At 27.2% G+C, this 57,671-nt stretch carries 60 protein-coding genes and 1 pseudogene (2 of these 61 only partly in view); 17 read left to right on the top strand and 44 right to left on the bottom strand.

From position 1 onward, the window contains the following. Positions 1-144, top strand: the final stretch of a protein-coding gene (locus CINS_RS03610) for an RNA polymerase factor sigma-54 (RefSeq protein WP_039651357.1). The gene continues 1,104 nt to the left of window position 1, outside the view; 144 of the gene's 1,248 nt are visible here — the last part of the coding sequence; its start codon lies beyond the left edge, outside the window; its stop codon occupies positions 142-144. Positions 145-150: 6 nt separating this feature from the next. Further along, complete coding sequence (locus tag CINS_RS03605) at positions 151-771, top strand: YggS family pyridoxal phosphate-dependent enzyme (RefSeq protein ID WP_039649920.1); 621 nt, start codon at positions 151-153, stop codon at positions 769-771. On the opposite strand, the gene murG is transcribed toward CINS_RS03605, so the two are convergent. Genes murG through flgA form a run of 7 tightly spaced genes read right to left on the bottom strand, consistent with a single transcriptional unit; the run spans position 764 to position 7,160 of the window. Then, positions 764-1,798 (bottom strand): undecaprenyldiphospho-muramoylpentapeptide beta-N-acetylglucosaminyltransferase, encoded by a 1,035-nt coding sequence (murG, locus tag CINS_RS03600; protein WP_232012957.1) that lies wholly within the window; start codon positions 1,796-1,798, stop codon positions 764-766. The two genes, CINS_RS03605 and murG, sit on opposite strands and share 8 nt — an antisense overlap. A 17-nt stretch (positions 1,799-1,815) precedes the next feature. Next, complete coding sequence (gene speA, locus CINS_RS03595; protein WP_039649916.1) at positions 1,816-3,645, bottom strand: biosynthetic arginine decarboxylase; 1,830 nt, start codon at positions 3,643-3,645, stop codon at positions 1,816-1,818. Further along, positions 3,642-4,868 carry a histidine--tRNA ligase gene (gene hisS, locus CINS_RS03590; protein WP_039649913.1) on the bottom strand — a complete coding sequence of 409 codons (1,227 nt, stop codon included), beginning with the start codon at positions 4,866-4,868 and terminating at the stop codon, positions 3,642-3,644. Before hisS ends, speA begins: the two co-directional genes overlap by 4 nt. After that, positions 4,861-5,445, bottom strand: coding sequence for a dTMP kinase (gene tmk, locus CINS_RS03585; RefSeq protein WP_039649911.1), 585 nt, complete (start codon positions 5,443-5,445; stop codon positions 4,861-4,863). The genes hisS and tmk overlap by 8 nt, the downstream gene beginning before the upstream one ends. Then, positions 5,429-5,914 (bottom strand): pantetheine-phosphate adenylyltransferase, encoded by a 486-nt coding sequence (gene coaD, locus CINS_RS03580; RefSeq protein WP_039649909.1) that lies wholly within the window; start codon positions 5,912-5,914, stop codon positions 5,429-5,431. The genes tmk and coaD overlap by 17 nt, the downstream gene beginning before the upstream one ends. 2 nt (positions 5,915-5,916) lie before the next feature. Then, entirely contained in the window at positions 5,917-6,495 is a 579-nt protein-coding gene (locus CINS_RS03575; RefSeq protein ID WP_039649907.1) for a UbiX family flavin prenyltransferase, read from the bottom strand. Then, positions 6,492-7,160: a flagellar basal body P-ring formation chaperone FlgA gene (gene flgA, locus CINS_RS03570; RefSeq protein ID WP_232012952.1), complete on the bottom strand. Its 669-nt coding sequence runs from the start codon at positions 7,158-7,160 to the stop codon at positions 6,492-6,494. Before flgA ends, CINS_RS03575 begins: the two co-directional genes overlap by 4 nt. A 205-nt stretch (positions 7,161-7,365) precedes the next feature. On the opposite strand from flgA, the gene CINS_RS03565 reads away from it, so the two are divergent. Beyond that, complete coding sequence (locus tag CINS_RS03565; protein ID WP_039649906.1) at positions 7,366-7,668, top strand: invasion antigen C; 303 nt, start codon at positions 7,366-7,368, stop codon at positions 7,666-7,668. A gap of 97 nt (positions 7,669-7,765) precedes the next feature. On the opposite strand, the gene CINS_RS03560 is transcribed toward CINS_RS03565, so the two are convergent. From CINS_RS03560 to ybeY, 8 genes are all read right to left on the bottom strand, one after another. Further along, complete coding sequence (locus CINS_RS03560; RefSeq protein ID WP_039649904.1) at positions 7,766-8,926, bottom strand: molybdopterin molybdotransferase MoeA; 1,161 nt, start codon at positions 8,924-8,926, stop codon at positions 7,766-7,768. After that, positions 8,923-10,179 carry a UDP-N-acetylglucosamine 1-carboxyvinyltransferase gene (murA, locus tag CINS_RS03555; protein ID WP_039649902.1) on the bottom strand — a complete coding sequence of 419 codons (1,257 nt, stop codon included), beginning with the start codon at positions 10,177-10,179 and terminating at the stop codon, positions 8,923-8,925. Before murA ends, CINS_RS03560 begins: the two co-directional genes overlap by 4 nt. A gap of 111 nt (positions 10,180-10,290) precedes the next feature. After that, positions 10,291-11,358, bottom strand: a complete 1,068-nt coding sequence (locus tag CINS_RS03550) for an integrase/recombinase (RefSeq protein WP_039649900.1) — start codon at positions 11,356-11,358, stop codon at positions 10,291-10,293. A gap of 7 nt (positions 11,359-11,365) precedes the next feature. After that, entirely contained in the window at positions 11,366-12,043 is a 678-nt protein-coding gene (locus CINS_RS03545) for an aspartate/glutamate racemase family protein (RefSeq protein ID WP_039649898.1), read from the bottom strand. Between the two features lie 427 nt (positions 12,044-12,470). Continuing rightward, positions 12,471-12,959: a phosphohistidine phosphatase gene (locus CINS_RS03540; RefSeq protein WP_039649897.1), complete on the bottom strand. Its 489-nt coding sequence runs from the start codon at positions 12,957-12,959 to the stop codon at positions 12,471-12,473. Next, positions 12,956-13,486: a rhomboid family intramembrane serine protease gene (locus CINS_RS03535; RefSeq protein ID WP_039649895.1), complete on the bottom strand. Its 531-nt coding sequence runs from the start codon at positions 13,484-13,486 to the stop codon at positions 12,956-12,958. Before CINS_RS03535 ends, CINS_RS03540 begins: the two co-directional genes overlap by 4 nt. Before the next feature lie 165 nt (positions 13,487-13,651). Further along, complete coding sequence (locus CINS_RS03530; RefSeq protein ID WP_039649894.1) at positions 13,652-14,602, bottom strand: RsiV family protein; 951 nt, start codon at positions 14,600-14,602, stop codon at positions 13,652-13,654. A 2-nt stretch (positions 14,603-14,604) separates the two neighbouring features. Further along, positions 14,605-15,018, bottom strand: a complete 414-nt coding sequence (gene ybeY / locus CINS_RS03525; RefSeq protein ID WP_039649892.1) for an rRNA maturation RNase YbeY — start codon at positions 15,016-15,018, stop codon at positions 14,605-14,607. Between the two features lie 56 nt (positions 15,019-15,074). Here ybeY and queC point away from each other — a divergent pair, with 56 nt between their 5' ends. Both queC and CINS_RS03515 read left to right on the top strand, forming a co-directional pair. Continuing rightward, a complete protein-coding gene (queC, locus tag CINS_RS03520; protein ID WP_039649890.1) occupies positions 15,075-15,740 on the top strand; it encodes a 7-cyano-7-deazaguanine synthase QueC in 666 nt (221 codons plus the stop codon). A gap of 62 nt (positions 15,741-15,802) precedes the next feature. Continuing rightward, the gene (locus CINS_RS03515; protein WP_039649888.1) at positions 15,803-16,375 is read left to right on the top strand and encodes a YceI family protein; all 573 of its coding nucleotides are present in this window, start codon (positions 15,803-15,805) and stop codon (positions 16,373-16,375) included. 31 nt (positions 16,376-16,406) lie between these two features. Here the strand turns inward: CINS_RS03515 and CINS_RS08020 are convergent. The 6 genes and pseudogenes from CINS_RS08020 to mobB form a co-directional block, all read right to left on the bottom strand. Beyond that, positions 16,407-17,091 (bottom strand): annotated as a pseudogene (locus tag CINS_RS08020) (extracellular solute-binding protein). Between the two features lie 102 nt (positions 17,092-17,193). Beyond that, positions 17,194-18,135, bottom strand: a complete 942-nt coding sequence (locus tag CINS_RS03505) for a hypothetical protein (RefSeq protein WP_039649887.1) — start codon at positions 18,133-18,135, stop codon at positions 17,194-17,196. 1 nt (position 18,136) lies between these two features. Beyond that, positions 18,137-20,020, bottom strand: coding sequence for a methionine--tRNA ligase (metG, locus tag CINS_RS03500; protein WP_039649884.1), 1,884 nt, complete (start codon positions 20,018-20,020; stop codon positions 18,137-18,139). Positions 20,021-20,035: 15 nt separating this feature from the next. Continuing rightward, complete coding sequence (locus CINS_RS03495) at positions 20,036-20,230, bottom strand: hypothetical protein (RefSeq protein ID WP_039649883.1); 195 nt, start codon at positions 20,228-20,230, stop codon at positions 20,036-20,038. Next, positions 20,230-21,078, bottom strand: a complete 849-nt coding sequence (locus tag CINS_RS03490) for a class 1 fructose-bisphosphatase (RefSeq protein WP_039649880.1) — start codon at positions 21,076-21,078, stop codon at positions 20,230-20,232. The genes CINS_RS03495 and CINS_RS03490 overlap by 1 nt, the downstream gene beginning before the upstream one ends. A 9-nt stretch (positions 21,079-21,087) precedes the next feature. Further along, complete coding sequence (gene mobB / locus CINS_RS03485) at positions 21,088-21,567, bottom strand: molybdopterin-guanine dinucleotide biosynthesis protein B (RefSeq protein WP_039649878.1); 480 nt, start codon at positions 21,565-21,567, stop codon at positions 21,088-21,090. A gap of 87 nt (positions 21,568-21,654) precedes the next feature. Here mobB and CINS_RS07810 point away from each other — a divergent pair, with 87 nt between their 5' ends. After that, positions 21,655-22,149, top strand: a complete 495-nt coding sequence (locus tag CINS_RS07810; protein WP_126437486.1) for a hypothetical protein — start codon at positions 21,655-21,657, stop codon at positions 22,147-22,149. Here the strand turns inward: CINS_RS07810 and CINS_RS03480 are convergent. Genes CINS_RS03480 through gltX form a run of 3 tightly spaced genes read right to left on the bottom strand, consistent with a single transcriptional unit; the run spans position 22,037 to position 25,259 of the window. Then, on the bottom strand, positions 22,037-23,671 hold the full coding sequence (locus tag CINS_RS03480) for a soluble lytic murein transglycosylase (protein ID WP_039651353.1): 1,635 nt from the start codon (positions 23,669-23,671) through the stop codon (positions 22,037-22,039). The genes CINS_RS07810 and CINS_RS03480 overlap by 113 nt on opposite strands. 3 nt (positions 23,672-23,674) lie before the next feature. Next, positions 23,675-23,962, bottom strand: a complete 288-nt coding sequence (locus CINS_RS03475; protein WP_039649876.1) for a YggT family protein — start codon at positions 23,960-23,962, stop codon at positions 23,675-23,677. A 1-nt stretch (position 23,963) separates the two neighbouring features. Then, positions 23,964-25,259: a glutamate--tRNA ligase gene (gene gltX, locus CINS_RS03470; protein WP_039649874.1), complete on the bottom strand. Its 1,296-nt coding sequence runs from the start codon at positions 25,257-25,259 to the stop codon at positions 23,964-23,966. A gap of 125 nt (positions 25,260-25,384) precedes the next feature. Between gltX and CINS_RS03465 the strand changes: the two genes are divergently transcribed. Further along, positions 25,385-25,807 (top strand): PepSY-like domain-containing protein, encoded by a 423-nt coding sequence (locus CINS_RS03465; protein WP_039649872.1) that lies wholly within the window; start codon positions 25,385-25,387, stop codon positions 25,805-25,807. Positions 25,808-25,836: 29 nt separating this feature from the next. Here the strand turns inward: CINS_RS03465 and CINS_RS03460 are convergent, their stop codons facing one another. The 5 genes from CINS_RS03460 to CINS_RS03440 all read right to left on the bottom strand — a co-directional run bounded on the left by CINS_RS03460 (position 25,837) and on the right by CINS_RS03440 (position 32,673). Further along, positions 25,837-26,370 (bottom strand): HyaD/HybD family hydrogenase maturation endopeptidase, encoded by a 534-nt coding sequence (locus tag CINS_RS03460; RefSeq protein ID WP_039649870.1) that lies wholly within the window; start codon positions 26,368-26,370, stop codon positions 25,837-25,839. Then, entirely contained in the window at positions 26,367-27,059 is a 693-nt protein-coding gene (gene cybH, locus CINS_RS03455) for a Ni/Fe-hydrogenase, b-type cytochrome subunit (protein WP_039649868.1), read from the bottom strand. The genes CINS_RS03460 and cybH overlap by 4 nt, the downstream gene beginning before the upstream one ends. A gap of 15 nt (positions 27,060-27,074) precedes the next feature. After that, complete coding sequence (locus CINS_RS03450; protein WP_039649866.1) at positions 27,075-28,790, bottom strand: nickel-dependent hydrogenase large subunit; 1,716 nt, start codon at positions 28,788-28,790, stop codon at positions 27,075-27,077. Positions 28,791-28,792: 2 nt separating this feature from the next. Beyond that, the gene (locus tag CINS_RS03445) at positions 28,793-29,932 is read right to left on the bottom strand and encodes a [NiFe] hydrogenase, small subunit (protein ID WP_039649864.1); all 1,140 of its coding nucleotides are present in this window, start codon (positions 29,930-29,932) and stop codon (positions 28,793-28,795) included. Positions 29,933-30,087: 155 nt separating this feature from the next. After that, positions 30,088-32,673: an ATP-dependent Clp protease ATP-binding subunit gene (locus tag CINS_RS03440; protein WP_052251960.1), complete on the bottom strand. Its 2,586-nt coding sequence runs from the start codon at positions 32,671-32,673 to the stop codon at positions 30,088-30,090. Positions 32,674-32,879: 206 nt separating this feature from the next. Here CINS_RS03440 and CINS_RS03435 point away from each other — a divergent pair, with 206 nt between their 5' ends. From CINS_RS03435 to CINS_RS03395, 9 genes are read left to right on the top strand one after another with little or no spacing between them, the layout of a single operon-like run. Continuing rightward, positions 32,880-34,193 carry a S41 family peptidase gene (locus CINS_RS03435; protein ID WP_039649862.1) on the top strand — a complete coding sequence of 438 codons (1,314 nt, stop codon included), beginning with the start codon at positions 32,880-32,882 and terminating at the stop codon, positions 34,191-34,193. A gap of 2 nt (positions 34,194-34,195) precedes the next feature. Then, on the top strand, positions 34,196-34,909 hold the full coding sequence (purC, locus tag CINS_RS03430; RefSeq protein ID WP_039649860.1) for a phosphoribosylaminoimidazolesuccinocarboxamide synthase: 714 nt from the start codon (positions 34,196-34,198) through the stop codon (positions 34,907-34,909). Between the two features lie 8 nt (positions 34,910-34,917). Next, positions 34,918-35,154: a phosphoribosylformylglycinamidine synthase subunit PurS gene (gene purS / locus CINS_RS03425; protein ID WP_039649858.1), complete on the top strand. Its 237-nt coding sequence runs from the start codon at positions 34,918-34,920 to the stop codon at positions 35,152-35,154. Further along, positions 35,151-35,801, top strand: a complete 651-nt coding sequence (gene purQ, locus CINS_RS03420; RefSeq protein WP_039649856.1) for a phosphoribosylformylglycinamidine synthase subunit PurQ — start codon at positions 35,151-35,153, stop codon at positions 35,799-35,801. Before purS ends, purQ begins: the two co-directional genes overlap by 4 nt. Continuing rightward, the gene (locus CINS_RS03415) at positions 35,795-36,997 is read left to right on the top strand and encodes an SH3 domain-containing protein (protein ID WP_039649854.1); all 1,203 of its coding nucleotides are present in this window, start codon (positions 35,795-35,797) and stop codon (positions 36,995-36,997) included. Before purQ ends, CINS_RS03415 begins: the two co-directional genes overlap by 7 nt. After that, positions 36,975-37,661 (top strand): lysophospholipid acyltransferase family protein, encoded by a 687-nt coding sequence (locus tag CINS_RS03410; protein WP_039649852.1) that lies wholly within the window; start codon positions 36,975-36,977, stop codon positions 37,659-37,661. Before CINS_RS03415 ends, CINS_RS03410 begins: the two co-directional genes overlap by 23 nt. Beyond that, positions 37,658-38,026: a fluoride efflux transporter CrcB gene (gene crcB, locus CINS_RS03405; protein WP_039649850.1), complete on the top strand. Its 369-nt coding sequence runs from the start codon at positions 37,658-37,660 to the stop codon at positions 38,024-38,026. The genes CINS_RS03410 and crcB overlap by 4 nt, the downstream gene beginning before the upstream one ends. Positions 38,027-38,038: 12 nt before the next feature. Beyond that, positions 38,039-39,868, top strand: a complete 1,830-nt coding sequence (htpG, locus tag CINS_RS03400) for a molecular chaperone HtpG (RefSeq protein WP_039649848.1) — start codon at positions 38,039-38,041, stop codon at positions 39,866-39,868. Next, positions 39,865-40,191 carry a rhodanese-like domain-containing protein gene (locus tag CINS_RS03395; RefSeq protein ID WP_039649845.1) on the top strand — a complete coding sequence of 109 codons (327 nt, stop codon included), beginning with the start codon at positions 39,865-39,867 and terminating at the stop codon, positions 40,189-40,191. The genes htpG and CINS_RS03395 overlap by 4 nt, the downstream gene beginning before the upstream one ends. Positions 40,192-40,246: 55 nt before the next feature. On the opposite strand, the gene mog is transcribed toward CINS_RS03395, so the two are convergent. The 15 genes from mog to CINS_RS03320 all read right to left on the bottom strand — a co-directional run bounded on the left by mog (position 40,247) and on the right by CINS_RS03320 (position 56,569). Continuing rightward, a complete protein-coding gene (gene mog / locus CINS_RS03390; RefSeq protein WP_039649842.1) occupies positions 40,247-40,777 on the bottom strand; it encodes a molybdopterin adenylyltransferase in 531 nt (176 codons plus the stop codon). Positions 40,778-40,779: 2 nt separating this feature from the next. After that, a complete protein-coding gene (locus CINS_RS03385) occupies positions 40,780-42,378 on the bottom strand; it encodes an integral membrane ATP-dependent zinc metallopeptidase (RefSeq protein ID WP_039649840.1) in 1,599 nt (532 codons plus the stop codon). Continuing rightward, entirely contained in the window at positions 42,368-43,624 is a 1,257-nt protein-coding gene (gene mtaB / locus CINS_RS03380; RefSeq protein WP_039649838.1) for a tRNA (N(6)-L-threonylcarbamoyladenosine(37)-C(2))-methylthiotransferase MtaB, read from the bottom strand. Before mtaB ends, CINS_RS03385 begins: the two co-directional genes overlap by 11 nt. After that, positions 43,621-45,153, bottom strand: a complete 1,533-nt coding sequence (locus tag CINS_RS03375; RefSeq protein ID WP_039649837.1) for a mechanosensitive ion channel family protein — start codon at positions 45,151-45,153, stop codon at positions 43,621-43,623. The genes mtaB and CINS_RS03375 overlap by 4 nt, the downstream gene beginning before the upstream one ends. After that, positions 45,150-46,202 carry a 3-dehydroquinate synthase gene (gene aroB, locus CINS_RS03370; RefSeq protein WP_039649835.1) on the bottom strand — a complete coding sequence of 351 codons (1,053 nt, stop codon included), beginning with the start codon at positions 46,200-46,202 and terminating at the stop codon, positions 45,150-45,152. The genes CINS_RS03375 and aroB overlap by 4 nt, the downstream gene beginning before the upstream one ends. A 7-nt stretch (positions 46,203-46,209) precedes the next feature. Next, positions 46,210-47,616: a COG3400 family protein gene (locus tag CINS_RS03365; RefSeq protein ID WP_039649833.1), complete on the bottom strand. Its 1,407-nt coding sequence runs from the start codon at positions 47,614-47,616 to the stop codon at positions 46,210-46,212. A gap of 106 nt (positions 47,617-47,722) precedes the next feature. Beyond that, positions 47,723-48,946: an MFS transporter gene (locus CINS_RS03360; RefSeq protein WP_039649831.1), complete on the bottom strand. Its 1,224-nt coding sequence runs from the start codon at positions 48,944-48,946 to the stop codon at positions 47,723-47,725. 10 nt (positions 48,947-48,956) lie between these two features. Continuing rightward, positions 48,957-49,772, bottom strand: a complete 816-nt coding sequence (locus tag CINS_RS03355) for a cysteine ABC transporter substrate-binding protein (RefSeq protein WP_039649830.1) — start codon at positions 49,770-49,772, stop codon at positions 48,957-48,959. Between the two features lie 35 nt (positions 49,773-49,807). Next, positions 49,808-50,545, bottom strand: coding sequence for a pathogenesis-associated glutamine ABC transporter, ATP-binding protein (locus CINS_RS03350; RefSeq protein ID WP_039649828.1), 738 nt, complete (start codon positions 50,543-50,545; stop codon positions 49,808-49,810). A 3-nt stretch (positions 50,546-50,548) separates the two neighbouring features. Next, positions 50,549-51,208 (bottom strand): amino acid ABC transporter permease, encoded by a 660-nt coding sequence (locus CINS_RS03345; protein WP_039649826.1) that lies wholly within the window; start codon positions 51,206-51,208, stop codon positions 50,549-50,551. Continuing rightward, positions 51,201-51,848: an amino acid ABC transporter permease gene (locus CINS_RS03340; RefSeq protein WP_039649824.1), complete on the bottom strand. Its 648-nt coding sequence runs from the start codon at positions 51,846-51,848 to the stop codon at positions 51,201-51,203. Before CINS_RS03340 ends, CINS_RS03345 begins: the two co-directional genes overlap by 8 nt. A 42-nt stretch (positions 51,849-51,890) precedes the next feature. Further along, the gene (locus CINS_RS03335; protein WP_039649822.1) at positions 51,891-52,490 is read right to left on the bottom strand and encodes a nitrosative stress-response regulator, Crp/Fnr family; all 600 of its coding nucleotides are present in this window, start codon (positions 52,488-52,490) and stop codon (positions 51,891-51,893) included. 2 nt (positions 52,491-52,492) lie between these two features. Beyond that, on the bottom strand, positions 52,493-54,313 hold the full coding sequence (gene recG / locus CINS_RS03330) for an ATP-dependent DNA helicase RecG (RefSeq protein ID WP_039649819.1): 1,821 nt from the start codon (positions 54,311-54,313) through the stop codon (positions 52,493-52,495). Continuing rightward, positions 54,303-55,523: a M16 family metallopeptidase gene (locus CINS_RS03325; RefSeq protein ID WP_039649817.1), complete on the bottom strand. Its 1,221-nt coding sequence runs from the start codon at positions 55,521-55,523 to the stop codon at positions 54,303-54,305. The genes recG and CINS_RS03325 overlap by 11 nt, the downstream gene beginning before the upstream one ends. Then, complete coding sequence (locus CINS_RS03320; RefSeq protein WP_039649814.1) at positions 55,523-56,569, bottom strand: dehypoxanthine futalosine cyclase; 1,047 nt, start codon at positions 56,567-56,569, stop codon at positions 55,523-55,525. The genes CINS_RS03325 and CINS_RS03320 overlap by 1 nt, the downstream gene beginning before the upstream one ends. A 116-nt stretch (positions 56,570-56,685) precedes the next feature. Between CINS_RS03320 and CINS_RS03315 the strand changes: the two genes are divergently transcribed. Further along, positions 56,686-57,671: the 5' portion of an MFS transporter gene (locus CINS_RS03315; protein WP_039649812.1), read on the top strand. 208 nt of this gene lie beyond the right edge of the window; 986 of the gene's 1,194 nt are visible here — the first part of the coding sequence; the start codon lies at positions 56,686-56,688; its stop codon lies beyond the right edge, outside the window.

Below are 57,671 nucleotides of genomic sequence, written 5' to 3'. Positions count from 1 at the left end.
CCTTTAAGTGATTTAAAAATTTTAGAATTAACGCAAAAAGAGTTTCCAAGCATACAATTAGGTCGTAGAACTATCACTAAGTATCGTATGCAACTTGGCATAGGAAGTTCTAGTGAGCGTAAAAAACTTTATGAATTAATGTGAGTTATAATGAATTTAAAAACAATTTTTGATAAAACAATCAAACAAAATATAAGATTAGTGGCAGCAAGTAAGTATGTAGATAGCGAACAAATTAGAATCTTATTTCAACAAGGAGTTGTTGAATTTGGTGAAAATCAAGTACAAGCTTTAAGTTTGAAAAAAACTCAATTATGTGATTTAAATGAACTAAAATGGCATTTTATAGGTAATCTCCAAAGTAATAAAATTAATTTACTAATCAAACAAAAACCAATACTTTGGCAATCTTGCAATGGTATTAAAATTGCTAAAGCTGTGAATAAAAGACTTGATTATAAATTAGATACCTTGCTTGAAATTAACATTGCTAATGAAGAATCAAAACATGGCATTGATAGTACTAAAGCCATAGAAACATACTTACAAATAAAAGAAGAGTGTTTAAATTTAAATTTAATGGGTATTATGTGTATAGGTTCTATGGATGAAACAAAAACGAAAGAAAGCTTTGAACAAAGTTTTAAAATTTATGAAAAACTTCGTGTATATGGAGCAAAAATTTGCTCCATGGGAATGAGTGATGATTTTGAACTTGCAATACAGTGTGGTTCTAATATGGTAAGATTAGGAAGTATTTTGTTTAAATAAAACCCAATTCTTTAGCCTTGTGCAACATAAAATCAGCTCCATTTTCTTGTTCAATTTCATTTAAAGCCAAAGACTTAGTTTGCAAGTTAAAATTTTTTATTATTTCTATAAAATCTTGTTTGGAATCTTGAGTGAAAATTTCACAAAGATTTAACTCTTTCAAATACAAAGCATTATAATATTGATGATTTTTAGCAGCATAAGGATAAGGAATAAATACACAAGGTAAACCATTAGCACTTAATTCAAACAAAGAACTTGCTCCTGATCTTGCAACTGCCAAATCAGCTTTTACAATTCTTTCAATTAAATTTTTATCAAAATCAAAAAGTTCCACATCTATTTTTAAATCATCATAAGCTTTTTTACATCTTTGGTAATCATTCTTTCCACATTGATGAATAATATTAATACCATTTTGCTTAAAATACAAAGCATTATTTATGGCCAGATCGTTTATAAATTTAGCCCCTTGAGAACCTCCTAAAAAAATAATATTTTTCAATTTTGTTCTCACTCTTGCTTTTTGAATGAAGATTTCATTAATAGGGTAGGGACAAAAGAAAGTGTTTGTCTTGTCAATTTGGTCTTTAAATGCGGTGAAAAAAGCCTTAGAAAAAGGTTTTAAAAGCGAATTTAAGCTTCCTAATTTAGAATTTTGTTCATGGATTAAAAGGGGAATATTATTCATCAAAGATGCAAAAGCCGCAGGGGCACTGCTATAACCACCCACGCTAAATACAGCCTTTACTTTTTGATCTTTTAAAATTTTTTTTACACTCAAAGCTAGTTTTACAATATGAATGAAAGAATAAATTTTAGCTAAATCTTTTTTATTTACAACTCCTTGACTACTTAAAAAATATTTTTGCTTAAATCCTTCCTCTTGTTCAAACCAAAATCTATCTTGTCCATTTTCACTACCTATGTAAATACACTCGATTTTCTGCTTTTTTGCACCTTGCATTAAACATTTTGCAATAGCTAAATGTCCTCCAGTACCTCCACCTGTAATTGCTATCATTATTATTTTCCTAGTTTTATTTATTTTGAGCCAATACTTTTTAAATATCCATTATCATTTAAAAATAAATAGATTTCACCTAAAATATGCTTTTTTTGATTTTCATTTACAAGTTTAGAAGCATAAATTTTTTCATTGATATTATCCATAATTGCATGAATATCATAATCAAGATCTTCCAAAGTATCTAAAATAGACTGAGCCTCCAATACACTTTCTATTTCAAAACCCTTTTCACTTATGCTTACACTTGCTTCAGTAGGATGAGTAAAAAGATTATGTTTCATTCCTAACACTTCTTGATAAGCTCCTACAAGAAAAAATCCTAAAAAGTAATTTTCAGCTTCTACATCAATATCATGCAAAAATAAAGGATTATTTTTAGAATATGAAATTTCTCCATCACTATCACAAGTAATATCCCAAATACTTGCGCTTCTAGTAGGTTTTTTATTAAGCCTATCAAGGGGCATTATCGGAAAATTTTGCTCCAAGCCCCAAAAATCTGGCAATGATTGAAATAAGGAGAAATTAACCAAATATCTTTCTTGCACTTCATTTTGCAAACTTGATAAATCTGCTTGATCTCCTACTAAAGAAATTGCCTTTCTCATAATCAAATGTACTAAAATTTCACTATTAGATCGATCCTGTAAATCTACATAACCAAGATCAAATAAAGTTAAAATACTCTCCATGTGATCTATACTATCATGTAAATATTCCAAAGCATTAGAAGCTTTTATATTTTTATATAAATCATAAAGTTCATCAATTAATTTAGGATTTTTTTCTTTTAACAAAAGCTTGCTTTCTGTGTATTCTTGTGAAAAAAGTTCTAATACCGGTGCAACCAATACAGCATGATTAGCTGCTACAAAACGCCCACTTTCTATAAAAATATCAGGTTCAAGATCTCTTTTTTGTTCAGCAATACTTTTTAAAATAAATACCACATCATTTGCATATTCACTTAAAGTATAGTTTCTACTAGTTTCATCTTTACATTGAGAGTATTCTACCGCTAAACCTCCACCAAGATTAATAGCTCGTAAATTTTTTGCACCCATTTTTCTAAGTTCAGTATAAATATTTCCTGCTTCATTTAAAGCCTTTTTTAATGGATGGATTTCTGTAATCTGAGAACCCAGATGAAAATGTATCATAGTAAACTGATCTAAAAGTTTGTTTGCTTTTAAAAGATTTACTGCCTCAATGAGCTCAGTAGAGGTAAGTCCAAATTTAGAATTTATCCCTCCACTTTTTGCCCAAATTCCAACGCCAGCTGAATGAAGTCTTACTCTTAAACCTATATTAGGTTTTGGCTTAAAACGATTTTTTGAAATATCAATCATTGCTTCAAGCTCATTAAGACCTTCCATAGTTAATGTTATATTGTGCCCCATTTCACAAGCTATAAAACCCATATTTATAAGCTCTTTATCTTTAAAACCATTTACAGTTATAGGAGAGCCTTCATTATTATAGGCCATAGCCAATAGTAATTCTGCTTTACTACCCGCTTCAAGTCCATAATTGTAATTCTTTCCAAGCTTAACTAAATTTTTAACAAAGCCTGGATACTGATTAACCTTTAATGGATATACAGCATTAAAAGAACCTTTGTAATTAAATTCTTTTTTAGCTTTAGCAAATTTTTCATAAATTTGTTCTATTTGTTTATGGATTAAATGAGGAAAACGAAGCAATAAAGGACCTTTGTATCCATCATCACGTAAAGTATTTACTATATCTATAATGGCTGGTTTTTTACCATGATTTATACAAACTCTACCATTTTCTATAATAAAATTATTAGCTCCCCAAATTTTAATACCATAATCTTTCATAATTCATTCTCCAAATCCACAAGTTTTATATTTTTATTTTCTTTATTTTCTAAATTTTTATAAAAGATTTCTTGATTTTTTATTTCTGTTTCACCTACACATAAAAATATTTTTGCATTAGAAATGTCAGCCTGATTTAAATGTTTAGCTAATTTTTTAGCTTCATAGCTCAAAAAAACTTTATGTTGTTTTCTTAAATTTTTAGCAAGTTTAAAAATAGTATCTATATAAGATGAATCTAAAGCACATAAATAAATTCCTTCTCGTTGTTTTTGCAAATTTTGTTGTTCTAAAATAGCCATAATTCTTTCAATTCCTATTGCAAAACCAACTCCATATCCACTTTTACCACCTAAATACTCAATCAATCTATCATAACGTCCACCACCTGCTATCGCAGATTTTGATCCAATTTCATTACTAATAAATTCAAAAGCTGTTTTAGAATAATAATCAAGTCCGCGTACTAATTTTTCATCACATTCAAATGAAATCTTATTATCTTGCAAAAGTTGTTGTAATTTTTTATAATCTTTTTTACAACATTCACATAAATGTTCGCTCATTTTTGGTGCATTTGTGATTAATTCTTGACAAAATTCATTTTTGCAATCTAACACCCTAATAGGATTTAATCTTTTCCTTCTAAGGCAATCTTCACAAAATCCATCTTTAGAATTTAAATACTCAATTAATTTTTCCTTATAAACACCAATACACGTAGCACAACCTAAAGAATTAATTTTTAATTGTGTAACTATATTTAAGCGAGAAAAAATTTCATTTAGCATTACAATAAGACTAACATCTTCATATACACTAGGATTACCAAAACTTTCCACACCAAATTGATGAAATTCACGCAATCTTCCTTTTTGAGGTCTTTCATAACGAAACATTGACCCGTGATAGAACCATTTTTTCACACTTTGGTTTTTATCCATTTTTGCTTCTATATACGATCTAACTACACCTGCAGTTCCTTCAGGTCTTAAACAAACTTCATTTTCTGCTTTATCTTTAAATTCATACATCTCTTTACCGACTATATCAGAACTTTCCCCAACACTACGTTTAAATAATCTAGTAAATTCTAAATGAGGAAAATTTATAAAATCAAATCCATAATTTCTTGCTACTTCTTCACAGATTTTTATAACTTTTTCATAAAGTAAAGCTTGCTCATCGTAAAGATCTTTCATTCCTTTTAATGCTTTAATCATCAATAAATTCCTTAATTTGTTTGTGTATATCTTGTATGCTAAAACTTGCATCAAGTTTTAAAATTTCAAAATCAATTTTATCTTTTAAAAAATTTAAAGTATTTTCTAATTCATCTTGAATTTCTAAAAAATATTTTATACCTCTTTTTTCTATGGTATCTAATTTTTTAGAAGCTAATCTTTCTCCTATAAGCTCTTTATTTGCATGTAAAAATACCACTTTATTAGGAAAATTTCCACTAGTAGCAAAAAAATTAAGATCAAAAAGTGTTTCTTTGTTAAATTCATTTCTAGCATAAGCTATTCCTGAAATAAAGCTTCTATCAGAAATTATTAATTTATTTTTATATTGTGATAAAACCAAATCTATATGATTTGCTCGATCTGCTAAAAAAAGTAAAAGTTCTGCTTTTTTTGAAATCTTAACTTCACTTTGAAGCAAAAGCTCTCTGACTTTTTCTCCGAGTTTAGTTGCTCCAGGTTCTTTAGTAAAAATAGCATCTTTAAAACTTTTTTTTAAAATTTCTATTTGTGTACTTTTACCTACACAATCAATTCCTTCAATGGCTACATACATATTTTTCCTTTAATAAAGGTATAATTTGTTTTGGCACTAATTTACTAACATCTCCTCCATGTAAATAAATAGACCTTACAATAGAACTTGATATAAATGAATTTTTCAAATTTGGCATTAAATATATAGTTTCTAAATTTTCCCACAACATATGATTTGCATAGCTAATTTGTAATTCATATTCAAAATCACTCACTGCTCTTAATCCTCTAATAATAATATTAATTCCCAATTCTTTAGCAAAATTTACAAGTAAATTATCAAAAGTAACTATCTTCACATTCGTTAATTCTTTAGTAGCAAACAAAACCATTTTCTCTCTTTGATTTAAATCAAATAAAGGATTTTTACTATCATTTTTTGCTATTGCAACAATAACTTCATCAAAAATTTTACTTGCCCTTAAAATTACATCTAAATGTCCATTTGTAATAGGATCAAAGGTACCAGGATATAAACAAGTTGCCATATTTATTGCCACCTTTTATATAATTCATGTTTAATATCTGCAAGATCAAGCCATTTTCCTATAATAAATTTTTTTAACTCATCTAAATTTCGCACTTTAGCGTAGCTAGCCATAACAGGAGGGGCTATGATCACTCCTTGATAAGATAATTTTGTCATTTGTTCTAAAGATATACTAGAATATGGCATTTCTCTAACCCCAAGTATCATCTTTTTTCGTTCTTTTAATGCCACCGCTGCACTTCTTGTAATAAGATTATCACAAATTCCACAAGAAATCTTAGCTAAAGTATTAATAGAGCATGGTGTAATAAAAGTTGTCTCTATACCAAAAGATCCGCTAGCTACACATTCGCTTATATTATCATTTTCTAAAAATACAATATTTTGTAATTTAAATTTTTGTTTAATAGCATCCATAAAATTATTTATACTTATTTCTGAATTTTCTTTTGTGAAACTTATTTTTGCATTATCAGAAATAATAGCAAAAATTTCACCCTTATCTTGCAAATACTTTAAAAGCAAAAATCCCAGCTCACAGGAGCTAGCTCCACTTATATTAACTAGAATTTTTCTCATTTAATCTCCACGTAATTTTTACTTATAACCTTACCATAGACTGTTTTACCATCTTTGTTTTTAAGACGAATTCTCTGATTTAAATTTCCACTTTGCATAGCTTTAAGCTCTATCATCATACTTAATTCCCCATCCTTTACTATGCCATAAACAGAATCATTTCTTTGAATTAAAGTTTTGGTTTTAAACATATTATACTTTAAAACTACATTTTCTCTAATATTACCTTTTGCGATCAAACCAACTATTTCACTTTTTTTTAAAACACCACTTGAAACTTTATCAAAAGGAATTTTAATAATTTTAAAACTTGATGGACTTAAATTTTCATTACGAGAAATAGGTCGAGTGCTTTGCAAAACTTCCAATTTTGCTTTTAAAAAATACTTGAAAAAAATATTTTTTTTATATTGCTCAGGAGTTTTAAATTCAGCTTTAATAAAACCATCAGCTTTATCAAAATTATGATTACCTAGTTTTAAAAACATATATTGATTAAAATCTTGAGGTAAGCTAGATTGAGTGTTTAATTCTAAAGATATTATCTCTATCTCTGGGTAATTTATTTTAAATTCCTTAATCAAAGCAAGTTTAACTTCGTCAAAATTTGAAGCAAAACCCAAAGTATAAAAAAATAAAAATAAAATAACTTTTCTTATAATCAATTCCAACCTCAAAACTATTTTTTTAATTATCATACATAAAAAGAGTTTGATTTTAGTTGAAAATTACCAAAACAAAGTAAAAATAAAATTTCAATCTCCAAACAACTCTAACTTAAAATTCTAATAAAATTTATTTACTATAAATAATATAAGGAATAATTTTTGCTTGTAAAAATTAACTCTATCAAAATCAAGGAGAATAAAAATGCAAGTAAATGATAAAAACAATGTCTTAAATTTAAATCATACCACAAAAATTAAAGAGAAAAACACCTCTTCAGATGAGTTTCAAGCTACATTAAATGCACTTAAAAACAAAGAAGAAAAAGAATATAAAAAAAATATCAATAACGCTTTTAATAACACAGATTTAGATATAGGAGTAATTTCAAAAGATTTTAGCGTATATGCTTGGGAAAAATTACGCCAAAGTAAATACCAAAAAAATGAAGAAAATGTTTTAAATAATCTTTTCAAAACCCTAGACAATAAAAATATTCAACAATAATTTTAGACAATTAATCATAAAGAGTAAAATACGAATTTCTCTTTATGATTTTAATTTTTTACTAAAATAAAAAATTTCAATGTCTATTGATTAAGAATTAAATTCTTAAAATTTTAATTTCTTGTCCTTTTGAAATTTCTAATTCACCTTCTTTACTTATAAAAATGTATGAATTTTCATACAATGGCTTTATCATACCTGAACCAAATTTAGTTTTACTTGGCATAAAATATCCATTTGTAAATTTTCCAAAAGCAAAATCATTTCTTTGACCTTTAAATTTCAACTCATTTGCTAATTTTGCTGTATCAAAACATATTAAATCTTGCCCATAGAGTAAATTGAGTATATTTTTAGCAAAAATATGAGTGGATATTAAAGATGCTAACGGATTTCCTGGTAAAACTAAAAACAAGATTCCTTTTTTATTAAAAAGCTTAACATGTTTACATAATTTAGCATTTACTTTCTCAAATATAGGAACAAAACCACTCTCAATTAAAGCCTGTTTACTAAAATCAGCTTCACCAACACTAGCACCACCACTGCTTATAAATAAATCAATTTTTTCATATTTCAAAATTTCCTTAAAAGCATTAATATTATCTTGTATCAATCCTAAATACTTTACTTCTGCATTATCTTGTAAAATAGAATAAATTCCAAAAGCATTAGCGTTGTATATATTATCATCATTGGCTTTTTCCCAAGGCTCAACAAGCTCATTCCCGCTAGAAAAAATTCCTACTTGAATTTTTTTAATCACCTTTATTTTATAAATTCCTTGTGCTGCCAACATTGCTACAATACCCGAAGTAATCTTAGTACCTTTTTTAAATAAAAAATTTCCTTCTTTTGCTTCTTCACCTTTAAAACGAATAGCGTTGTTTTGCTTTGCTTTTTTAGCATTTAATTTTCCATTTTCTATCAATGCTTCTTCAAACATCAAAATTGTATTTGCATTTTGTGGAATTTTAGCACCCGTCATAATTTTATAACATTCATTTTTTTCTATGATATATTTTTCACTATCACCAGCTAAAATACTTCCTTTTATCTTAAGTAAATTATCTTTATCTTGATAATCTAAAGCATATCCATCTAATGCTGAATTATCAAATGCGGGTAAATTTTTTTTAACCAAGACATCTTCAAAAATAATACGACCCAAAGCATGAGTAAGCTCAACAATCTCAAATTCATCTTTTGCTTTTATATGTTCTTTTAAGTATTCTATAGTAGCAAATATATCTCTCATTCTTCTAACCTTCGTATTTGAGCACCTAAAAATTTAAATTTTTCCTCTAATTTTTCATAACCTCTATCTAAATGATAAATTCTATGAATTTTACTCGTACCTTTTGCAGCTAAAGCTGCCAAAATAAGCGCCGATGAAGCACGTAAATCTGTGGCCATTACATCAGCGCCAAAGAGTTCTTTTGTGCCATTTATAGTGGCAATATGCCCATTTAGTCTTATATCAGCTCCCATCCTCAAAAGTTCACTTACATGCATAAAACGATTTTCAAACAATCTTTCATCTATAATGCTAGTACCTTCAGCTTTTAAAGCCAAAGCCATAAATTGTGCTTGCATATCAGTTGGAAATCCTGGATACTCGCTAGTTAAAATCTCTACAGGCTTTATTTTTTTCGCAGGATTGATACTAATATTATCTTTATCAATATCAAAACTAAAACCCATTTGTTCTAATTTTGCCAACACAGCGCTTAAATGAGAAGAGTTAACTTTTTTCAAAGTAATTTTTGAATTTGTAATAGCTCCAGCACAAAGATAAGTTCCTGCTTCAATGCGATCAGGTATAATAGAAAATGGCTTAAATTCAATTAATTGACCATCAGTTCCATAGATTTCTAATTCATCTGTTCCTATACCTTTTATGTCTAAATTAGCACTTTTTAATACTTCACAAAGTTGAACCACTTCAGGCTCTTTTGCTACGTTTAAAAGTCTTGTTTTTCCTTGTGCTAATGCAGCTGCCATGATAATATTCTCACTACCTGTAACTGTGATCTTATCAAACATTATATCAGCACCTTTTAAACTACCATTTGCGACTACATATCCTTGTTTTATCTCTATATTAGCTCCCATTTTTTCTAAAGCTAAAAGATGTAAATCTATTGGTCTTTGTCCTATAGCACAACCTCCTGGTAAAGAAACCTCACAATTTCCAAATCTTGCCAGCAAAGGTCCCAATGTAAGTATAGAAGCACGCATTTTTCGCACTATATCGTATTTTGCAATAGTTTTACTTAGATTACTAGTATCAATATTTGCCTGATTATTTTTAAAAACATAACTTGCTCCTAAATTTTCAAGCAGAGAAAGTAGGGTACAAACATCTGCCACATTGGGTAAATTTGAAATTTTTACCTCATTTTTTGCTAAAATACTTGAAGCAATCAAAGGTAAAGCAGCATTTTTAGCACCGCTAATTATCACTTCTCCATTTAATTTTTTAACACCATCTATCTCTAAATAAGTCATCAATTTTCCTTAGAATGCAACACAAAAATAAATGAAATTATTATATAAAATTATTTTTATATTATAGTTAATTTTTTCGCAGTCTCTTTGTATTCATAAATATCATTTAAACTATCTTCTATCATGAAGTTTTTTAGCTACTTCTGCAGCAAGTTTTAATTTTTCATTATCAAAATGTGTATAAATTCTTGAAGTATTTAAGCTAGCATGCCCTAAAGCTTCTTGCACCAAAACCAAATCTTTTTGTTGCTTGTAGAGTAGGGTAGCAAAAGTATGTCTTAACATATGAGCTCCATTTTTTTGTTTACGAATACCGGCTTTAAATAAAATTTGTTCTACTATACGTGAAACATAAGCTTGTGTTAAAGCTTTCGCATTACGATTTACAAATAAAAGTCCATCTTGTGATAGGTAGTTTACTTTTACATTTTTTAAAAGATCTTCAATTAATTCTTTTTTTATCATAACAACACGATATTTATTACCTTTACCTCTAATACGAATAATATATAAGTCATTTTCCTCGCTTATATCTTTTAATTTTATATTTATAGCTTCTCCAACACGAATACCAGTAAAAATAATAATTTTAATAATCAAACGATTGCGAATAGTATTATTTTTAAAATCCATTTCATCAATTGCATTTAAAAATTTACTAACTTCTTCTTCGCTCATATATTCTGGCAATTTTACACCTCTTAAACCACTAATACCACCCCAATTTTTAAGATTTATATCAAATACATGGGATTTATTATTTTCTTCATTTTGTTTGTCTAAAAAATCAAAAAAATTAATTACTGCAATACGATAGTTCTTTTTACTCGCATCAGATAAAGAAGCGCTTATACTTGCTAAAATTTCTACCAATAACTCTTCATCAATCTGCTTTAAAGAATAAAGTTTATACAATATTAAATATTCAAAAAGTTTTTTTAGGGGATTAAAATAAGTATTAACTCCACTAAGTCCTATATTTCTAGCTTTTTTAACATAAGCATCAAGCTCTTGTATATTTTTTACACCTCTACTTAAATTTAAATTTACAAAAGCAAGAGCTTGTGGGTCTTTTAATTCTTTGTTAGATAAAGAATTAAGCTTAAATTTTACATACTTACAAAGCCAAAATAAAAAAGACTTTTCAAAAGTTTCTTCACAATCTAATGGATATTTCATTATTTTTTTATTCCAAAGCTTTTAATGCTGCCATTTTTGCATGGATATAAGCACTATCAAAAAGCTTTTTAGAACTTTTTTCTATAATTAATCCAAGTTCTGTACAACCAAGTATAACACCTTGTATTTGTGGAAATTTAGAAATTAAATTATCAAAATATACTCTTGATTTTTCCTCTATTTTACCCTTGCAAAGTTCATTAAAAATGATATCATTAACTTGACACATTTCTTCATTAGATGGTGTAAAAACTTTTATTCCAGATTTTTCCAAAAGTTCTTTATAAAATTTTTCACTCATAGTGTATTTAGTTCCCAATAATAAAACTTGATCAACATTTTCCTTTTGAAGTTCTAGGATAACTGCTTGAGTTATATGGAAAATAGGTGTTTTTACACTTTTTTGAATTTCATCAAAACATTTATGCATGGTATTTGTACAAATTAAAATAAAATCAACTCCACATTTTTCTAAAAGTAGGGCTTGGTTAGTCAAGATTTCATTTGCTTTTTTCCAATTATCACTACATTGACACTCTACAATTTCTTCAAAATCAAGACTACTTAATACAAGTTTTGCACTATGTAATTTTCCTAATTTTTCACTGATGATTTTATTAATAATCTTATAATAACTAAGTGTACTTTCATAACTCATACCACCAATTAAGCCTATCGTTTTCAATCTTGCTCCTAAGAATTTTAATAATTAAAAAGATTATAAAAGAATCTTACTTAAAAAATATCTAAAAAAATATCTAACTATTATTTTTACACCAATTTTTAAAATAAAAAAATATTTTAAATTAAACTTAATAAATATGTATTTTTATATGATAAATATTAAAATTATAATATATTATGTATTTTATATTGAAAACTATAATTTTCAAACTTTTTTATTTTAGTACACTATCATATATATGTATATGGTTAAAATATCTTATATATAGCATTTTAATGAGATTTATGTTTTGTGTGATATTAATTTATCCACAAAAAAATTACAAAAATAATTTTTAAAATATTTTTATGAATTGTATGAGTTTTTGTAGAAATAACAAATAAATATTTATATTAAGTTTAAATTTATTTTTATTTAGATCGATATTTTATTCGTTTTGACTTTTAGGAAAATCAAAAAATATTAATTCTCCACTTTGTTCTTTAATGTGTTCAAAAGAATCAATGTTAAATTTTAAACATATTATGGATGATGTTGGAAAATTCTCTAAATCAATACATGCAAGATATTCACATATTTTAATAATCATAGATTTATGCATAACAAACACTACCCTATTCTCTTTGATTTTACTTATATAATTTAGTATTTCTTCCATTTTACCTTCATATAAGCTTTTTTCTATCCATATATCTTTTTCTTTTATATCAAAATACTTACAGAGCTTTTGAGCAGTTTTAATACATCTTTTAGCTGGAGATGAAAACATATATTCAGCTTTAAAATTTAATTTTTGTAGCCGATTAGACATTATCTTTAAATCTTCTTTTCCACTTGAACTTAAATCTCTTTGTAAATCTTCAATCTCAGAATCTTTTTGAGCTTTTGCATTTCTTATAAAATAAATAAATTTCATTTAATAACCCTAAATTTGGCCAACATATAACCACACACAAAACCAAATATATGTGCATACCAAGCTATTTTTATGCCCATTATGATTGGAGCAAAACTCATAAGTAAAATTGCCACCAACAATCCTTTAGCGGCATGTTTGTTTATAAATGCATAATAACCCATTAAGACACAGATAGCTCCACTAGCACCAACAATATTAACAAAAGTACCATCAAAACTTAAATAGATATAAAAAATACTTAGTAAGGAACATATCATTCCACCTACTAAATATAAAAATAAAAATTTGAGACTACCTAAAAATTTTTCTAAAATTAAACCAAATTGATATAAAACTATCATATTTAAAATCAAATGCGTCCAATTTCCGTGCATAAATATCGAAGTTAATATTTGCCAAAGATATTCTTGAAAGAAGAATAAATTTAATCCTAAAATAACATTAAAATTTAAAGAAGAAAAATTCAAATAATTCACACATATAAATATCAAACAATTTAACGCTATTAAAAATGAAGTTATCATATTTATCACTTGTTCTTAAATTTTGCATATATTACTTTTAGCATCTTAATATCGACAAAAAATAAATTAAAATAAAGATAAATAATATTTTTTAATGTTTTAAGTGTTAGTAAAAATTGATAAAGAGTGTTTATTATACTCATTGCAGCAATAATTTGAGCTTTATTATAAGCTCAAATATGCTAGTTTAGATTTAGATCTCCAATAAGGTTTTAATTCTTCATAAGAAACAAAAAGCTCAATTGCACCACTAGAATAAGGTCCTATTTCATAAGGTTCCCATATAAGTATTAAACCATTTTGTCTCACTTCAAATTTTTCACTTGGTTTAATCTCATCAATATTAAAAAAATCGCTTTCTTCATGCTCTTTAAGTAATTTTGTTTTAATCATATTAACAAATTGATCATTTTCTATTTTTAACTCATTTTTTAAATTGATCAATTTCATACTATCGATATCATAAGTTTTTCTTTGCATGCTATTCATTCCATGAGCACCACCTTCATAAATATAGGTATTTTTTCCTAAAGAAATTATTTTTTTATCATAATAAAATATAAAACTTTGACTTAAATTCTCATAGAAAATCTCAGCATCATTTTTCCATTTTTTATGTATTTGCATAATTTTATCTTTTAAAGATTTTTTATCTAAATTTTGATTAAAATCATCTACAATTCTTTGTAATTTTCTATCTTTACTTTCAATCTTTAATAAATCATCAACAAAATCAAATTCAATTACCTTATCTGGACTTACTTGTAATTTATCTTTTAAAGACAATTGAATAATTTCTGCTTTAAAATCATCTTTTTTAAGGATAGTCTCTTCATCTTTACACAAAATACTAAAATCATTATTTTTTATATTTTTTATTAAGCAAGAACCTTTATTATAAATATCTATAGAATATTCATTTTTGTTTACATTACCTAAGAAATTACGACTACCATTGTTATTTTCAACAAAGCCATAACTTGTATTATCCTTTTGCGAACTATATAAAGAAATATTCAACCCCTTTGCTTTTAACACTTGAACATTAAAAATATTTTCTTCATAAGCTAAAGCACCAATGCACAAAGCAAAATTTACAATTAATTTTTTAACCATTTTTATTCCCCTTTTTGTGTTCTGACAATAAGACTTTGTGGAAGATTAAAAAAATCAATCCATTCTTTTTCTTTTTCTCTCATTTCTCCTTGATCTACTTCATGATCATAACCTAATAAATGAAGCATACCATGAATGAACAACAATGCCATTTCTTCATTTTCAGAATGTCTAAATTTAAAAGCTTTACTTTTAACTTCATCAAGATTAATTACTATAGAGCCTAGTAAATTTTGAAAATTTTTTTCCAAAGGAAAAGATAATACATCAGTACTTTTATCTATTTTTCTTTGCTCAAGATTAATCCTACGCATCATTGTTTTATCTACAAAAACAAGTTCCACATCAGCACAACTCATATTTGTAGCGATTTTTTCAAGAAAAGAAATATCGATTTTTTCTTCGCAAAAAATCATCATTATCCTTTGAATTTTATAATTTCAATTATATCAAAATTTTTAAAGGAACTGTAATGAAAAAAGCTTTATGTATAATAAGTGGGGGAATGGATAGTACGCTTTGTGCATATTTAGCTAAAAAGGAAGGTTATGAAATAATCGCTTTACATTTTGATTATAACCAAAGAACTATGCTTAAAGAAAGAGAATGTTTTGAGAAAATATGTAAAGAGTTAAAAATTAAAAATAAATATATTTTAAATGTTTCTTTTATATCAGATATAGGAGGAAATTCTTTGACAGATCCAACTCTAGATATTCCAAAAAATAGTCTTCACAAAAATAATATTCCTAATACTTACGTGCCTTTTAGAAATGGAATTTTTCTTTCTATTGCAGGTGCTATTGCTGAAAAAGAAAAATGCGAAAGTATATTTATAGGTGTTGTTCAAGAAGATAGTAGTGGATATCCTGATTGCTCTGAAAAATTCATACAAAACGCAACTAATTTTATAAATAGTGGAACTAATCCTGATTTTAAAACTCAGCTAAAAACTCCTTTAATTCATCTAAACAAAGCTCAAATAGTATCATTAGCCATAGAAGAAAATGTTGCTTTACAATATACATGGTCTTGTTATGAAAGAGAAGATAAAGCTTGCGGAAAATGTGATAGTTGCTTACTAAGACTAAAAGGATTTGAACAAATCAAAAGAAAAGATATGATAGATTATATTTAATAAATTTATCTTTTATTTACCTTAATTTGTATAATTAAACTAAAATTTTATAAGGAAGTATAATGAAAAGAATACTAATTGGTTCATTGGTTTTTGCAACTCTTTTAAGTAATGCATCTTTAGCAAAGGAATTTATTATTGATCAAGCTCATTCTAACGTTGGATTTAAAATTAAACATTTGCAAATTAGCAATGTAAATGGAAATTTTAAAACTTATAATGCAAACATTGATTTTGATAACAAAGAAATGAAATTTAATAAATTAGAGGCAAAAATAAATGTTACTTCTATAAATACAGAAAATAAAGCAAGAGATACTCATTTGCTACAAAGTGATTTTTTTAATGCAAAAACATACCCGGAAATGACTTTTACTATGAATAAATATGAAAAAATATCAAATGAAAAAGGTAAAATGCATGGAAGTTTAAATATTGCAGGAATTTCAAAAGATATTGTTTTAGATACAGAAATTGGTGGAGTTATTAAAACAGACAAAGGAAAAGAAAAAGCTGGATTTAACTTACAAGGAGAAATAAAAAGAAGTGATTTCAAATTTGCACCAAACACTCCTACCCTAACACTTTCTGATGAAATTCGAATCAATATAGAAATTGAAATGAATGAAAAATAATTAATTTCACAAGCTTAAAGCTTGTGAAAAGTTATCTTTTTATCCACTCTTCTTCTCTCCAAATTTTTTGCATATCTTTACTTTTAACAAATTCAATAAACTTAGTCACATTAGAATTTTTTAGACCTTTGGTCGTAGGAACCTCAGCTGCTCTATAAATTACAAAATTTTTATCAGCTTGTATAAATTTGTTTTCTTTTTCACCCACTGCTTTAATCCAATGTGTCCAAATAATTAAAGCATCTATATTCTGATTAGTTTTCCATTCATCAACAGCTGCTTTTGAATTCTTTGCGTACACTTTAATATTTTTTCTTAACTTCTCTAAATTCTCAACAGATCCGGTTTTCAAAGCCATATCCTCATAAAGACCAACCTGCCCTGCTCCATCAACAACCATTACATTAACACCTTCTTTAAAGAGATCTTTAAAAGTCTTAATATTTTTAGGATTATCTGATCTTACAATAACCCCTGAAGCCCTAGCATTTAAACTTCTATATCATCTACTTTAATTTGTTCAGGTAAAGCTTTAATAAAACCATCCATCATAGAAGTATTTCCAGAAAAAATTATATCTGCATCTTTTTTAGCCTTATCTATCCATTTAGAAGTCGGACCTGCTACGATGGTAACTTTTTCACCGGTTTTTTCTTCAAATTTTGTAGCTATTTTTTTAAAACAGGAGCTGGTCCACCAGGTCCATAAACCAATATTTAAGCATTTAAAGCAATTGCCGCAAATAAACTTAAACACAATATTTTTTTCATTTTTTTCCTTAATTAATAAATTGACTTGAAAAATATACACACTTAAAGTTAATCAAATAAAGATTTTTCATTTATTTTTGGTAAAAAAATATTTAAAAAGTCTTCATTGCTATCACAAATAAAACAGTATTTAAAATCAAAAAATTTTTTTAAATTATTTAAATCTGTATATGAAAAATCACAAAAGAGGGAATTTTTCAAAGCTATTTTAAAATCTTTTAAATTTTTAATTTGCTGTGTGATGAATTCAAAATGTTTTTCATCTTCTACCAAAAATATAACTCTAGAACTTGCCCCAAAATGACAAATTTCATTCTTATTATCTAAAAAATATACTTTAAAAAGCTCTAACTTCTTATCATTAAAAGAGAATGGTAACTTATATTCTTCTATAAAAGAAATAAAACTAGCAAAAATACCAGCATAAAAGAATGCAAATTTCAAATCTTTAAAATACAAATTCTTACAAAGCAAACTTGTATACAATAATGATTTTTTGCCGAGTAATTCATATGAATCTTGTTTCAAAGAAAGATAATTTGAAGTTAAATTTAAAATATACTCTTTATTATAAGAACAAAATAAAGTGTTGTCTTTAGAATTTTTTAAATTATCAAAATCCAAAAAAATATCTCCATACAATATTTTAAATCCAAATCCTTTAGCAAATTGAATTTCTATATTGGAACAATATAAAAATTTATAAGATTTTTCTTGAGCTAAAAATCTAAAAAATCTTAAAATAGTTTTCTCTAAATCAAACACTCTAAGATAAAAAACTTCATTATCTCTAATATTTAAGTCTTCTTCAAAAACAACAACATAAGCTCCAGCTTCTATAGCATAATCTGCTTGCTCTTGACTTTTAGCAAAAAAAACACTTGCTCGTTTAACTTTCTTTACATCAATACAAAAATCATATACACTAGAAGTAGCGCCATAATTTAAAATCTCCGCATTAATTAATTCGCAAAAATTAGAAATATTCATATTATCCTATTAATGCACCATTTGCGATAAAATTTTGTGGTGTAATTAAAACCAATTTTTCATCTTTTTGTGCACTTAAAATCATACCTTGACTTTCATATCCAAAAATTTTAGCTTTTTTAAGATTTGTAATCACACAAACTTGCTTACCAATTAATTCTTCTGTCTTATAAAATTTAGCAATACCAGAAAGAACCTGTCTTATTTCTCCATTTTCGAGCTCAAGTTGGAATTTTAAAAGCTTATCACTACCTTCTACCTTTTCACACGCTTTCACCAAAGCAACCTTAATCTCAATTTTCTTAAAGTCGTCAATTTTAATTTGAGTTAAACTTGATATTTTTTCATTTTCTTTTCTATCTATTTCCTGTTTTAATTCTATTTTAGGAAATAAAACTTCACAAGTTTTTGTTTGAAAATCTATAATTTTATCTTGCTTAATTAATTCTTGATAATCCGAAGTAGAAATTGAAAAATTCATAGCTTGAGCTATTTTATTCGAAGTTTTTGGCATAACCACAGAAAGTAAAATTGTAACTTTAGCTAAAATATTAGCACATAAAGCAACCAATGCATTTGCTTTTTTAACTTCTTGATTTTTTATTAAATTCCAAGGTTCATATTTACTAACACTTGAATTTGCTAAAGATAAGGCTTTAAAAAGTTCTTCTAAAAATTTATTAGGTTGGATACTTTCTAGAGCCTCTATAGCATTTTCTATATATACTTTACATTCTTGAATTTCTTCTGTGAAAAATTCCATTATATTTTCTGATTTAATTATGTTATTGGAATATTTTGCACTCATTCCAATAATTCTATTTAATAAATTTCCTAATTCATTACTTAATTCTGCATTAATTCTTGTAATCAAAGCTTTGTCACTAAAATCACCATCATTACCAAAAGGAATTTCTCTTAATAAAAAATATCTAAAACTTTCCAAACCAAAAGTTTCTGCTACCTCTTTTGGAGATACAACATTTCCTTTTGATTTACTCATTTTTTCTCCATCTTTAGTCCACCAACCATGCGCGGCAATAAATTTTGGCAATGGAAGTTCTAAGCTCATTAAAAAAGCAGGCCAATAGATAGCATGAAAACGCAAAATATCTTTACCTACAAAATGTATATAAGCTGGCCAAAAATCCATTTTTTCTTCATTAAGACCGTAACCTAAGGCACTCACATAATTCATAAGAGCATCAAGCCATACATAAATTACATGTTTTTCGTCATTTAATTCCTTTGGTAGTTTTATACCCCATTCAAAACTAGTTCTAGTAATAGAAAGATCTTTTAAGCCATTTTCAACAAAATTAATCAACTCATTGGCTTTGTTTTTTGGCATAATTGGCTCTTGCTCTTTATACCATCGTAAAATCTTATCTTGATATTTTGATAATCTAAAAAAATAACTTTCTTCTTTTAAAAGCTCCGTTTTTTTGCCACAATCAGGACAATTACACTCGTTAATAAGCTGAGTTTGGGTAAAATAGCTTTCACAAGACATACAATAAAATCCCTCATAAGTCCCTTTATAAATATCACCTTTGTCAAACATTTTCTTAAAAGCTTTTTGAACACTTAATTTATGATTTTCATCCGTAGTTCTTATAAACTGATCATAAGAAATTTCAAATTCATCCCAAAGATTTTTAAATTTAGCGCTTATTTCATTTGCATATTCTCTAGGAGTAAATTGTCTTAATTTAGCTGATTGCTCAATTTTTTGCCCATGCTCATCAGTGCCTGTTAAAAAATAAGTTTTATGACCTTTTAAACGATAAAATCTTGCAAATACATCAGCTATGATGGTAGTATAAGCATGACCTATATGTGCAACATCGTTTACATAATATATAGGAGTAGTAATATAACGCATTTAAACCTTTCTTAATTAAAAATCAAATCCACCTTCTTTACCCTTAGACATACTTTTATAAACTGCTTCAACATATTCTTTTCTCAAAGAACATTCAAAAATCATCGAACAAGGTAAACAAGATTTTAAATTTTTACGAGCTTGACAAGCGCATAATTCTTTCTTTTTAAGATCTAATATTTGTTCGAATTCGTCTTTTGTTTCAGACATTAAAGACCTTTATACACTTGTTTTAATTTTTCAATTTCATATTTTGAACCTAAGAAGCATGGAGTATTAGCATGAATTTTATCAAATTCTAAATCCAACAAAGAATTGTTTTTTCCATCACTAGAAAATCCATTTGCTTTTTCGAAAATAAATGCAAAAGGGAAAACTTCAAAATAAGCTCTTAATTTTCCATTAGGTGCATCACTTGTAGAAGGATATGAAAACAAACCTCCACCTTTTAGTAAAATTTGATGTAAATCGCTTACCATAGCACCAGAATATCTCAAGCGATATCCCTCATCAAATAATGATTTTATAAAATTTCTATGGATATTTGACCAATTCTTTTGCGTCCCGCCACTTGCATTAATTTTCCCTTTTTCGCTTAAAATCAAATCTTTTACAAAAACAAACTCATTATTTTGATTAAGTCTATATAATTTAGGTATATCAATACACACAACAAGCTCCAAACGAACTCCATAAATAGCATAAACTGATGCTTTTAATTGTTTTGCTTTTGCTTCATTTTTATAAATAGCAAAAATTGACCCTATAGAAAAATTCACATCAACCAAGGAAGAACCATCTAAAGGATCGTATGCAACCACGTATTCTTCATTTTCATTAAGTAACATTTGCTCTTGCTTTTCTTCGCTAATAAGACTTTTTATACCTTTTGCTTGTTTTAAAAATTTTGTAATGATTTCATCACTTTTAACATCAAGTTTAAGCTGTGTATCGCCTGTTGCATTTTGTGAAGTAGTATAATCAAAATCTTTTAAATATCTTAATTCTTGCGAAATTTCTATTATAGCCTTTTGTATATTTTGGATTATCTCTTGCATTATTTCTCCTTAAACTTTTTTAGAATTTTTTAATATAAAATCACAAATACCTTCTAAATCATTTAAATCAAGCCAAGCAACATTTTTGTGATCAATTTTTTTATAGCTTGCAACTGCATTAGAATAATCAAAATATTCCTCATCTACATCTTTACAAAAAACACTAATTCTTGGCATAGATAAAGTTTTTAATCCTTCTATAAATAAAAAATCAAAATCATCAAACATTGCAACAGCTTTATCTAAATCACTACAAGCATGTTGAAACAAAGTTGTTCTAGTCGGGCTTAAAACCATTACATCCGCTCCACTTTGGAAAAATTTAAAGCTATCTTTTCTTGCATTATCAAAACAAGCTTTATCTCCTGGATCATGTTTTATAATACATACTTTAAAATTTTGATCCATAAAATAACTAGCAACTTTTGTAATAAGTGTAGTTTTACCTGAATTTGAAGGACCGCTAAATGCCATAGCTAATCTTTTCATAATTTTCCTTTATGGGTAAGAAAATAATGATAATTATATCTTTTTAAAAGTTAAAAGCTTATAATTATAAAAAAATTAAGGACAAAAATGAAAAAAATATTATTTATATTTTTATCAACACTTATTTTAATTGCTTGTAGTAACAAAACTCAAGAACAAAGTATAGTCAATTTAAAAAGTCAAACCTTAATGTATGCTCAAAAAATAAATTTTGATTACAAAAATTCAAGAGTTGTAGCAGTGATTAGTTATTTAAATCCTGTTTTAGATCAAAAAAGTGAAAAAGAAATTTTTATCTTAAGTTTATTACCTAGCATTAATTTGAATGCTAAAGATATTAGCATATTAGTTGATGGCAAAAAAACACAACTTGAAATTTTAGATGAAAATGATGAATTATTTAAATATATTATTAAAAGTAATTATGCAAATTACTACAAGATTACTCTTAATAAGTTGATAAATAAAGCTAGTTTGCAGCTAAACTCTTGTTTTGAGAATCAGTGTTTTGAATCAAATTTTCAAAAAATTTCGAAATCGGTGTATTATCGTTCAGAAGATGAAGATAAACAACATAATTAGCCAAAACTTTTTTCGCATAATTCCTGCTTTCAGCATATGGCACAAGTTCCATAGATAAAAATGGTTCGTATTTTCCATCTTTGAACATATCATCTCTTTTTAACATTCTAGTTGTAAAACCTATACCACCATTATAAGCATAGGCTACAAAAACTGGAGAATTTAATTTAGATTCAAGATAATCTAAATGATGATTTGCAAACTGATATGCTATTTTTGGATCAAATAACATATCTTGATCAAAATTTTTAATTTGAAGTTCTTGATTACCTATATGATTTGCTAAAAATGGTATAAATTGCATTAATCCTAAAGCATAAGATGTGGAAATTGCTGTGGGTATAAAGCGACTTTCTTGTCTAGCAAGCGCCAATATCATAGCTTGTCTTTTAACATCATAATCTTTCAAGTAACTAAAATATGGCATTATGAAATAATTTTTACTAAATCCTTCTACTCTTTCTTGTATATAAGCATAAATTGCTATATTTTCTTTAGTATAAAATTCTTTTGCCATTTTAGCCAAATCTTTTTTTGGCGTGTTGTTAATTTTCTTAGAGAGTTCTTGCCAAGCAAAAGGATCTTTCATATTAAAATCATTTTTTTCTTTTTGAGGATTAAGAATTTCGATTTTATGTATAGGTTGTTGCTTTAATTCTTTTGCGTAAAGACTATAAATATTTAAAGAATTGCTTTGAGATAATTCTTCAAGATATTGTTCATCTTTGCTTAATTGATAAAGCCAAAAAGTTGCATTATCTATCAAATTTTGACTTTGAAATGTATTTTTTGCCACCTTAAAAAAATCAAATGCTTTTGTATCATTATTTTCTAAAATAGCATTTATACCAAGATAAAATGCATTATCTTGATGGGTTAAATTCGCATCAATATTTACTAAAGATTTTCGCATTAAAGGATTTTTCTTCTTGATAATAATTTCTTTTATGAAATTTGTAAATTCTTTTTCTAAAGCAAGTTCATTTAAAAATTCTTTTTCAAGAAAAAAATCTTTTTGATTATTATCAAATTCATAAATTCTATAAAAATTTGAACTATCATAATTTGAAATAACATAATTTAAAGGATCTTTGGAATCAAAGGCATCTAATAATTTTGATATTTTAGCATTTTCAGATGGAATATTCTTTTTTATCAACTCTTTTGTAGAAGAATTTAAATCCTGTACAAAAGTTAAACTATTTAATCTCACCAATTGACATGTTAAATTTGCATCTAATATGTTTTGTGCATTAAATTTATAACAAAGTTCATATTCTTTATTATAACCTAACGGTGGAATTATAGCTTCTATTGCAGTTTTTATACGACCTGCATAACGATAAATATGTCCTTTTAAAGTTTTAATATCATTTTTTTTAATCTTATTAACTTCTAACAAACGATAAAGATAATAATCCTTAGCTAAAGAATTTGGTTTTTTCTCTAATTCTTTATACGAATATGGTGCACAATCTGCAAAAATAACACTCAAAATAAATACTATTAAACTTTTTTTCAACACTTATAAACTTCCTAAAATTAAATTTGACAAAAATATTTGTATAAACTTAAGTAATAAAATAATAATCAAAGGAGCTAAGTCTATGCTTCCTATTGTTGTTGGAATAAATCTTTTAACCAAAGCATAAGCTGGCTCACTTAAACGATATAGAATTTGCACTATAGGATTATATGGATCAGGTCTAACCCAAGAAATTAAAGCAGAAATTATTATAATCCAAACGTAAATATCAATAATCAATGAAAAAATTTGAACTAACGATATAATTAAACTTGAACCAATATCCATTTTACTTCCTTATAATTTCTTGTATAAAAGGTCTAATTAAAATATATAAATCACTTAATTCTGGTCCATGTTTTACACCTGTTAAAACTAAACGCAATGGCATAAAAAAGTTCTTCCCTTTTAAAGCCGTTTTTTCCATAAGATCTTTTTTAAATGTTTCATAATCCATTGGTAATTCTTGATCTATCAAAACACCTTTTATAAGGTTGCATTCATTTACAAATTCTTCATAATTTTTAGAAGAAAAAATCATTTGAATTTTTTCCTTTATTTCATTTAAAGTACTAGCTTCTTGAGTATAGAATTTAGCTAATTGTGCTACATCTTGACCAAATTGTAAGTATTTGTTTAATTCATTATCATCTAGCATTTTTATATGCTCACGATTAATTTGCATCAAACGCTTAGTATCAAATCTTGCAGGTGATTTTGATATTTTACTTAGATCAAACCACTCAATAGCTTCTTCTAATGTAAAAATTTCTTTAGGAGTTTTATTCCCTAACAATATAAGATAATTAGCAATCGCGCTAGCTAAATACCCATTATCAAGCATCCATTTGACACTAGAATGGGCTTCTCTTTTACTCATCTTAACACCATCTTCGTTTAAAATTATAGGCAAATGGGCATAGGTCATATTTTTATCATAATCCAAACTTGCTCTAATATACTCTTGTTTAGGCGTATTTGAAACATGATCTTCTCCTCTGATAATACAAGTTACACCTTCAAGCATATCATCAATAGCACACGCAAAATTATAAGTTGGAGTTTTATCAGCTCGCATTATGACAAAACTATCTATGTCTGTTGAGTTAAAAGTGATTTCTCCTTTAATAAAATCCATAAATTTCATTTCTTTACAAGGTTTTTTTAATCTTATAACAAATGGTTTTTCACAATTTAAAACATCAATATCACTCAACTTCTCACATGTACCATCATATCTATAAGCCTGATTTTTTGATTTTGCAAGCTCTTTCTTTTTTGCCAAATCATCTTCTGTGCAAAAACATGCAAAAGCTTTTTTTTCACTTACTAATTTTAAAGCCATTTGACGATGAAATTTCAAATTCTCACTTTGAACATAATAATGTTGCCAAGTAATACCAAATTTAGTCAAAATATCTTTAATTTCTTCTTCTTTACCTGCTATATTTCTAACATTGTCCGTATCTTCTATACGCAAAATAAAATCAATGTTTTCTTGTCTTGATTTAATATAATTAAACAAAGCTGCTCTTAAATTTCCAATATGCATATCTCCAGTCGGCGAAGGCGCAAACCTATACATTAATTTTCCTTTTATATAAGTTTTTTGAAATTATACAATGAAATACTTACTATTTTTTAAGTTCACTAAAATTTACTCTAATAGAATATTATTTCTAGAACAAAATAACAAAAAAAGGATTAAAAATGAAGGTAAAATTAATTTTATCGGCTCTAATGTTAACAAGTGTTATCTTTGCAAAAGATATGATTGTAGGAGAAAACGCTCTCCCAGAAAATTCAAAATCATTTATAAAGCAATATTTTTCAAATGCCAATATTACGTTAGTAAAACAAGATATTGATAGTTTTGATGTTTATTTAGATAATGGTACTGAACTTGAATTTTTTTCTAATGGTGATTGGAAAGAGATAGATTCAAAATACAATCCTATGAATACTTCTTTTTTGAATCAAAATATTTTAAAAACAATTAAAAAAATGCATCCTAATGCAAATATTATCAAAGCAGAAAAAGAAGTACAAGGATTTAAATTTAAACTAAATAATATGATGGAAATTTATATTGACGCTAATGGCAATTTTTTAGGACAAAAACTTGACGATTAAAATTAATATCAAGCTTAAAAAGCTTGATATTAATTTTTATATGAATTTAGCGCAAGTTCTTCAATTTTATAATCTGCAATTTTTTTACAAACAAAGCCTTTATCTATAAAAAAGTTTATTAAAATTTTTTCCATCTTATTTAAAGAAGGCAAAATTTCATTAGAAAGATTAAAACTTAGTGGTTCTATGCGTTTAGGGACACAAGCTAAAATTTTAGTTTTAGGAAGATCTCCCATCAATTCCATATATTGTAATGTTTGAAGCATTTCAACCTCATGAGCACTACCACTCCAGTTGACCTTTTTTGGCATAGCTTCATAAGAAAAGAAGAAAATATCTCCTATTTGTGCATCATCAGCTGCAATACAGTCAATCACTACCATTTCATCATATTGAGCGATAATATAGCTCAGTTGTAATGCTAAAGTTCCACCATCAACAAAATCAACACTATCTATATCATGATGAAAACTATAATTTTTTTCTAAAAGTTTGCAAAGATGAACGCCTAAACCTTCATCTGCAAACATAATATTTCCAATTCCAAGAACTAATATCTTCAATGATTTTCTTTTACAAATTTATAACCACTAAAAATAGCATCTAAAGCTCCATCTTTACCTTTTACTGCATTAAATACAGCCATGTAAATATGAATCGGAATAAAAATCAATATAACCCACATTAAAACTCTGTGATAAGTTCTAACATCAGCTAAACCACCCAGCATCGCTTCAATTGGCTTTAATATACTATATAAAAAACCACCTAAACCTTCGTGATAAACATTCATATATAGAATTAATCCTGTTAAAATAATTCCAAATATAACAAAATAAAAGAAAAGATATGTTACAAATTGCAAAGGATTATATACCCCTTGCAATTTTGGATGCTTACCTAAGAAAATATAAAATTTAATTTGCTCCACCCATATCTTAATATTAAAAATATCTTTAATACTCTTTCTTTCTCCAAAACTTTTAGCATCGCAAAAGAATAAATAAGTTTTAAAAATTATACATGCAATTAATATAAAACCAAAAATTTGATGCACCATACGATATTTTGCCTGCATGAATAAAGTTGGTTCTGATGATATAGAAGGAGATTGAAATACATAAGAAATGTAATATCCAGTTCCCACTAAAATCACAATCGCAATAGCTCTTATCCAATGCGTAAAACGAAGACCAATACTAAATTCGTATTCTGCTTTTCTATTTGATTTCAAGGAGTATTTAGAATCCATGCTAAAATCCTTTTCTTATAAATTTACATTTACTTTGTACTCACTAAGATTATTACCCTTAGTATCCATCACATGCACCGCACAAGCAATACAAGGATCATAAGAATGTATTGCCCTAATTACTTCTAAAGGTTGTTTGACATCAGCTAATTTTGTACCAATAAGACATTGCTCATAACTTCCACCTATTCCATTAGAGTCTTTTGGGCTTGCATTCCAGGTAGATGGAACAACAGCTTGCCAATTTTCAATAACACCATCTTTAATTCTACACCAATGACTCAACGCGCCACGAGGAGCACTACCCATAAATCTACCCTTATATTCTTTATTTTTATCAATCATATAAGTAGCACAAGTATTTTCATCTGATTTTAGATTTTCAACTAAAGAATTAAAAGCTCTTAATCCATTATCAGAAATAATTTTTGCTTCAATAGCTCTTGCCCCTGTTCTACCCAAAGTACTCATTAATGCATTAAGCGGTAAACCACTTGCTTTCAAAAATGCGTCAGTTGCCTCTACTACTAATTGATTACCTTTTGCATAATTAACCAACATATTTGCTAATGGACCAACTTGCATTGGTAAATTCTCATATCTTGGAGCTTTAATCCAGCTATATTTACCTTTTGTATCAAATACCTTGCTATGAACTTGATTCCCTTTATCGTCAATACTTTCTCCGTCTACTAAACCTGTATAATTTGGATTTGTTTTACCATCATAAGGATGAAGCGGCTCATTATCAGCATACCAAGATCTAGTAGCTTCTTCAGTAATTTTTTCTTCGTCAACCTCTTCAACTTTACTTAAATCACCATTTTTAATAATTCCACCTTCAAATAACCACTCATCTTTAGAAATTTGAAATTCTCTTTCTGTGTAAAAATTATTTACACCTACATCATTTAATACACTTGCTTCTTGAGAATAAGCCTTAGCAGCCATAATTAAATCTGGATAATAAGCACGATTAACAAAATCAGCTACTTCTTGAAATTTTGTCATATATTCAGCCATCCTAGATGGATTTAAAAGATCCATAACACAAGTAACTCCACCTACAGTTAAACTCTGTGGATGAGGATTTTTAGCTCCAAATATAGCCATAGCTTGAGCAATAACTCTTTGAATTCTTAAACACTCTAAATAATGAGACAACGCAATTAAATTTTGTTCTGGTGTAAAACGATAAGTTGGATGCCCATAATAAGCATTAGCAAATGGACCAAGATTACCCTTATCCACAAAAGTTTTTAATTTTTGCTGCACCTCTAAAAGCTTGTCTGCTCCAGTTGCATACGGAATATCTGTATATTTAAAAGCCTCATCACTTGCTTTTTTTACATCAGCACTTAAAGCACTTACAACATCAACAAAATCCAAACCATGAAGTTGATAAAAATGTACCACATGATCATGCAAATATAGTGCTGCATTCATCAAAGTTCTGGTTAATATCGCATTTAAAGGAGGAGTAATTCCTAAGGCATTTTCTACAGCTATAATTCCTGCTCTATAATGTGAAAATGTACAAACACCACAAATTCTTTGGGTTAAAAAACCTGCATCTCTAGGATCTCTACCCTTTACAATTGTTTCTAAACCCCTCCATAATGTGGAACCTGAATAAGCTTCTTTGATAACATTATTGTCATCTACAATCACTTCAACTCTTAAATGTCCTTCAATTCTAGTAAGCGGGTCGATGATAATTTTTTTTGACATTATTAATCCTTATTTTTTTCCAATGAAGCAATAACAGCATGAGCAGCAACTGCGACGCCAGTTACACACAATACCCCTATACCAATCTTATCTGAAATATTATCAGCACCTAAGCCATATACGGTATCAAATAACCTTCCAGCCATAACTTCTTCAAAAGGTCCCATTGTATCCCAAAAATCAGGTTCTGAGCATCCTATACATCCATGTCCTGCCTGTATAGGCCAAGAAGTATGCTGATTAAATCTTTCTCTTGAGCAATTATTAAAAGTATATGGTCCCTTACAGCCAACTTTATATAAACAATATCCTTTTTTTGCACCTTCATCACCAAATTGTTGCACAAATTCACCAGCATCAAAACGACCTCTTCTTTCACAAAGATCATGAATTCTAAGTCCATAGGCCCATTTTGGACGATTATACGCATCAAGTGCAGGTAATGTTTGATATAATATGTAATGAATCACATTGCCCACTATATTTTTTTCACTTGGTGGACAACCAGGAACATTAATTACTGTTTTTTTTGTAATTTTATTTAAACTTACTGCATTACTAGGATTAGGCCTCGCTGCCTGAATACCACCAAAAGACGAACATGTACCTATAGCAAAAATAGCTAAAGCATTATCACAGGCTTCTAAGGCTATTTGTTTTCCTGTTTTACCATGTGGTCCTATAGTTAAAAAGTTTTCTGTATTTCCCGTTGGAATTCCACCTTCAACCATTAAAATATATCTACCTTTATATTTTTCCATAGCTGATTGAAGATTGTGTTCAGCTTGCCAACCAGCAGCATTCATAATAGTTTCATGATATTCTAAAGAAATATGATCAAAAATTAAACTATCAATACTTGGCGCATCACTTCTTAATAAACTCTCAGAACAGCCTGTGCATTCTGCCATATGAAGCCAAATTACAGGAAGTCTATCACTAAGCTCTGCCGCCCTTGCAACCACTGGAGTAAAACTAGCAGGCAAAGCCAAAAAGGCCGTCATAGCACCGGCCCATTTCATAAAATCTCTTCTTGAAAAACCAGATTGTTCTAAAGCTTTAGATATGGAAATCTCATTTTTCAAAAGAGGAAGTTTTTCTAATTCATCTAAACGGCGATTAAAAATATCTAAATCACTCATTTGTTTTCCTTAAAAATAAAATATCTACTTGAGATTGTAAGATAATAAATGTTAAGAATTTATAAAAAATATAAAAAATATAAAAAATGATACTTTATGTTTACAATTAAATGATAATAAGATATTTTTAATCTTAAAAATATAAATAAGCAAGCTTATGCTTGCTTATTTTTGAGAATATTAAGCTCATTATTATATAAATCAATGATTAGTTCATCACCTTCATTTAATTCATCAGCTAAAATCATATCACTTAATTTATCTTCAACTAAATCATACAAAGCACGCTTCAATGGTCTAGCGCCAAATTCCTCATCAAATCCAACTTGCGCTATGAATTTAGTTGCCTCTAAACTTAAATGTATCTTAATACCCCTGTTCTCAAGATTTTTTTGCAAAGATTTAAATAAAAGTTTAACTATCATTTCAGCTTCTTTTATCCCTAAAGGATTAAAAGTTATAATATCATCTAAGCGATTTAAAAATTCAGGTCTAAAAAATTCTTTTAAGGCAACTTTTAATGCACTATCTTTTTCTTGCCCCTTCAAAGTAGTGATTAAATTTGCACCTATATTTGAAGTAAGTATAATAATTGTATTAGTAAAATCAACTACAACACCCTTGCTATCAGTAGCTCTACCATCATCTAAAATTCCTAAAAGTATATTAAAAACATCTTTATGAGCCTTTTCTACTTCATCAAACAAAACTACACTATATGGTTTTCTACGCACAGCTTCTGTTAATTCACCGCCTTCTTCATGCCCAATATATCCTGGAGGAGCTCCTAAAAGTCTAGATACACTATGCTTTTCCATAAATTCACTCATATCAAAACGTATCATAGCCTTTTCATCATCAAACAAAAACCTAGCTAAAGCTTTGGCACTTTCTGTTTTGCCCACACCAGTTGGTCCTAAAAACAAAAAACTACCTATAGGTTTATTTGCCTGATTAAGTCCTGCCTTGTTGCGTTTTATTGCTTTTGCCAAAGCATTTAAAGCCTCATCTTGCCCGATAACATTTTCCTTTAAATAATCTTGTATATGAAGAAATTTTTGTTTTTCAGAAGTAAGCATTTTTTGCACACTAATACCTGTCCATTTACTTAAAATTCCAGCAACTAAATCTTCATCTACTTGATTTTTTAATAAAACTCCTTCTTCGGTCATTTGTTTCCATTTATCTTCTAAATTTATCACCTCTTTTTCACATTCTGGTATTCTTCCGTATTCAATTTCAGCTGCTTTTTGAAAATCTCCTTTGTTTTTAGCAAAAATTGCCTCATTTTTTAAGCTGTCAATATCTTTTTTCTTCTGACTGATCATATTAAAAACATTTTTTTCATTTTCAAATTGAGAATTAAGTTTAGCTTGCTCTTCTTTTAAATTTGCTAACTCTTTTTTAATTTCTTCTAATCTTTTGAAATTAGCTTCATTTTTTTCCATTTTTAAAGCTTCATTCTCCACCTCTAAACTCTCTATGTCTTTTCTCACTTTTCTTAAAGAATTAGGCTCGCTTTCTATTTGCATTTTAAGCTCAGCTGCTGCTTCATCTATTAAATCTATTGCTTTATCAGGTAAAAATCTATTTGCTATATAGCGTTTAGATAATTTAACAGCTGCTACCAAAGCACTATCATTAATGGTAACATTATGATGAATTTCAAGCTTTTCTTTTACACCTCGCAACATAGCTAAAGCTTCATTTACATTAGGCTCATTCACTTGTATTGGTTGAAATCTTCTTTGCAACGCAGCATCTTTTTCAAAATATTTTCTATATTCTTTCAAAGTTGTAGCTCCTATAGTATGCAGTTCTCCTCTTGCTAAAGCTGGTTTTAGTATATTTGCTGCGTCCATACTTCCCTCGCTAGCTCCAGCACCAACTATAGTGTGAATTTCATCTATAAATAAAATTATATTTTTATGTTTAATTACTTCTTTTACAACAGCTTTTAATCTATCCTCAAATTCTCCTCTATATTTTGCTCCAGCTATTAATGCACTCATATCTAGTACTACAAGTTTTTTATTTTGCAAAGTGGTTGGCACATCATTTTTTACGATTCTTTGCGCTAAAGCTTCTACAACGGCAGTTTTTCCAACTCCAGGTTCTCCTAGTAAAATAGGATTATTTTTTGTTTTTCTAATTAAAATTTGCATCAAACGCTGAATTTCTTCTTCTCTTCCTATTACAGGATCAAGTTCTCCATTTATGGCCTTTTGTGTTAAGTCTATACCAAATTTAGACAAAGAATCTAATGTCTCATCACTTGTTTTATTATCAATCTTATTACCAGCACGCATATATTCTAATTCTTTTTTCAATTCATTCAAATCTATAAATTTGGCTAATATATCTTTTATGGCAGTATTGTTATTAACTTCTGATATTAGCCACATATCAACAGCAAGATAATTATCACTATTTTGTAAAGCTAAACCTTTAGCTTTTTCTAATGAATTTATGAATTCATTAGAAAATTTAATATTATCTTTATTAACATTTGAGCTAGTTGGTAAATTTGAAATTTTACTTTTAATTTCCAATTCAACAGCTTCTTTAGAAACATTTAATTTATTAAATGCTTGATTTAATAAACTAGAGCTATCAACACTTAAAGCCCATAATAAATGCAAAGGTTTTATTTCATTATTTTTACTATGTATAGCTAATGATATTGCACTTTCTATATTTGATACCATGGTATCAGTTAAAAAATCTTGTATATTTGCCATATCAATCTCCTTATTTTAATATTAATATTGTTTACATTATATAACTTTAGTCTATTATTGTCAAGTTTATTTAGTTATTTTTATTAAATTTTCTTTATATTGAACGATTATATATCTAAAAATATTACGGGTATTTACAATTTTTTAAGCAAAAATTACTAAAATTATATATTTATTTTAAATCATTAATTTTTTGGAGCTCTCCTTTGAAAACAAAAAGAAATATTATCATTGCGGCAAGTTTATGCAGTTTATTTGCAGCTTCATTTATTTTTACAAATTTACAAGCTAAAAATACTCCCTCTAGCGAAGCTGAGAAAAAGATCGAAGCTTTATCTAAATTGACAAGAACTATGTCTATTATAGAACAATACTATGTTGATGATGTTAATTATACAGATTTAGTAGATAAATCAATTGCTGGATTGTTAACTAATTTAGATGCACATTCATCTTTTTTAAATGACAAGGATTATAAAGAATTAAAAGAACAAACCAATGGAGAATTTGGAGGATTAGGCTTTACTATCACTCAAAAAGATGGAGCAATCAGTGTCGTAGCACCAATAGAAGGTAGCCCTGCTGATAAAGCTGGTATAAAAACTGATGATATTATCTTAAGAATTAATAACGAATCAACATTAGGCATGACACTCAATGAGGCTGTATCAAAGATGCGAGGAGAACCTAAAACAAAAGTTACTCTAACCATTTACAGAAAAGGAGAAAATAAACCTTTTGATGTGAATCTTAAAAGAGATATTATTAAAGTTGATAGTGTTTATAGCAAAACAATAGAAGGTGAAAATTTACTTTATATTAGAGTAACAAATTTTGATAAAAATGTCGTTAGTGAAGTTAGTAAAGCTATAAAAAAACATCCTAAAACTAAGGGAATTATACTAGATCTTAGAACAAATCCTGGAGGAATTTTAAATCAAGCAGTGGGTTTAGTAAATCTGTTTGTAGATAAAGGTGTAATTGTTTCCCAAAAAGGAAAAATAGAAAGTGAGAATACCCAATTCAAAGCAATTGCAGATAAAAAAATATCTGATGCACCTTTGGTTGTACTTGTTAATGGAGGAAGTGCAAGTGCAAGTGAAATTGTAAGCGGAGCTTTGCAAGATTTTAAGCGTGCTATTATAGTTGGTGAAAAAACATTTGGGAAAGGAAGTGTTCAGCTTATTTTACCTATGGATGAAAAAGGTAACGAAGGTCTTAGACTCACTATAGCAAAATACTATCTTCCAAGCGGTAGAACAATTCAAGCAATAGGAGTTAATCCTGATGTAGAAGTTTTTCCTGGAAAAGTTAGCAAAGAAGAAAATCACGGTTTTGAAATCAAAGAAGCTGATTTAAAAAAACACTTGCAAGCTGAACTTGATAAAATGGGAAATGAAAGTAAAAAAGAAAACAAAGAAGATAAAAATATCATTAATAAAGAACAAATTAACAATGACATACAATTAAAAACAGCAATAGATACCATTAAAATTTTAAACATCACAAAAGGAGAATGATCATGGCAAAAAAATTAAATCTTCTATATGAAGGAAAAGGCAAAAAAATGTTTAATACTGATGATGATAATCTTCTCATCACAGAATTTAAAGATGATCTTACTGCTTTTAATGCTGAAAAAAAAGGTAGTGAAGCAGGAAAAGGTGCATTAAATTGTAAGATTAGCACTGAAATCTTTCATCTTTTAGAAAAAGAAGGCATTAAAACGCATTTGGTTGAGACCATTAGTGAAAAAGAACAAGTTGTAAAAAAATGTCAGATTATTCCTATTGAAGTTATTACAAGAAATGTTGCAACTGGATCTCTTACTAAGAGATTGGGAATTCAAGAGGGGACAATTTTGCCGTTTTCGGTAGTAGAATTTTGTTACAAAAACGATGAGTTAGGAGATCCTCTTATCAATGATGAACACTGTTTAATTTTAAATTTAGTGAAAAATGAAAAAGATTTAGAACTCATCAAAAAAATAGCAAGACAAATTAACACTATTTTAGTTAATTTTTTTAATTCCAAAGGATTGAGACTTATTGATTTTAAATTGGAATTTGGAATTGACAGTGATGGAAATATGATTTTAGCTGATGAAATTAGTCCTGATAGTTGTAGATTTTGGGATAGTAAAACTAATGAAAAATTAGATAAAGATCGTTTTAGACAAGATCTTGGAAATGTAAAAATGGCATATGAAGAAGTATTAAAAAGAATTTTAAGTTAGGATAAAATATGAAAGTTGTTGTAAATATTACTTTAAAAAATGGTGTATTAGATCCACAAGGTAAAGCTATAGAAAAAGCTTTACACTCTCTAGATTTTAACAATATCTCTAATGTCAAAACTTCCAAGCAAATTACTTTTGATATCGATAAAAATGATAAAAATGAAGTCTTAAAACAAACTGATACTATGTGTAAAGAGCTGCTTGCTAATGTTGTTATAGAAGACTATGAGATAATAATATGAAGATAGCAATTATTCGTTTTCCTGGAACTAATTGTGAATTTGACACACTTTTTGCATTTGAAAAATTAGGAATTCAAGCTGAAATCATTTGGCATGAAAGACAAGATTTTTGTGCAGATTTAATTGTTATTCCAGGTGGATTTTCATACGGAGATTACTTAAGATGTGCAGCTATAGCAAAACTAGCTCCTGCTATGAAAACTGTTCAAGAACATGTAAAAAAAGGCGCTTATGTGCTTGGCATTTGCAATGGATTTCAAATTCTTTTAGAATTGGGGTTACTAAGCGGTGCTATGAAGCATAATAACAGTTTAAATTTTATTTCTAAAATGCAAAAATTACAGGTAGTATCCAATGATAATGTTTTTTTAAAGAATTTCAAAAAAGATGATATTATAGAACTTCCTATAGCTCATGGAGAAGGAAATTATTTTAATACTTCTGATGGTCTAAAAAAACTCGAAGATAAGAATTTAGTGTTATTAAGATATATTGATAATCCTAATGGTTCGCTTAATGATATAGCAGGAATTTGTGATGAAAATAAAAAAGTATTTGGCCTTATGCCTCATCCTGAAAGGGCATGTGATAAAATATTAGGTTCTGAGGTAGGACTTCAATTACTTCAAGGATTTTTAAATTGTTAAAATCTTTAAAAATTCTTTTAATTTTGATTTTAGCACTTAATATTTTCGCACAAGAAAATAGTGTATTTGATAATTATAATACTCTAGAAAAAAATTTTAACTCCCTTGATGATCAAGCAAAACAAATTTATAATACTATTGCACCAAGTGATGAGAATGATTATGAAACAAAAATTGTCAAAGAAGATATACCTAAAACTTCTTTAGTTTTAAACACCAAAGAATACAAACAAAAAGTTTATGTAGATGAAATTTTTCCTATAGATTTAGAAGTAATTACTACTACAAATACTAATTTTGATCTAAATATTAGCTTTGAAAAAAGTGATGATATGCTTTGGATAAATCCAAATCCAATTTGGCAACAAAAAGCTAACTCATATAACACTACTTTATGGTTTCAAGCTAAGAGTTTAAATGCAGTTTTAGATAAAATTACCATATGGATTAGTAGGAATGATAAAATCATACAAAGTTCTTCTTTAATTATAAAGCCCATCAGCTTAGAAAAAATCGAAGCTCCAATAAATAAATACTCACATGTAGTTGCTTCAAATTTAGAAGTAAAACAAATAAAAGCAAATAATTTTGATAATGAAAATATGATTTTATTTATAGAACTTGTCGGTGAAAATACAAATTTAGAAGGTTTTGAGATTAAAGACATCCAAAAACAAGGTGTTGAAGCAATTAAAGGAGATTTTTCCAAGCAAAGTGCATTTTATTATGCTATATTAGATAAAAATAAGTCAAAATTTGATTTTTCATATTTTAACACAGCAAAAAAGGAATTAAAAGATTTTTCATTAAAAATAGAACTTAAAGAAGATAGTATAAGCACTCAAAGTGATTTAAATCCTAAAACAAATGATTTTAATTTTTACAAACAAATTCTTTTTTGGTGTTTTTGTTTTATTTTTGCAATGTGGTTTATATTCAAAAAAAGTTATATTGCTTTAGGATTTGCAGTTTTAACTTTAATAGCTAGCTTTTTGTCTTACAATAATATCTACAAAGCTTCGCTGAAAGCACAAAGTAAAATTCAGATTTTACCAACATCAAATTCTACATATTTTTATTCAGGAGAACAAGATCAAGAGGTTGAAGTGCTAGATAAAAGAGAAAATTATAGAAAAATTTTATTTAAAAATGGGAAAATAGGATGGGTTAAAAATGAAGATTTGGCAAAGAATTAAAGCCCTATTTTTCTGGATAGAATTTGTTTTTTCCATTGCAATATTATGTATATTATTTTTATTATTTCAATCTCAAGAAAAAATATGGAGATTAAGAAAATATTGGGCAAAAATACAAAGATATGTTATTAATTGTAAAATAATCCCTATTGGATCAATTCATCCACAAACTAATTTACTTTTAATTAATCATCAAAGTCTACTTGACATAGTAGTTTTAGAGGATTTAAGTCCTAAGAATATTTCTTGGATAGCAAAAAAAGAGCTTGGAGAAATTCCCATTTTTAAAACTATCATAAAAAAACCGAAAATTATTTGTATAGATAGAAGCCCAAAAGGATTAATTAAACTACTAAAAGAGGCAAAACAAAGATTAAATGAAGGTAGAATTCTAGCAATTTTTCCAGAAGGAACAAGATCAAAAACAAAACAACTTTTAAAATTTAAAATTGGTGCGAAAATTTTAAGTGATAAATTAAATTTAAAAGTTCAACCGATAGTTATTGTTGATTCTGCTAAAGTTTTAGATACAAAAACTTTTTGCGCTAAAGGCGGTGAATTAAAAATTATTTTTTTAGATTTAATTGACACAAGTAAAGAAAATTGGCTAGAAGAAGCAAGAAGTATTATGCAAAAAACACTTGATGAGCAAAGACAGATATGATCTACACACTTTTAGCAGTAGGATTTGGTGGATTTTTAGGTGCCATAGCTAGAATTTTAACTACCAGTATTTGCAATAAGCTATTTCCGCACAATTTTGCATACGGGACCTTAATGGTAAATATCATTGGTTCCTTTTTAATGGGTATGTTTTTTTCTTATATAAATTCAAAAGAGTTAAATATTTTATTAAAAAGTTTTTTAAGCACAGGTTTTTTAGGAGCTTTTACAACTTTTTCAGCTTTTTCTTATGAAAATTTGTTATTTTTACAGAGTGAAAACTATTTTCACTTTATTGTAAATACCATTTCTCATCTGAGTCTTTGTTTGTTAGCAGTATGGCTTGGATATTTAATTTTTAAATAAAAAGGATAAAAAATGCAATTTCAAACTGAAGTTAATCAACTTTTACAACTAATGATTCATTCTTTATACTCGAATAAAGAAATTTTTCTAAGAGAACTTATTTCAAATGCAAGTGACGCTTTAGATAAGTTAAGTTATTTAAGTGTTAGTGATGATACATATAAAAAACTAAAATTTGAACCAAAAATTCAAATTCATTTCAATCAAGAGAAAAAAACTTTAAGCATTAGCGATAATGGCATTGGTATGAATAAAGAAGATTTAATTAATCATCTGGGTACTATTGCAAAAAGCGGCACCAAAAGTTTTTTAGAAAATTTAAGTGGTGATGTAAAAAAAGATTCGCAACTAATAGGTCAATTTGGTGTTGGATTTTATTCAGCATTTATGGTGGCTGATAAAATTGAAGTTTTAAGTAAAAAAGCATTAGATGATAAAGCTTATCTTTGGATTTCTGATGCAAATGGATATGAAATCGAAGACTCAACAAAAGAAGAACAAGGTACAACTATCATTTTACATTTAAAAGACGAGGAGTTTTTAAATTCTTATCGTCTAGAAAATATAATTGAAAAATACTCAAATCATATTCAATTTCCAATTTTTATGGAAAAAGAAGAAATTTTACCCTTAGAAGAAGGCGAAAAAGAACCTAAAAAAGAGTTAAAAAATACTCAAATTAATACTGCTAGTGCCCTATGGAGACAAAATAAAGCAAATTTAAAACCTGATGATTATGAAAAATTTTATGAACAAAATTTTCATGACTCCAATAAACCTGTTTTATATATTCATACTAAAGCAGAAGGTTCTATAGAATATAATTCTTTGTTTTTTATTCCTTCTCAAGCTCCATTTGATTTATATAGAGTTGATTATAAAAGTGGTTTGAAGCTTTATGTAAAACGTGTATTTATAAGTGATGATGATAAAGAGTTATTACCAACTTATTTAAGATTTGTACGCGGCATTATCGATGTAGAAGATTTACCGCTAAATGTCAGTCGCGAGATATTACAAGAAAACAAGATTCTAAAAAATGTTCAAGAAGCGAGTGTTAAAAAAATTTTAGCTGAACTTAAAAAATTTAAAGAAAAGAATAAAGAAGCTTATCTGAAATTTTACGAAAATTTTGGAAAAGTACTAAAGGAAGGATTATATGGTTTTGGTGAAAATAAAGATGCAATTGCTAAACTTTTATATTTTAAAAATTCAAACAAAGAAGATTTGATAGATCTTCAAGAATATAAACAAAATCTTTCAGAAGGACAAAATGAAATTTTCTATATTACAGGTAAAAATGAAAAAATTCTAAGAAATTCCCCGCTTCTAGAGAGTTATAAACAAAAAAATATCAATGTTTTATTATTAGATGAAGAAATTGACACTATAGTGATGCCTATGATGAACGAATTTGAAGGATTAAAATTTAGTGCGATTAATCATTTAGCAAACGAAGAAGTGAGCGACGAACAAAAGGCTGAATTTGCTCCATTGCTCATTAAAATTAAAGAAATATTAAAAGATGAAGTTGAAGAAGTAAAATTAAGTCAAAGACTTTCTCAAAGTCCAAGCTGTATTGTATATGATCAAAACAAACCTGATTTTGCTATGCAACAAATTCTTAAACAAATGGGACAAGAGCAACAAGTAAAACCTATATTAGAAATTAATCCTAATCATGAAATATTAAAAGCTCTTGAAGACAACGATAGCTTAATAACTCAAATAGCTCATATACTTTTAAATATGGCAAAATTAAGTGAAGGTATGGGTATCGATAATCCTAGTAATTTCAATGAAGCACTCAACACAATTATCTCAAAGGCTTTAAATAAATGAAAAATATAACTATCTCAAAAGAAATATTAGATAATTATTGTATTGTAGATGTAAGAACTCCTGGAGAATGGGAAAGTGGCACAATAGACAATGCAAAACTTATAATGCTGTGTGATAATAACGGCATTATAAATCAAAATTTTTTAGAAGAATTTAAAAACAATGTCGATTATAAAAACAATAATATAGCTTTCGTATGTGCAACTGGATCAAGAAGCAAACATACAGCTTTGATGGTGGAAGATGCTTTAAATATAGAATGTACCAATCTTGATGGAGGTATGGTAGCTCTTTTATCACAGGGCTATGAAGTTAAAAAATAAATACCATAAAACAAAGCAATCTTAAAAGTTTTAAAACTTTTAAGATTTGCAGTGGTTAAGATTTATTTTTAGGCCTAAAAACTGAAATTTTGTCTTCATTATTTTTAATATAAGATCCACCTATTAAATCGACACAATAAGGTATAGCAGGAAAAATAGGATCTATGCATTCTTTAATCGCTTTAGGATTTCCTGGTAAATTAATAATTAAGGATTTTTTTCTAATCCCCGCACTCTGTCTAGAAAGTATTGCTGTTGGAACATATTCTAGACTTTTTAATCTCATCAGCTCACCAAAACCCGGAAGAATCTTATCGCATACTACTTCAGTTGCTTCAGGTGTAACATCTCGCAATGCAGGACCAGTTCCCCCAGTAGTAAAAATCAAATCGCATTTTATTTCATCTGCTAAATATATTAGTTTCTCAACAATCAAATCATATTCATCAGGAATCAACTCATAATAAAACTTTTTTTCATTTTGTATATAATCATTCAATATTTTTTCAATTTCAATTCCTGACTTATCTTCATAAATACCACTACTGGCTCTATCTGAAAGTACCAATATTCCTATTTTTACCATTTTTACTCCATAATAATTTTCATAACATCATTTTTTTCAATTTTTTCATTTTCCAAAAGAATATCTGCTAATTTATTAATTTTATCTTTCATTAATTCTAAAAATTCTTTCACATTTTGTTTTTGTTCACTTAATAATTTTTCATTCATCATATCAAAATTTTCCATAAAAGCTACAAGTTCTTTTATTTTTAAAAAATCACTTTGAACATTAGTAAAAGTTTCATTGAAAATTAGTTCCATTGCTACACTACCAGCTAAATAAACTTTAATTTTATTTAATAACTCTGATTTTGATTTTATAGTACTTTCAAATTCTTTAAATCTATCTTCAATTAAAGTTATTTTTTCAAATTTTACATCGAAATAAAAAGCACATAAAGCTTTTGCGGCTTGATAAGTTGCTTGAATTTTTTTCTCTTTTTCATTTAAAGAAAAAATTTTTTTCTTCCCTATTAGAACTTTATTTAAAACAGCAAAAAAATCATTTTCTTCTATAAAATCAGACTTTCTTCTTATAGCATTAATCGCAGCTTCATTAACTAAAGTTTCTAACGCAGCACCACTAAAACCGACGCTCAATTTAGCTATTTTTTCTAAATTTACATTAGATTGTTTTTTACTCATATAAGTTTGTAGAATTTTTACCCTGTCTTTAAAATCTGGCAAAGATATAAAAATTCTCCTATCAAAACGTCCTGATCTTAAGAGCGCACTATCCATAAGATCTATTTTATTAGTTGCCGCAATAACTACTACACCATTATTATCTTCAAATCCATCCATTTGAGTCAAAAGTTCATTTAATGTATTGTCCCTTTCAACATTTGAAAAATCGCCTCTACTTTTACCTATAGCATCAATTTCATCAATAAAAATAATACTTGGAGCTTGAGATTTTGCTTTCAAAAAAAGCTCTCTTACTCTTTTTGCACCCATCCCCACGTAAATTTCAACAAAACTAGCGCCACTTTGATAGAAAAATGGTACGCCAGCCTCACCTGCAACTGCTTTAGCAATTAATGTCTTACCTACTCCAGGAGGACCCACTAACAAAACTCCTTTTGGCATTTTAACACCAAAATTTTTGTATTTTTGAGGTTTTTTTAAAAAATCTACAATTTCTAACAATTCCACCTTTGCTTCATCAACTCCAGCAACATCTTCAAATTTTACATCACTAACTACTGCTTGTATTAATCTTTTTTGTTCATTTTTTTCTAAAATATTTTTTTCTAATGAAATTAAATTTTGCCTATCTTTGTTTTTTTTATTTAAAAACAACAAAAAACTTATTAAAAATACAAAAATAAATAAAGTCAAAAATATATCACTTAAACTATAATCATCAGCATATTCTAAAGGAAACTTCTCCCATAAAGAATTTAAATCTACCAAATCTTTAATGATTACATATTTTCCTTCTTCAGTCTTTAATAAGATTTCATTTTGTTTTATAATTACTTTTTGAATCAAATCCTTATTTAAAAGATCTTCATAAAACCCTTTGCTAATGTTCTCTGGCTGATTTTTAATAAAAACTGCAATAAAAAGCACACAAAGCAACAAAAAAGAAATTAAAATAATTTTTTTATTTTTCATCATCAAAACTCACAAAATTATATTCATAATGCCTATCATATTCTTCAAGCAAGATCCATTGTTTTGAAATATCCTGATTTGTCTTAATTTTTATTTTATTAAAAAACTGATCATATCCTTCATAAAATTCATTTTTCTTACTTTCAACTAAAATTTCCAATTTTTCATTTTGTTGCTTTCTAAATTCAAAATTATTTTTGGCAACAATATTTTTTAAAATATTCAATCTCTCCTTGGCAATTTCTCCATTTATTCTTTCATTCATGGAAGCAGAGTAAGTTCCATCACGAGGAGAAAATATAAAAGCATGAATATGAGTTAAATTAAAAAGTTTAAAATTTTTCAAAGCTTCTTCCCAAATTTCTTCACTTTCTCCAGGATGTGCTACTATAAAATCAGTGCCCAAAGCAAATCCTTTTTGACTTAGTTCATTAAATAATGCTAAATCGTTTTCTGTATGAGATCTTCGTCTCATAATACGCAACATTTTTTCATGAGTATGCTGTAAAGCAATGTGTAAATGCTTCTCCAACCAAGGTTCATTTAAAATTTCTTTAAAGCTTTCATCAATTTGTGCAGGTTCTAAACTACCAAGTCTTATTCTTTTAATGCCATTAATTTTTCCAATTTTTTGAAGCAATACACCAAGAGAAATATTTTCCTTTAAGCCATAACTACCTATGTTTGTTCCTGTTAATACTATCTCACTATAACCATTATGAGCTAAAAGCTTTATTTGTTTAACTATCTCTTCGCTTGGCACACTTCTTGATTTTCCTCTCACACTAGGAATGATGCAATAACTACAAGCAAAATCACAACCTTCTTGAATTTTTACAAAAGCTTTAGTGTGGTTTTCATAATCACTAACTATTTTTGTATCAATAAATTTTAAATCTCCTATATCATAAAATTCCTTGTTTTCTGATATAAATTGATTAATCTTACTTTTATTTGAAGCACCCAAAACTCCAAAAATCTCTTTTTTATCAAAAAAATCTTTTCCCTTGCTTACAGCTCCACATCCTGTTAATATAACCTTAACTCCATTTTTTTTGATACTATTAATATAGGCTCTAAGGCCACTATCTGCACCATTTGTAACAGTACAAGAATTAATCACCACAACCTCTGCTTCACTCTCATTTTGCACTATTTCATGATCTTTGATATAAGTTTTTAAAAGTTGAGTGTCATAAATATTTGTTCTACAACCAAAAGTTTTAAAATATACTTTTTTTTTCAAATATTTTCCTTATTATTTATAAATTCATTTTTTGAAACATAAAGATTTTGAGTAGGATATGAAATTTTAATATCATCATGTTTATTAAATTCATTAATAATTTCTTTACTAATATTACTTCTTAAAACTAAAGCCATGTAAGAATTTGTCATATACCAAGCCGAAATTCTCATACCATAACTTTCAAAAAAAGTAAAAAATCTAGGCTCCACTTTAGGATTTCTTATACTATATTCATTTCTCAATTTTGCCATAGATTCTTTTGCTATTTTTGTATAGCCTTTAGAAGCTTTTATAATAATATCTTGCACAATTTCTAGTGCTTTTTGATGATTAGAATCAAAAGTTAAAGTAATATCTAACCCATCCCAGACAGTTTTCATACCATGATGTGTATAGTTTGAAATAAGATTTGTAAAAATAAAATTATTAGGTATAAATATTATCCGGCCACTTCTTCTATTATCCGTGTAGGTAAGCAAAGTAATGTCTTCATATAGAGTAATTCTTAAAAAAGAAATATCTATAATATCTCCTATATACTGATTACCATTTTGGAAAACTCTTATTCTATCACCTACTCTAAAGCTACCACCAAAAACTATAACACACCATCCAAGCATAGACATAAACATATCTTTCATAGCAATAGCTAAACCAGCAGATGCAAAACCCAAAACCGTTATCAAATAGCTAATATTTTCGATATAGCTAAAAAGCAAAATTAAAACTATGACATTAATATTGATAAAATTAATGATTTTATTTGCTGTATAAAACCTATCATCATTGTCTTCTATATATTTTCTTACTATAAATTTAAGTAAAAATGCAATAGCAATAACTATAACAATAGCTAAAACTACATTAAATGCTCTAAGACCTTGCATCTTTATAGAAACAGTAGTTTTATCTATTTCTTCTTGAATTTTTTTCTCATAAACAGAATAAGAAATTTCACCAAAACGCAAAGTCTGAGAAAAATCTCTTATCATTTGATTAGAAGTTGCTAGACGTTCTTGATTTTCTTGAGATGGATTCAATTTTACAAGCTCTGCAATCAAAATATTCTCTTTTACTAGTTCCTCTAAAGTTTGTTTAAAACTATTTAAGATATTAATAAAATCTTCTCTATCTCGCTTTAATTTTTTAATATGAGAATATGCAGCAATAATAGACAATGGATTAGTCAATTTGTCCATTTTTTCTACTTCTTCTGGGGCAAGTATTACTTTTGAAAAATTTGTACTTTTGTATTCATTTAAAAGCTCTAATCTTTCTTTTAAAATCAAAATCTGTCTTTCAAGAATAGTCTTATTGCGCTCATTGGCTTTCAAACTTTCTTTTTCTAGTGAAATAACTTCTTCTTGTGTTTTTTTATAAATATTAAAATTATTATATTTTTCAACCCAGACATTGTAAGACAAATTGTTATGAAGTTGCTCAAGCCTTTGTTTTAAATGTTCGATTTCATCTTGAGATAGTATTGGACCAACTAAAAAAAATAAAAATAATATAATTTTTTTCATAAAAATTCCTCAAGTGTCCTGATTATATCTTTTTTTGCAATATCATTTTTAATACAAGCTTTTCCCAATCCACAAGGTAAAATAAAATTAATTTTTTCATGATGAGTTTTCTTATCTAAAAAAAATGCCTCATAGAATTTTTCTACATCTAAAATTTTATAAAACACTGGTAAATTAAACTTGTTAAGTATTTTTTTCACTCTTTGACATACTTGTGCATCTAATAATCCTAAATTTAAGGCAAGAGTGTTAGCCATATGCATACCAATAGCCACAGCTTCTCCATGTAAATATTTTTTATATTTTGTCTGATTTTCTATCACATGAGCAAAAGTATGACCATAATTTAAAAGCATTCTTAATCCACTTTCTTTTTCGTCCTTAGATACCACCATGGCTTTTAATCTTACGCTTTCTTGTATAATCTGATTTATATTTTGCTCACTATTATTAGAATTTAAAAAATCATTTTCATCTAAATTTTCTATAAAATCTAAAATTTTACCATCAAAAATTACTGCCATTTTTATAAATTCAGCCATTCCTGCTGCCAATTCTCGTGATGATAAAGTCTTTAAATATTCACTTTGACAATATACAGCTTTTGGTTGATAAAAACTACCTATAAGATTTTTCCCAAATTTATTATTAATACCTGTTTTTCCACCAACACTCGCATCAACACATGCAAGCAAAGTGGTTGGAATATTTATAAAATCAATTCCTCTTTGATATATACTGGCCACAAAACCGCCCATATCAGAAATCACTCCGCCACCAAAACTAATCAATAAACTCTTTCTATCAAGTTTATATTGAAACATTTGATTTAAAATTTCTTCTATGGTTTGTAGATTTTTATATTTTTCACCATCTTTTATACTAATAATAAACACTTCCTTAGCGTGAATTTTATGCAATAAATTATCTAGATGTAATTTTGCAACAGTATCATTAGTTAAAATTACTACTTTTGTATCAAAGTATATTTTTTCAAGCTCATCAATATACACAAAATAACTTCTATCTACATCTATTTTTATTTGCATACTATCCTCACAAAGATGGAATAAATAATTGATAATTTTTATTCATTTTATAATACAATGTATTAAGATCTGTTTTAAAGATTTTATTTAGTTTGTTACCTAAAATTTTTTCATTAAAAGGAATAAAATGTAACATATTTTGCCTATATGAAAATTTAGATATAGGATTTCGTTCTTTCTCTTCAATTTGCAAGAGTTTTTCATCGTGTAATTTTGAAAGACTTTCAAAATATTGAATATATTCAAAAAGTTCAGCTTTATTAAGTTTCACAGCATAATAATATAAACTTAAATTTAATTGAATTTGCTTGTTTAAATCTAACATTATAGAAGCAATACCTTCAACATCTTCAAAATTAGAACTAAGAACCACCGAAGATTTTAAATCTGCAAAATCTCCAATTCCGGCTTTTAAAATGGGAATTTTTAAATTAAATAAAAATTCTTTTTCTTTTTCAAAAAGATAATTTTCAATTACAATCAAACCAATATTAGTACTTTCTGTATAGTTTTTAATATTTTTTATATCGATATAATCATAGTCAAAAATAACTTCTACACTATTTTTATTTAAAGACTTAAGTTTATAATACATAGAAGTTAAAGTTGGATTAATTACCCTAAAATAAAGTTTTTTACTATTAATTCTTGTGTGAAATAATAAACTAGCATAAATTAATTTATTTATAGAAAATTCATCCATTTTTTTCATATCAATAATACAAAGTATATTGTCTCCAAACGGAGAAGGAAAGCGCCCTAAACTCGTTTTTACGCTAGAAAAAACACTTTGAAGTGCTTTAGGATCTCCTACAATTAAAATGCTATCATTAGGCATTAAAATAAGTCCAGGTCTAGCTAATATATAATCATTATTTCGATATACCATAACAATTCTAAAACGCTTTTGACTAATAGAACTTACATGCCTATAAGCAAAGCTTGAACCTGCTGAAATTTTTACCTCCATAATTTCACCTTTGCCAAGTCCTATAAATTGAGCCATGGAGGGCATATTGTCCAAACATCCTATTAATCGCGTATTTAAAGTATCGCAAATACTAATGATTTCACAGAAATTATCCTTTATATCTAATCCCCAAAAATCCATCAACACAACATTTAATCTTAAATGAACTTTTCTTAAGTTTTCATAGCATGCCAAAGCATCTTCTTTTTTTTGCATATAAATAATAACTTGATGATATTCTTCATTTAATAAATTTTCAAGCTTAATTAAGCTTGTAGGATCAAATTTATAATAAAAAAATTGCTCATTTTTTAAATTTAAATCAACACTTTCATCATTATAATAAACTATATCTATAATCTCTTCAAAAGTTTTATTATTAAATATCTTATTTACGAATTCTTTAGCGAATAATCCATCAGCTAAAAGTAATATTCTACCCATTAATACCTCTAAAAAATAATACTAAATAAAATTATATCAAAGTTATATAGATTTAAATTCCACTAACAAGATTTAAATCGCATCTAAAATATACATTCATTTTGATCTAAGGAATTAGTTTAAAATTTTTTACTACAAATACACTTAACAAACTTGCTAAAACTACAAAAATAATATACACACTAAAATAATCTTTATATATAAAATTAACAATCAAAGGAGTAATAAAACCTAAAATTGCATAGGAAATATTGTAAGCAAAGGATAAACCACTTGATCTTAATTGTGTGCTAAAAATTTGAGTCATAAAAATCGGGGCAAAAGAAATAATACCTTGAGAAAAACACGTTAACAAATAAAAATAAATAAAATTTTCATCATAAAAACTTAAAAAAAATCCAAAAATTCCAAAAAGCAAACTAAAAATTATACATACTTTAAAAGCACCAAAGATATCGCTTAAAAATCCCTGTATTAATGCTCCTATAATAATGGCAACTATAGCGAAGTTTTGATAATACAAAGCAGTAGTCTTATTTATTTCCAATAAATTCTCAAAATATTGAGGTAATATCATTAAAGTTGCTACACCACTTGTTAGAACTATAGTTTGCAAAGCACAAACAAACATACTAATTTTATGAGTTTTTAAAGCGTTTTTTAAAGGAAAATTTAAAAGAGAATTATTTAGTTGTATATTTTTAAATTCTGGAGTTTCATTTAATTTTGTTCTTAAAAATAAACTCAATATACCAAAAATTCCACCTATAACAAATGGAATCCTCCAAGCAAATTTCTCAACTTCTTCTTTTGTAAAAAATTCATATATAGTTAAAGTAGCAAGACTTCCAAGCAATAAACCTATAGTCAAAGTAGCAGAAATAAAACCTAATGCTAAACCTATCTTTTTTTTACCGACAAATTCACTAACAAAAACCCAAGCACCGCTAACTTCAGCACCTATAGCTAATCCTTGTGTAATTCTGATTAAAAAAAGAATCAAAGTAGCACATAAACCAATACTTTCGTAATTTGGTAAGAATGCCAAAACAAAACTTGGAATGACCATTAAGAGCATGCTAATGTAAAATATATTTTTGCGTCCTTTAATATCTGCAAAATGAGCCATAACAATAGCTCCAAATGGTCGTGCTAAATACCCAGCGCCAAAAGCAATATAAGTGTTAACCAAAGGCCAAAAATCATTATTTTGTGGAAAAAATATCTTCGCAAAAATACTTGCAAAAAAAATAAAAAGCACAAAATCATAAAATTCTAAAATACCACCTAAGGATGCATATATAGTATTTCTTAACGCCTTATTTTGCATAATTTATTTTTTATTCTTCAACAACAACATCAATTGCTTGAATATCATCACTAAAGAATGGTTTTAATGTTTCATCATAAGCTTTATGAAAAAATTGTTCTTTGTTTAAATTAACAATTAAATCATTAAGAAATTTTAACATAGCTTCATCACCTTTTTTAACAGCAGGAGCTATTACATCTTGATTTCCAAGTTCTTTAATTACGACTTCAAAATTTGGATTTTCTTTAGCCCAAGCAAAAAGTAATGCATTATCATGACTTAAAGCATCACCTCTATTACCAAGCAAAGCTGCAAAAGTTTCTGTATTTTGATCAAATTTAATAGTTTTAATTTCAGGGTGATTTTTTGTAAAATACGCATCTGCTGTTGTACCTTTATTTAATATTAACGTTTTATCTTTTAAATCATCGATACTTTTAATATCAGAGCCTTTAGGAGCGACGACACCTAAAGCAACCTTCATATAAGGTAATGCAAAATCAACTACTGCTTCTCGTTCAGGAGTTTTAGTAAAATTAGCCAAAATAATATCAACCTTATTAGACTCTAAAAATTCAACTCTATTTGCTGCTTCAACTAATACAAATTGTACTTTATTTTCATCGCCTAAAAGTTCTTTTGCTATACGCTTTGCAAAAAATACATCATATCCTTGATTTGCACCTTGCGCATCAAGATAACCAAATGGAGGCTTATCTCCAAAAACACCTATACGAATAACGCCTTGTTGTTTAATTTTATCTATAGAATTTACATTACTCTCATTTGAGCAAGCACCAAAAAAAATAGCCATCAGAAATGACAAAAAAACAATTTTTTTCATTTTATCTCCTTAATTTTTGATAATTTTTGTATATTTTAACTATGAAAATTAAATAAATTTAGAAATTTTTTAGCACGATCTGTTTTTGGATTGTTAAAAAACTCTTCAGGCTTTGAAATTTCGACAATTTTACCATCATCCATAAAAACAATTCTATCTGCTACCGCTTTTGCAAAACCCATTTCATGAGTTACTATAAGCATACTCATACCATCTTTAGCCAAGTTTAAAATTACATCTAAAACCTCACGTACTATTTCAGGATCAAGCGCTGCAGTAACTTCATCAAAAAGCATAATCTCAGGATTCATACAAAGACTTCTAACTATAGCTATACGTTGCTTTTGACCACCACTTAATTCTTTAGGAAAAGCTTTTATTTTATGCAAAAGACCAACTCTTTCAAGCCAATATTTCGCTTCATCTAATACTTCTTTTTTATCTCTTTTTTGAACTTTCAAAGGTCCTAAAAGTATATTTTGCTCAACATTTAAATGATCAAAAAGTTCATAAGATTGAAACACCATACCTATTTTTTGACGAATTTGAGTCCATTTTTTATAATTTTTATCAATTTTTTCATCTTCTACATAAATAGTACCATCAGCCATTTCTTCCAAGCCATTTATACAACGCAAAAGAGTTGATTTACCACAACCACTTGGACCAAGTATTACTACAACTTCTTTTTGTTGTAATTCTAAATTTATATCTTTTAAAACATGATGATCGCCATAATATTTTTGTAGATTTTGAATTTTTAATATATTCACAACTTAACTCCATTTTCTTTCTAAAAATCTTGAATATACCGATAATGGATAACACAAGATAAAATAAATTATTAAAATCAAACCATATATCACAAACGCAGAATAAGAATTTTTAAATAAGCTTAACTCTATTATTTGCTGCCCCACTTTTATAAGCTCAATTCCACCTATTAAATATATAATAGAAGTACTTTTAATAATTCTAGTGAAAAGATTGATACTCATAGGCAAAAGTCTTCTTAATGACAAAGGAATAATGATAAAAAAATAAACTTGTATTTTATTAAAACCCAAAGATGCCCCTGATTCATACTGATGTCTTGGTATGCTAGCAAGAGATGATCTAACCAAATCCATCATCTCAAAAGTTCCCCAAATACTAAATACTATAATACTTGAAGTTAAAGCACTTAAGTGCAATCCATTCCACTTTGCTAAGCCAAAATGCACTATAAAAAGCCAAACTATTAAAGGCATAATTCGTACAAATTCTAACATAAAGCGACAAAATGTGTATAATATTTTATTTTTAGAATTCATAACCATTCCAAAAAAAACTCCACCAATAAGAGAAAATAAAATACTTATAATAGATAATTCCAAAGTAACCTTTAAACCTTCTGCTAATCTAACAAAAGTTTCTTGATTTAAAATTTCAAACATAATTTAATCTTTTTTCTATATGATTAAGTATTAATGACAAAGGTAAAATTAATATCAAATAACAAAATACCAAAGCAAATAAAGCTTCATTACTCTTATAGTAAAGTCCTATAAGATCTTTTGCAACATAAACTAAATCTGCTAAAGCAATAATACTAACCACAGAAGTCTCTTTAAGTAAAAATATAATATTTGCACTAATGCTTGGCATAGCAATGCCTAGTGCTTGAGGCATAATCACATAAAAAAAAATTTGCCATTTATTAAGTCCTAACGAAAGCCCTGATTCATATTGTTGTTTTTTAATAGCTTCAATACCAGCTCTTAAACTTTCTGCCATATAAGAACCGCCCAAAAAACTCAATCCCATAATAGCACAAACAAAAGAGCTAAAATGTATATTAAATTCAGGCAAAGCATAATATAAAAAGAAAAGTTGAATCAACAATGGAGTATTTCTTGAAAATTCTATATAAACTTTACATATTTTATTTAAATAATTAAAATTAAAAAATGATACACTCACACAAAATAAAGCTATTATAAATGAAAATAATACTCCAAAAATAGCAAGTTCCAAAGTCAACCAAGTTGCTTGCATAAACATTGGACTAAATTTGATTAAAAAATCAAAATCCATATAACCTTCCCAATTTTTAATACGTATTTTAGCAAATAAGACTTAAAAAGACTTAAAATCTTGTATTTTTTCTCTATTTAAAATCATAATTTTACCCTTATTTGTGTCAATAAGTAAAATATGTTTAAATTCTTTTAAAAATCTTGATAAAGATTCTGGCGGAATATTTAACATAGTAGCAATTTCTTTTTGTTTTAACTGATGCAATTTTTCTTCATTTTCTATTAGAAATTTTAATAATCTTGTTTTTAAATCAAGCGACTTTTGTCTTATAAAATTTTCTAAAATTCTAATTTTTTCAAATAAAGAGCTTAAAAGTAAAAAACTAATTTCTCCATTTTCTCCGCATATTTTCTTAAAATAAGCAAAATCAATAATACAAATCTCACAATCTTCTTCACATATAGCATTTGCTGGATAATTAATTCCTTCAAATACTGGCATTTCGGCTATAAAACTAACACTATTTAAAGTATGTAAGGTAAATTCAAATCCTCTTGCATTCACTCTATATAATCTCACACTACCCTTTAGCAAAATCAAAATTTTTTTAGCTTCATCTCCTTGAAAAAATAAAATATTTCCTTTTTTAAAATTTCGTTTTTCCCCTAATGAAGCTAAAATTTCAAAATATTTTTCCATAATTAATCTTTCATTTTTTCAAGATATTTTTTAACTTGCACTAATATCCTTTCATCTTTAGCATAATCAAAATATTTAAATTGATTACCATGCTGTATTGTACCATCTAATAAATCGCCGCTTAAACGATTTTTTAAATCAAGCTCAGCAATTTTAAAACCATCTAAAGTTTTAGCAAAATCAAGCAAACGATTTGGAATTTCTTTTAATTTTGTATATAAATAACAAAAGCTTTCAAGACCTATTCTACCAACCCTTCCTCTTAATTGATGTAAAGTTGCAAGCCCTAATCTTTCAGCACCAACTATAACAATAATACTTAGTCTTGGTAAAGAAATTCCTACTTCAACGACGGTTGTAGAAAGTAAAATATTTCCTCTATCTTTAAATTCTTTTAATATTTCATCTTTATCTTTATCTTTCCCATGAGTAATATAAACGTTTTCATACTTAGCAAGCCAATATTCTTTAGCCTCTTCTAATGACAAATACTCCATAGTTTCACTTTTATTTACTAAAGGATAAACTATAATCACTTGGTGGTTATTGGCTAATTCTTCATCTATTTTTTTAATTAAAAATTTAAAATCTTTATCTTGTATACAAAGAGTCTTAATGTTCTTTTTAAATGGCATTTGCTTAATAAAACTAAAATTAACCAATTCACTCTGTATCATAGATAATGTTCTTGGTATAGGAGTGGCTGAAAATTGCACTATATGAGGAATAAAATTCGATTTTTGATTTAATGTAGCAATTTTTTGTCTTTGATTTGAACCAAAACGATGTTGTTCATCTATCATCACCAAAACTGCATCAAAATTTTCTTGATAAATTAAAGCATGAGTTCCTATTATAAGATGTGCTTTATCCTTTAAAGATTCTATATTTTTTTCTTTTTTACCACCTTTTAATAAAACAATATTCATAAATTTAGGTAAAAGCCTTTTAGCTTCTTGATAAATTTGCTCAGCTAAAATACTAGTTGGAGCCATCAAGATAGATTTATTAGGATACACAAGCAAACTAGCAGCAAGTAAAACTAAAGTTTTTCCACACCCTACATCTCCCATAACAACCCTTCTTTTAGCTATGTTACTCTGTAAATCTTTTTTTATATCTTCTATAGCTAAAAGTTGATCATTCGTAGGTTTAAAATCTAATTCTTCAAGCCATCTTGCAATATTAAAAAGCTTAATTTTATAAGCTTTTTGCGTGCTCTTTTTTCCTTTTAAACGACTAAGATAATTGAAAATTTCAATATATTTAATATCTTCTATAATTTGTTCAAAATTTTTAAATAAATAAATAGATTTTTCATTATAAGAATGTAAATTTAAAAGAAGATTGATATATTTTTGCTCTAGTTTTAAAGCCTTTAAATTCATCTCATTAACGTATTTTTCTATAACATTTTTTATTTGTTCATCTTTAACAGAAGCAATTTTATACCGCGGAAAAACTGTACCTACATTTTTAATAATCTGTGGATTAATAAATTGCCACAAACCATTAAAATACGTCATCTTTGCATAAATACAAATTTCATTTGAAATTTTAAAAATATTAAAATGCCATTTTCTTGGATTAAAAATGATTATATTAGCTCGTATCTTCCATTCTAAACACTCACACTGAATAAAAAGTTGTAAAGAACGAAATTTTAAATTTATTACTTTAATATTTTGAGCACAAAAACATTCTTCTGGCATCATTTTAATGCGATAATCATCAATTTTTTTCGGAAAAATTAAAGCAAGATCGATACAGTTTTTGATTCCTAATTTATGAAATAATTGTAATTCTTTTTCTTCAACCTTCATTTTCTATGCTTGCAAAACTAAGTTGTATAATCTCACTATGTTTTTTAATAAAATTATTTAATTCTTCTAAATTTGCACTTTTTATTTTTTCTATCTCGTATTTTAAATGTCCTATTTTTAAACCTAATAAATACTCATTTAGCATGATGTTTAATCTCTTGTTTAAGCTTTCATAACGCAAAGGCATAGAACCAACTAAAAATTTCTTAGCGAGTTCAAATTCCTTTTCTTGTACACCATTGCTTACAAATTCTACAAATACTTCTTTTATTATATTTTTTGCTAATTTCGCATTTTCATTTTTAGTTTGTAAGTATCCAAATATTCTACTATAATTTAGATTCACATCAAGCTTGGCATACGCAGAATACGCCAAACCTCTTTTAACTCTGATTTCTTCCATCAATCTTGATCCAAAACCACCTTCTCCAAGTATAAATAAAGCAATTCTGGCTAGATACATCTGCTCATCATCAATCTTAATATCAAAAGGAGAACAAAAATAAACATAAGCTTGTTTAGTATCTTTGAATTCAGTATTTTCAATGTTCTTATTTAATAATTGAAATTTTTTGCTATTGTTTTGCACTCCTATATCTAATAAAGCGCCAATTTTTTCTACATATGTTTTTACCTCATTTTCCTTAATATCACCACCAAAAACAAAAAGAGTATTACTTAAATTTAGATTATCTTCCATAAAATTTATTAATTCTTTTAGAGAAATTTTCTCTATACTCTCTTTACTTCCATCAAGTCCTGTTTGAAAAATTTCATCTTTAAAAACACTTTTATTCAAAAGTCTTTTCGCTTGATAATCATAATCAGTATTTAAGCTTAAAAGCTCTCCAATTGCCAAATTCTTAAGTCTTCGTAAAATCTTTTCTTCAAAACGGACATTAAGAAGCAATTCTTCTAATTTTTCCATAGCAAAGCTAAAATGTTCTTTTAAACATTTAATGCTAATTTGAAAATGTTCAAAATCAGATTCAGCTTGCATTGTTATAGCTTTATATTCTAAACTTTTAAAAAAATTATCGCTAGAGCCTTCGTTTAACACTCTAGCAAACATACTCGCTAAACCTGCATTTTCTTGTTCTGCTATTTTTCCAGAATTTTTAAAAACTAATTTAAAAAAAACTACGGGTAGATCATGTTCATATTCATAAATTACATTCACATTAACATTTTTGATTTTTAAATCTAGCATTAAAACCTCTCTAAAATATTATAAGCTGTATCACGCTTAGCAGGAATTTCTCCTATATCTTTTATCAACTCTATCATTTGTTCTTGATTCATTCTATATTTTGCACCAGCTGCTGCCACAACATTTTCTTCCATCATAGTAGAACCTAAATCATTAGCACCAAATTTAAGCGCAAGTTGTCCTATTAAAGATCCTTGAGTTACCCATGAACTTTGTAAATTTTCAAAATTATCCAAATAAAGTCTAGCTAGAGCCAACAATCTTAGATATTTATTTGAACTTTGTTTGATAATTTCTGGATGCTTTTGAATCAAAGGTGTATTTTGACTTTGAAACGACCATAAAATAAAAGCTCTAAAGCCATTTGTTTTATCTTGTAAATTTCTCAAATAATCAAAATGTTCTATAAGCTCTTCATCAGTTTCAACCGTACCAAACATCATAGTAGCTGTGCTTTTCATACCAATATTATGAGCACTTTCATGTACTTTTAACCAAGTTTGTGTATCACATTTATGGGGAGCTATAATATCCCTCACTCTATCACTTAATACTTCAGCACCAGCTCCAGGGATAGAAAAAAGTCCTTTAGATTGAAGTCTTTTTAAAACTTCCTCTATGGAAATCTTAGAAATTTTAGCAATATAAGCAATTTCAACAGCTGAAAAACCATGCACTGTTATATCAGGATAATTAGTCTTTATATAAGAAAGTAACTCTTCATACCATTCTATCTTAAGTTTTGGATGTACACCGCCTTGAAATAAAATTTGTGTTCCACCAATAGCTTGCAATTCTTCTATTTTCTGACCGATTTCTTCGTATTTTAAAATATAAGAATCATCATCTTTTTCTTTTCTACAAAATGCACAAAAATCACAATCAATGCAACAAATATTTGTATAATTTATATTTCTATCTACTATAAAGGTGGTAATTTTATTAGGATGAATTTTTATTTTTTTCTCATAAGCCATTTTGCCAAGTTCATTCAACGAAGCATTTTGAAACAAATCTAAAGCTTCTTTTTTATTTATTCTACTCATAATCGACCTTTAAAATGAATTATTATATCATTTAAATGTAAAATAATTTTAAAAACGATATAATTTAGGTCTTTGATTGACGTTTCATATCGCATATAAGCAAAATGGGATTATTTATGACTTATAGAATGCTACTTAAAAATAATAAAACTTTCAGATTGTTAGCTATTATCCAATTTATAAGTTATTTTGGAGCCTGGTTTTCTCAAGTTGGTGTATTCACTCTTTTAACAAAAGAACTTGGTGCTCCTGCTAATATCATAGGTTTTTCAGCCATTTTTGTTTTTTTACCTTCAATTATACTAGCACCTATCAACGGAGTTATAGTTGATAGGTTTAAACCAAAAAATTTATTAATGAGCATGATTATTATTGAAATGTTATCTATATTTATGCTTATTTTTGTAAATTCTTTAGCTATGCTTTGGTTTTTATATCTTTTAACTTTTATTCGCATGGCTGTTGCTAGTATGTATTTTCAAACAGAAATGTCTGTTTTACCAAAAATTTTAACCCCACAAGAATTAAAGCTTGGCAATGAATTACATAGTATTATTTGGGCTGTTTCTTATGCTTTAGGTATGGGTATAGCCGGCTTATTTATAGATTTGTTTGGAGTCAAACCTGCGTTTATTACAGATACCTTAATGCTATTTTGTGCTATGCTTATCTTAAAAGTTATTATTTTACCAAATGAAAAAAATACAACACAAAATAATATTCTTGTCCTTATAAAAGAAGGATTAATATATGTATTTAATAATAAAAAAATTATTCATTTAATATTACTTCATGGCATTGTTGGAATAACAGCTTATGATGTTTTAATTACACTTTTAGCTGAATATAAATACGCAAATGTTATATCTATTCCTTTGGCGATAGGGTTATCTAATGCTATAAGAGCCATATCTTTACTCATAGGACCATACTTACTAAGCCCTTATATTAATAAAAAGACATTATTATATTTATATCTTGCTCAAGGCTTTGGTTTGATGCTTTGGTCTTGCTTGCAATTTAATTTTTATCTTGCTTTTATTGGATTAATGGCGGCTGGATTTTGCACTTCTTCTTTATGGAGCTATACCTATACACTTTT

The sequence above is a fragment of the Campylobacter insulaenigrae NCTC 12927 genome, assembly GCF_000816185.1.
GTDB classification, from domain to species: domain Bacteria; phylum Campylobacterota; class Campylobacteria; order Campylobacterales; family Campylobacteraceae; genus Campylobacter_D; species Campylobacter_D insulaenigrae.
Note: the sequence above shows the minus strand (reverse complement) of the source record. Positions and strands in the feature narration are given on the sequence as shown.

What these genes read in the sequence shown, in the direction of transcription:
- CINS_RS03605 (WP_039649920.1), top strand. Translation starts at nt 151, where the DNA reads ATGAATTTAAAAACAATTTTTGATAAAACAATCAAACAAAATATAAGA.
- CINS_RS03375 (WP_039649837.1), bottom strand. Translation starts at nt 45,153, where the DNA reads ATGAAAAAAATTATATTATTTTTATTTTTTTTAGTTGGTCCAATACTA.
- CINS_RS03440 (WP_052251960.1), bottom strand. Translation starts at nt 32,673, where the DNA reads ATGGCAAATATACAAGATTTTTTAACTGATACCATGGTATCAAATATA.
- CINS_RS03505 (WP_039649887.1), bottom strand. Translation starts at nt 18,135, where the DNA reads ATGAATATTTCTAATTTTTGCGAATTAATTAATGCGGAGATTTTAAAT.
- purS (WP_039649858.1), top strand. Translation starts at nt 34,918, where the DNA reads ATGAAAGTTGTTGTAAATATTACTTTAAAAAATGGTGTATTAGATCCA.
- hisS (WP_039649913.1), bottom strand. Translation starts at nt 4,868, where the DNA reads ATGATTAAAGCATTAAAAGGAATGAAAGATCTTTACGATGAGCAAGCT.
- CINS_RS03450 (WP_039649866.1), bottom strand. Translation starts at nt 28,790, where the DNA reads ATGTCAAAAAAAATTATCATCGACCCGCTTACTAGAATTGAAGGACAT.
- CINS_RS03550 (WP_039649900.1), bottom strand. Translation starts at nt 11,358, where the DNA reads ATGAAATATCCATTAGATTGTGAAGAAACTTTTGAAAAGTCTTTTTTA.
- CINS_RS03445 (WP_039649864.1), bottom strand. Translation starts at nt 29,932, where the DNA reads ATGAGTGATTTAGATATTTTTAATCGCCGTTTAGATGAATTAGAAAAA.
- CINS_RS03345 (WP_039649826.1), bottom strand. Translation starts at nt 51,208, where the DNA reads ATGTTTGAAATTTTAAATCAAGAAACTTTTGTTAGATTAGCAGAAGGT.
- CINS_RS03515 (WP_039649888.1), top strand. Translation starts at nt 15,803, where the DNA reads ATGAAAAGAATACTAATTGGTTCATTGGTTTTTGCAACTCTTTTAAGT.
- CINS_RS03575 (WP_039649907.1), bottom strand. Translation starts at nt 6,495, where the DNA reads ATGAGAAAAATTCTAGTTAATATAAGTGGAGCTAGCTCCTGTGAGCTG.
- tmk (WP_039649911.1), bottom strand. Translation starts at nt 5,445, where the DNA reads ATGTATGTAGCCATTGAAGGAATTGATTGTGTAGGTAAAAGTACACAA.
- CINS_RS03475 (WP_039649876.1), bottom strand. Translation starts at nt 23,962, where the DNA reads ATGGATATTGGTTCAAGTTTAATTATATCGTTAGTTCAAATTTTTTCA.
- CINS_RS03530 (WP_039649894.1), bottom strand. Translation starts at nt 14,602, where the DNA reads ATGGTTAAAAAATTAATTGTAAATTTTGCTTTGTGCATTGGTGCTTTA.
- metG (WP_039649884.1), bottom strand. Translation starts at nt 20,020, where the DNA reads ATGCGTTATATTACTACTCCTATATATTATGTAAACGATGTTGCACAT.
- CINS_RS03410 (WP_039649852.1), top strand. Translation starts at nt 36,975, where the DNA reads ATGAAGATTTGGCAAAGAATTAAAGCCCTATTTTTCTGGATAGAATTT.
- purC (WP_039649860.1), top strand. Translation starts at nt 34,196, where the DNA reads ATGGCAAAAAAATTAAATCTTCTATATGAAGGAAAAGGCAAAAAAATG.
- CINS_RS03325 (WP_039649817.1), bottom strand. Translation starts at nt 55,523, where the DNA reads ATGCTAGATTTAAAAATCAAAAATGTTAATGTGAATGTAATTTATGAA.
- gltX (WP_039649874.1), bottom strand. Translation starts at nt 25,259, where the DNA reads ATGTATAGGTTTGCGCCTTCGCCGACTGGAGATATGCATATTGGAAAT.
- purQ (WP_039649856.1), top strand. Translation starts at nt 35,151, where the DNA reads ATGAAGATAGCAATTATTCGTTTTCCTGGAACTAATTGTGAATTTGAC.
- CINS_RS03365 (WP_039649833.1), bottom strand. Translation starts at nt 47,616, where the DNA reads ATGGGTAGAATATTACTTTTAGCTGATGGATTATTCGCTAAAGAATTC.
- CINS_RS03355 (WP_039649830.1), bottom strand. Translation starts at nt 49,772, where the DNA reads ATGAAAAAAATTGTTTTTTTGTCATTTCTGATGGCTATTTTTTTTGGT.
- ybeY (WP_039649892.1), bottom strand. Translation starts at nt 15,018, where the DNA reads ATGATTTTTTGCGAAGAAAAAATCGATATTTCTTTTCTTGAAAAAATC.
- CINS_RS03340 (WP_039649824.1), bottom strand. Translation starts at nt 51,848, where the DNA reads ATGGATTTTGATTTTTTAATCAAATTTAGTCCAATGTTTATGCAAGCA.
- CINS_RS03495 (WP_039649883.1), bottom strand. Translation starts at nt 20,230, where the DNA reads ATGTCTGAAACAAAAGACGAATTCGAACAAATATTAGATCTTAAAAAG.
- CINS_RS03490 (WP_039649880.1), bottom strand. Translation starts at nt 21,078, where the DNA reads ATGCAAGAGATAATCCAAAATATACAAAAGGCTATAATAGAAATTTCG.
- crcB (WP_039649850.1), top strand. Translation starts at nt 37,658, where the DNA reads ATGATCTACACACTTTTAGCAGTAGGATTTGGTGGATTTTTAGGTGCC.
- CINS_RS03560 (WP_039649904.1), bottom strand. Translation starts at nt 8,926, where the DNA reads ATGAGAGATATATTTGCTACTATAGAATACTTAAAAGAACATATAAAA.
- murA (WP_039649902.1), bottom strand. Translation starts at nt 10,179, where the DNA reads ATGACTTATTTAGAGATAGATGGTGTTAAAAAATTAAATGGAGAAGTG.
- recG (WP_039649819.1), bottom strand. Translation starts at nt 54,313, where the DNA reads ATGAAGGTTGAAGAAAAAGAATTACAATTATTTCATAAATTAGGAATC.
- aroB (WP_039649835.1), bottom strand. Translation starts at nt 46,202, where the DNA reads ATGCAAATAAAAATAGATGTAGATAGAAGTTATTTTGTGTATATTGAT.
- CINS_RS03565 (WP_039649906.1), top strand. Translation starts at nt 7,366, where the DNA reads ATGCAAGTAAATGATAAAAACAATGTCTTAAATTTAAATCATACCACA.
- speA (WP_039649916.1), bottom strand. Translation starts at nt 3,645, where the DNA reads ATGAAAGATTATGGTATTAAAATTTGGGGAGCTAATAATTTTATTATA.
- CINS_RS07810 (WP_126437486.1), top strand. Translation starts at nt 21,655, where the DNA reads ATGAAAAAAATATTATTTATATTTTTATCAACACTTATTTTAATTGCT.
- CINS_RS03465 (WP_039649872.1), top strand. Translation starts at nt 25,385, where the DNA reads ATGAAGGTAAAATTAATTTTATCGGCTCTAATGTTAACAAGTGTTATC.
- coaD (WP_039649909.1), bottom strand. Translation starts at nt 5,914, where the DNA reads ATGGCAACTTGTTTATATCCTGGTACCTTTGATCCTATTACAAATGGA.
- mog (WP_039649842.1), bottom strand. Translation starts at nt 40,777, where the DNA reads ATGGTAAAAATAGGAATATTGGTACTTTCAGATAGAGCCAGTAGTGGT.
- CINS_RS03335 (WP_039649822.1), bottom strand. Translation starts at nt 52,490, where the DNA reads ATGGAAAAATATTTTGAAATTTTAGCTTCATTAGGGGAAAAACGAAAT.
- cybH (WP_039649868.1), bottom strand. Translation starts at nt 27,059, where the DNA reads ATGGATTCTAAATACTCCTTGAAATCAAATAGAAAAGCAGAATACGAA.
- CINS_RS03535 (WP_039649895.1), bottom strand. Translation starts at nt 13,486, where the DNA reads ATGATAACTTCATTTTTAATAGCGTTAAATTGTTTGATATTTATATGT.
- CINS_RS03395 (WP_039649845.1), top strand. Translation starts at nt 39,865, where the DNA reads ATGAAAAATATAACTATCTCAAAAGAAATATTAGATAATTATTGTATT.
- CINS_RS03320 (WP_039649814.1), bottom strand. Translation starts at nt 56,569, where the DNA reads ATGAGTAGAATAAATAAAAAAGAAGCTTTAGATTTGTTTCAAAATGCT.
- queC (WP_039649890.1), top strand. Translation starts at nt 15,075, where the DNA reads ATGAAAAAAGCTTTATGTATAATAAGTGGGGGAATGGATAGTACGCTT.
- htpG (WP_039649848.1), top strand. Translation starts at nt 38,039, where the DNA reads ATGCAATTTCAAACTGAAGTTAATCAACTTTTACAACTAATGATTCAT.
- CINS_RS03385 (WP_039649840.1), bottom strand. Translation starts at nt 42,378, where the DNA reads ATGAAAAATAAAAAAATTATTTTAATTTCTTTTTTGTTGCTTTGTGTG.
- CINS_RS03360 (WP_039649831.1), bottom strand. Translation starts at nt 48,946, where the DNA reads ATGCAAAATAAGGCGTTAAGAAATACTATATATGCATCCTTAGGTGGT.
- mobB (WP_039649878.1), bottom strand. Translation starts at nt 21,567, where the DNA reads ATGAAAAGATTAGCTATGGCATTTAGCGGTCCTTCAAATTCAGGTAAA.
- CINS_RS03540 (WP_039649897.1), bottom strand. Translation starts at nt 12,959, where the DNA reads ATGAAATTTATTTATTTTATAAGAAATGCAAAAGCTCAAAAAGATTCT.